The organism is Mesorhizobium sp. M0938, assembly GCF_040319125.1.
Lineage (GTDB): Bacteria > Pseudomonadota > Alphaproteobacteria > Rhizobiales > Rhizobiaceae > Mesorhizobium > Mesorhizobium robiniae.
The window spans coordinates 226,650-281,609 of sequence record NZ_JAMYNS010000004.1 but is presented as its reverse complement, the minus strand read 5'-3'; the positions used below and the strand labels follow the sequence as shown (position 1 = coordinate 281,609).

Genomic DNA, 54,960 nt, shown 5'->3' with positions numbered 1-54,960 from the left:
CCCGGTCAACCAGGGCGAGGCTGTCGGCGTTATCGCGGCGCAGTCGATCGGCGAGCCGGGCACCCAGCTCACCATGCGTACCTTCCACATGGGCGGTACGGCGCAGGTGGTGGATAGCTCGTTCCTTGAAGCCTCCTATGAGGGCAAGGTCGAGATCCGCAACCGCAACGTGGTGCGCAACTCCGACGGCCAGCAGATGGTCATGGGCCGCAACATGGCGGTTCTGATCCTCGACGAGGCCGGCAAGGAGCGCGCTACGCACCGTGTCACCTATGGTTCGCGCATCTTCGTGGACGATGGCGACAAGGTGAAGCGTGGTCAGCGCATCGCCGAATGGGATCCCTATACCCGCCCGGTCCTCACCGAGATCGAGGGCAAGGTGTCGTACGAGGATCTGGTCGACGGCATCTCCGTTCAGGAAACGGCCGACGAGTCGACCGGCATCACCAAGCGTGAGGTCATCGACTGGCGCTCGACGCCACGCGGCAACGACCTCAAGCCGGCGATTGCCATCCTGGACGCCAAGGGCAAGGTCGGCAAGCTGTCGAAGGGCGGCGATGCCCGCTTCCTGCTCTCGGTCGAGGCCATTCTTTCGGTCGAGCCGGGTGCACAGGTTCGCCCCGGCGACGTGCTGGCGCGTATTCCGATGGAAAGCGCCAAGACCAAGGACATCACCGGCGGTCTGCCGCGTGTTGCCGAACTGTTCGAGGCACGCCGTCCGAAGGATCACGCCATCATCGCCGAGATCGACGGCACGATCCGTTTCGGCCGCGACTACAAGAACAAGCGCCGCATCATCATAGAGCCGCATGATTCGACGCTTGAGCCGGTCGAATACCTGATCCCGAAGGGCAAGCCGTTCCATCTCCAAGACGGCGACGTCATCGAGAAGGGCGACTACATCCTCGACGGCAATCCGGCGCCGCACGACATCCTGGCGATCAAGGGCGTGGAGGCGCTTGCGTCCTACCTCGTCAACGAGATCCAGGAGGTCTACCGCCTGCAGGGCGTGTCGATCAACGACAAGCACATCGAGGTGATCGTTCGCCAGATGCTGCAGAAGGTCGAGATCACTACGCAGGGCGACTCGACCTACATTCCGGGCGACCACGTCGACGTGATCGAGCTGGAAGAGGTCAACGAGCGCCTGGTCGAGGACGGCAAGAAGCCGGCCGAAGGCCAGCCGGTGCTGCTCGGCATCACCAAGGCCTCGCTGCAGACGCCGTCCTTCATCTCGGCCGCCTCCTTCCAGGAGACGACTCGAGTGCTGACCGAAGCAGCGGTTGCCGGCAAGACCGACATGCTGCAGGGGCTGAAGGAAAACGTCATCGTCGGCCGGCTGATCCCGGCCGGCACCGGCGGCACGATGAGCCAGATCCGGCGCATCGCCACCTCGCGCGACGAACTGATCATCGACGAGCGCCGCAAGGCATCGGGCGCCGAAGTCGCCGACCCGATGCTGACCGACATGGTCAACGCCGCGCAGTAAACGCGGCGGTACAGATCTCAGGCCACAAAGCCGCCGGGGCAACCCGGCGGCTTTTTTTATTTGTGTTGAAGTTGGGGACTTATGGCCGCTGGCGACGGATTGCGAGGAGGCGTCGTCGAGTGTTGCGACTTATCTCGATCATCCGGCGCCGCCCTCATTGCCCTGCCGGGCATTTCTCCCCGTAAACAGCGAGAAAAAAGCTGGCCGTAGCCTTGGCGCTCTTTCTGCGACGCCGGAGATTGGCGAAATCTTTGGTGACGGCGTCCTTCTCCCCGTTCACGGGGAGAAGATGGCGGCAGCCAGATGAGGGGCGGCGCGACGCTTACAAGATGGTCAGGACCGGAGCGAAGGCCCCCTACAGCTCCGCAGCTTCAGTCGAAAAACGCTTCGACCACAACGCGCTTGCCGAGCATGAAGGCGTCGGCGACATGCTGCAGTGGGGCGAGATCGACATCGGAGGCGCCGGCGCGCACGATCTCGGCGAAGCGCTTGTAAAGCATCGGGTATTCGGCTTCCGGCTCGTCGTGAACGACGCGGCCGTCGACCGCGAGTTTTGAGCCGCCGCCCGAAAGCACCATCGAGCCCTTGTCCGTCTCCGCCAGGATGTCCCAGCTTTGCGGGCCGGTCTGGCGCCAGTCGAGCTCCATCGTCACCGGCAATCCATCAGAAGTACGGAAGGCGATATGTGCGGCGATCGGAGCCGCGCGATTCTCTGGAAAATCGAGATTTGCCGAGGTGATGAACATTGTCGGCAGGATGTGGGTCGCGATCGACAGCGCGTTGATGCCGGGGTCGAAGACGCCGAAGCCGCCTGGTGCCCAGATCCAGTCCTGGTTCGGGTGCCAGCGGCGCACGTCCTCTTTCCAGTTGACGGCTGCCGATTTGATTGTGGCCGAGCCGAGAAACGCACGCGCGGCTTCCACCGCCGGCGCATAACGCGAATGCCAGCTGGCGAACAGCGAGACGCCGTTTGCCGCCGCCAACGCTTTCAGGTCCTCGACCTCGCTGACCGTGGCGCCGGGCGGCTTCTCCAGGAAGACATGTTTTTTCGCTTCGAGTGCTGTCCGTGCGGCGTCGTAGCGGAACTGCGGCGGCATGCAGAGCGATACGGCCTCGAGCTCCGGCACCGCGTCGAGCATCGCCTCGATGGTTGGGAAATTCGGGATACCGTCCACCTTGCCGTGCCGGCTGGCGGCGGCGGCGAGGCGATAGGCCTGGTCCTTGGCCAGAGCCGGCAGGTGCTGGTCGCGGACGATCTTTCCCACGCCGACGATGCCGAGCTTGATGGGGTTGCTGTTCGAGGACATGGGAAACTCCGCGGATTGGATGCGCTTGGCTGTCACCAGCGCATGGTTCTTAGCAGAGAACCGATGCCGGGCAAGTCTGGCGGAGGCGGACATGACCGCCCGAGGCGAGGGGCGGTGCCGCCGCCCGTTGCCTCTCTTTCGGACTGGCCCGGTTCAGACTGGCCCTAGTTCAGGCTGGCACCTCGAAGGTGACGATCGACACTTCGCCTTCGAGCGCGCCTTGGTAGGCCGACAAATGCGGCTCTTCGTCGGGCACGCCGTCGAGGTCGCCGATCTGGTCGAGCTCCGCCTCGGCGTAACCTTCGGCCGAGAGCGATTCGAGCGCCCGGCGTACCGCCGAATCGTCGTCGGGCGCGACCAGCATGAGGTGGACGCCTTCCGGCTTGCCACCCTTCCTTTTCCATACCCGGCCGGTGATGATGGTGACCGGGCGCTCATCGTTGTCGTTCACGGGCTGATTCCTCCGGGCGAGGGGATTTGCGCTGTTCATGCCTCTTTTTCGCATGAAGCATGGCCGCGCAACAGCCGAGACGCGGTCACTTTCTTCCTTCCTCTTGCAAAATGACGAAAGAAAATTACATGCGCTTTTCGCATGGCTGCCAAGCCTCGGTTACAGCGTAATATTTGGTGCTCCGGGGTTGACGGGCAACAGGCTTGCGAGTAGAAGCCGGCCAGTCAGAACCGATGTGAGGCTCTCCCTTCCGAAGCGACACGCTTTGGAGTTTGCCTCAAACAGGGTTCGTTTTACGAGCGAAAAGACATTTCCGGCGTGCATGAAGCGGCTTCCGCTTCCTCTGCCATTTGTTCGGGCAAGACCGCGAGGCGCGGTTTGTGGCCCGAATTTGCGTATGGAAATGACGCTTTGAGCGGCCCTGACCGGGCGAGACACGGAATTGAGAGACAAGAGGGTTTAATGCCTACCGTCAACCAGCTGATCCGCAAGCCGCGCATTGCGCCGGTGAAGCGCAACAAGGTCCCGGCCATGCAGCAGAACCCGCAGAAGCGGGGCGTCTGCACGCGCGTCTATACAACGACGCCGAAGAAGCCGAACTCGGCGCTGCGCAAGGTGGCCAAGATCCGCCTGACCAATGGTTTTGAAGTGATCGGCTACATCCCCGGCGAAGGTCACAACCTTCAGGAACACTCCGTGGTGATGATCCGCGGCGGTCGCGTCAAGGATCTTCCGGGCGTCCGCTACCATATCATCCGCGGCGTGCTCGACACGCAGGGTGTGAAGAACCGCAAGCAGCGCCGTTCGAAATACGGCGCCAAGCGTCCGAAGTGACCGAAGCGTAGCCAAGGTCATCCCGGCCGGCGCCAAGCGACGATCCGGGATCCAGGCCACCACGCAGAATTGAGGCAGAGAAAAAATGTCCCGTCGTCACAGTGCAGAAAAGCGTGAGATCAACCCGGACCCGAAGTTCGGCGACCTGATCGTCACCAAGTTCATGAATGCCGTCATGTATGACGGCAAGAAGTCGGTTGCCGAGACCATCGTCTACGGCGCGCTCGACCAGGTCCAGTCGAAGACCAAGCAGGAGCCGGTCACCGTCTTCCATCAGGCGCTCGACAATGTCGCGCCGCATGTGGAAGTGCGTTCGCGCCGCGTCGGTGGCGCCACCTACCAGGTTCCGGTGGACGTGCGCCCCGAGCGCCGTCAGGCGCTGGCCATTCGCTGGCTGATCGCCGCCGCTCGCAACCGCAACGAGACCACGATGGTCGACCGCCTCTCCGGCGAGCTGATGGACGCGGCCAACAACCGCGGCACCGCCGTCAAGAAGCGTGAAGACACCCACAAGATGGCAGAAGCCAACCGCGCCTTCGCGCACTACCGCTGGTAAAGCGCGAACGAGACTGAAGAGGCACCTCCCATGGCCCGCGAATATAAAATCGAAGACTACCGAAATTTCGGTATCATGGCGCATATCGACGCCGGCAAGACGACGACCACCGAGCGCGTCCTCTACTACACGGGCAAGTCGCACAAGATCGGCGAAGTCCATGACGGCGCTGCCACCATGGACTGGATGGAGCAGGAGCAGGAGCGCGGCATCACCATCACGTCCGCCGCAACCACGACCTTCTGGAAGGGTCGTGACGGCAAGATGCACCGTTTCAACATCATCGATACTCCCGGCCACGTCGACTTCACCATCGAGGTCGAGCGTTCGCTGCGCGTGCTCGACGGCGCCATTGCGCTGCTCGACGCCAATGCCGGTGTGGAGCCACAGACGGAAACCGTCTGGCGCCAGGCCGACAAATACCGCGTGCCGCGCATGATCTTCTGCAACAAGATGGACAAGATCGGAGCCGATTTTTATCGCTCGGTCGAGATGATCGGTTCGCGCCTCGGCGCGCATGCCGTTGTCATGCAGCTGCCGATCGGTGCCGAGACGGAGTTCAAGGGTGTCATAGACCTCGTCGAGATGAACGCACTGGTCTGGCGTGACGAAACGCTGGGCGCTGCCTGGGACGTCGTCGAGATCCCGGAAGACCTCAAGGCACGTGCGGAAGAATACCGCGAGAAGATGATCGAGGCCGCCGTCGAAATGGACGAGACGGCGCTCGAGAATTACCTCGAAGGCAAGATGCCGAGCAATGACGAGATCCGCGCGCTGATCCGCAAGGGCACCATCGCGGTGAAATTCTACCCGATGTTCTGTGGCTCGGCCTTCAAGAACAAGGGCGTGCAGCCGCTGCTCGACGCCGTCGTCGAATACCTGCCGTCGCCTGCCGACGTTCCGGCCATCAAGGGCGTCGACGCCAAGACCGACGCCGAGATCGAGCGTCACGCCGACGACAGCGAGCCGCTATCGATGCTCGCCTTCAAGATCATGAACGATCCGTTCGTCGGCTCGCTCACCTTTGCCCGCATCTATTCGGGCAAGCTCAGCAAGGGCATCTCGGTCGACAACACGGTCAAGGGCAAGAAGGAACGCATCGGCCGCATGCTGCAGATGCATGCGAACTCGCGCGCCGACGTCGAAGAGGCTTTCGCCGGCGACATCGTCGCCTTGGCCGGCCTCAAGGACACGACGACGGGCGACACGCTCTGCGATCCGCTGCATCCGGTTATCCTCGAGCGCATGGAATTCCCTGATCCGGTCATCCAGATCGCGATTGAGCCGAAGACCAAGAACGACCAGGAAAAGATGGGCCTTGCGCTGCATCGCCTGGCTGCCGAGGATCCGTCCTTCCGCGTCAAGACCGACGAGGAATCGGGCCAGACGATCATCTCCGGCATGGGCGAGCTTCATCTCGACATCATCGTCGACCGCATGCGTCGCGAGTTCAAGGTCGAGGCCAATGTCGGCGCGCCGCAGGTGGCCTATCGCGAGACGATCACCCGCAGCCAGGAGCAGGACTACACCCATAAGAAGCAGACCGGCGGCACGGGTCAGTTCGCCCGCGTCAAGATCCTGTTCGAGCCAAATCCGGAAAGCAGCGAATTCCTGTTCGAATCCAAGATCGTGGGCGGCGCTGTGCCGAAGGAATACATCCCCGGTGTCGAAAAGGGCATCAACAGCGTCATGACCTCGGGTCCGTTCGCAGGCTTCCCGATGATCGGCGTCAAGGCGACGCTGATCGATGGTGCCTACCACGACGTGGACTCCAGCGTTCTGGCCTTCGAGATCGCCGGCCGTGCCTGCTTCCGTGAAGCGGCGCCCAGGCTTGGTGTGCAGTTGCTCGAGCCGATCATGAAGGTCGAGGTGGTGACGCCGGAAGATTATGTCGGCAGCGTCATCGGCGATCTTAACGGCCGTCGCGGTCAGATCCAGGGCCAGGAAGCCCGTGGTGTGGCGGTGGTTATCAACGCGATGGTGCCGCTCGCCAACATGTTCAAATATGTCGACAATTTGCGCTCGATGAGCCAGGGCCGCGCGGCCTACACGATGCAGTTCGATCACTACGAGCCGGTGCCGACCGCGGTCGCTCAGGAAGTCCAGAAGAAATACGCGTAACCCGAACGGGTTGCAGCGCTAACTTAATTCAAAGCCCGCACGGGCGAGCAGGAATGGAGAGATCACATGGCAAAAGGTAAATTCGAGCGTACAAAGCCTCATGTGAACATCGGCACGATTGGGCACGTCGATCATGGCAAGACGTCGCTGACGGCGGCGATCACCAAGTATTTTGGCGAATACAAGCGCTACGACCAGATTGATGCAGCACCTGAGGAGAAGGCGCGCGGCATCACGATCTCGACGGCGCATGTCGAATACGAGACGGCCAACCGCCACTATGCCCATGTCGACTGCCCCGGCCACGCCGACTATGTGAAGAACATGATCACCGGTGCTGCGCAGATGGACGGCGCGATCCTGGTTGTGTCGGCCGCCGACGGCCCGATGCCGCAGACGCGCGAGCACATCCTGCTTGCCCGTCAGGTCGGCGTGCCGTCGATCGTGGTGTTCTTGAACAAGGTCGACCAGGTCGACGACGCCGAGCTGCTCGAGCTGGTCGAGTTGGAAGTGCGCGAGCTGTTGACCAAGAACGAGTTCCCCGGCGACGACATTCCGATCGTCAAGGGTTCGGCATTGGCCGCTTTGGAAGATTCCGACAAGAAGATCGGCGAGGACGCGATCCGCGAATTGATGGCTGCGGTCGACGACTACATCCCGACGCCGGTTCGTCCGCTGGACAAGCCGTTCCTGATGCCGATCGAGGACGTGTTCTCGATCTCGGGCCGCGGCACGGTGGTGACCGGCCGCGTCGAGCGCGGCGTGGTCAAGGTCGGCGAGGAGCTCGAGATCATCGGCATCCGTCCGACGACCAAGACAACCTGCACGGGCGTTGAGATGTTCCGCAAGCTGCTCGATCAGGGCCAGGCCGGCGACAACATCGGCGCGCTGCTGCGCGGTGTCGACCGCGAAGGCGTCGAGCGCGGCCAGGTTCTGGCCAAGCCCGGTACGGTCAAGCCGCACAAGAAGTTCGTGGCCGAAGCCTACATCCTGACCAAGGACGAAGGTGGCCGTCACACGCCGTTCTTCACCAACTACCGTCCGCAGTTCTACTTCCGCACGACCGACGTGACCGGCATCGTGTCGCTGCCGGAAGGCACCGAGATGGTGATGCCTGGCGACAACATCACGGTCGATGTCGAGCTGATCGTGCCGATCGCCATGGAAGAGAAGCTGCGCTTCGCCATCCGTGAAGGCGGCCGCACCGTCGGTGCCGGCATCGTCGTCACCATCAAAGAGTAATTGGACCTAAACCGATCTGTCGCGGGCGCGGGATGCCCGCGCCGCGCCAGAACAAGGAATTGACGAATGAACGGTCAGAATATCCGCATCCGCCTCAAGGCGTTTGATCACCGGGTGCTCGACGCCTCGACGCGGGAAATCGTGTCGACGGCCAAGCGCACCGGTGCCAACGTCCGCGGCCCCATTCCGCTGCCGACGCGGATCGAAAAATTCACGGTCAACCGGTCGCCTCACGTCGACAAGAAGAGCCGCGAGCAGTTCGAGATGCGCACGCACAAGCGTCTGCTCGATATCGTCGATCCGACCCCGCAGACGGTCGATGCTTTGATGAAGCTCGATCTGGCCGCCGGCGTCGACGTCGAGATCAAGCTCTAAGGGATTGAGAGCGCGGTAGGGGCGGTGCCCCGGCCCGGAACTCTAAAGGAATTGAACCGATGCGTTCAGGTGTGATTGCAAAGAAGGTGGGAATGACCCGCATCTACAACGATGCCGGGGAACATGTTCCCGTCACCGTTCTCCAGATGGAGAACTGCCAGGTCGTGGCGCAGCGCACGCAGGAGAAGAATGGCTACACTGCCGTTCAGCTCGGCGTTGGGCTTGCCAAGGTGAAGAACACGTCGAAGGCGATGCGCGGCCATTTCGCGACCGCTTCCGTCGAGCCGAAGGCCAAGGTTGCCGAGTTCCGCGTCTCCGCCGACAACATGATCGATGTCGGTGCCGAGATCACCGTCGAGCATTTCGTCGCCGGCCAGAAGGTCGATGTGACGGGCACGACGATCGGCAAGGGTTTCCAGGGTGTCATCAAGCGCCACCACATGGGTGGTGGTCGTGCGACGCACGGCAACTCGGTCTCGCACCGTACCCACGGCTCGACCGGCCAGCGCCAGGACCCGGGCAAGGTGTTCAAGGGCAAGCATATGGCCGGCCACATGGGCGACACCCGCGTCACCACGCAGAATGTCGAGGTCGTCTCGACCGACGCCGATCGCGGGCTGATCCTGATCCGCGGCGCGGTTCCCGGTTCGAAGGGCGCCTGGATCCTGGTCCGCGATGCGGCCAAGATTGCGCTGCCGGCCAACGCGCCGAAGCCTGCCGCAACCCGCGCCGTTGCAACCAATGACGCCGCCAAGAACGATGCCCCGGCCACAGTAGATGCCCCGGCCACAGAGGGAGCGGAATAATGGACCTCAAGATCACAACGCTTGGCGGCAAGGACGCCGGCAAGGTGAAACTCTCCGAGGAGATTTTCGGCCTTGACCCGCGCGAGGACATCCTGCAGCGCGTCGTGCGCTGGCAGCTTGCCAAGAAGCAGCAGGGCACGCACAAGACCAAAGGTCGCGCCGAGATCGCGCGCACCGGCGCCAAGATGTACAAGCAGAAGGGTACGGGCCGCGCCCGCCACCATTCGGCACGCGCTCCGCAGTTCCGCGGCGGCGGCAAGGCTCACGGTCCGGTCGTCCGCAGCCATGAGCACGATTTGCCGAAGAAGGTGCGCGCTCTGGGCCTCAAGCATGCTCTTTCGGCCAAGGCCAAGAGCGCATCGCTGATCATCATCGACGAGTTGATGATGACCGAGGCTAAGACCAAGGCGCTGATCGCGAATTTCGCGACGCTGGGCCTGTCCAACGCCCTGGTGATCGGCGGCGCCGAGCTCGACAAGAACTTCAAGCTGGCGGCGACGAACATCCCGAACATCGACGTGCTGCCCATCCAGGGCATCAACGTCTACGACATTCTGCGCCGCGGCACGCTGGTCCTTTCGAAGGCCGCCGTCGAGGCTCTCGAGGAGCGCTTCAAATGACCGACCTTCGTCACTACGACGTGATCGTCTCGCCGGCGATCACCGAAAAGTCGACCATGGCTTCCGAGCAGAACCAGGTCGTCTTCAACGTCGCCAAGAAGGCGTCGAAGCCGGAAATCAAGGCCGCCGTCGAAGCGCTGTTCGGCGTCAAGGTGATGGCCGTGAACACGCTTGTCCGCAAGGGCAAGATCAAGCGCTTCCGCGGCACGATCGGCCGCCAGAGCGACGTCAAGAAGGCGATTGTGACGCTGGCCGACGGCCAGTCGATCGACGTCGCGACGGGTCTCTGAGCAAGACCGCGAGGACAGAAACATGGCACTGAAAAAATTCAACCCGATAACGCCGAGCACCCGCCAGCTGGTCATCGTCGATCGCTCGGGCCTCTACAAGGGCAAGCCCGTCAAAGGCTTGACCGAAGGTCTGACCAAGTCGGGCGGCCGCAACAATTACGGCCGCATCACGGCCCGCTTCATCGGCGGCGGTCACAAGCGTACGTACCGCATCATCGACTTCAAGCGCCGCAAGTTCGACGTTGTCGGCACGGTCGAGCGTATTGAGTACGATCCGAACCGCAGCGCCTTTATCGCGCTGATCAAGTATGACGATGGCGAGCTGTCCTACATCATCGCCCCGCAGCGCCTCGCTGCCGGTGACAAGATCGTGGCCGGCGAAGCGGTCGACGTGAAGCCGGGCAATGCGATGCCGTTGGCCTCGATGCCGGTCGGCACGATCGTCCACAACATCGAGCTGAAGCCGGGCAAGGGCGCCCAGGTTGCCCGTTCGGCTGGCGGTTATGCCCAGCTCGTCGGCCGTGACCAGGGCATGGCGATCCTGCGCCTGAACTCAGGCGAGCAGCGTGTCGTCCACGGCTCGTGCATGGCCACTGTCGGCGCCGTGTCCAACCCGGACCATGGCAATATCAATGACGGCAAGGCAGGCCGCACGGTGTGGCGGGGAAAACGTCCGCACAACCGCGGCGTGACCATGAACCCGGTCGACCATCCGCATGGCGGCGGCGAAGGCCGCACCTCGGGTGGTCGCCATCCGGTTTCGCCCTGGGGCAAGCCGACCAAGGGCAAGAAGACGCGGTCCAACAAGGCGACCGACAAGTTCATCCTGCGCTCGCGCCATCAGCGCAAGAGCTAAGAAGAGGTAACGCCAAGTGACTCGTTCGATTTGGAAAGGCCCCTTCATCGACGGCTACCTTCTCAAGAAGGTGGACAAGGTTCGTGAAGGTGGTCGCAATGAGGTGATCAAGATGTGGAGCCGTCGCTCCACCATCCTGCCGCAGTTCGTCGGCTTCACCTTCGGTGTCTACAACGGCCAGAAGCACGTTCCCGTCTCGGTGAACGAGGACATGGTCGGCCACAAGTTCGGTGAATTCGCTCCGACCCGGACCTATTACGGTCACGGCGCGGATAAGAAGGCGAAGAGGAAATAATCATGGGCAAGGCCAAAGCTCCGCGCAGGCTTGCTGATAACGAAGCGCGCGCCGTGTTGCGCACGATCCGTATCAGCCCGCAGAAGCTGAACCTGGTTGCCGCGCTGATCCGCGGCAAGAAGGTCGCGACAGCGCTTTCCGATCTCGAATTCTCGGCCAAGCGGATTTCCGGCACGGTCAAGAAGACGCTGGAATCGGCGATCGCCAACGCCGAAAACAACCACGACCTCGATGTCGATGCGCTGATCGTGGCGGAAGCCTATGTCGGCAAGTCGATCGTCATGAAGCGGTTCCATGCCCGTGGCCGTGGTCGCGCCAGCCGTATCGAGAAGCCGTTCTCGCACCTCACGATCGTCGTTCGTGAAGTCGAAGAAAAAGTGGAGGCCGCATAATGGGCCAGAAAATCAATCCGATCGGTCTGCGTCTCGGCATCAACCGTACCTGGGATTCGCGCTGGTTCGCGAATACCGGCGAGTACGGCAAGCTGCTGCATGAGGACATCAAGATCCGCAAGTATCTTGAGAAGGAACTCAAGCAGGCTGCGATCTCGAAGGTCGTGATCGAGCGCCCGCACAAGAAGTGCCGCGTCACCATCCATGCGGCGCGTCCGGGCCTGATCATTGGCAAGAAGGGCGCCGACATCGAGAAGCTTCGCAAGAAGCTGATGGAGATGACGAAGTCCGAGACGCATTTGAACATCGTCGAAGTGCGTAAGCCCGAGATCGACGCGACGCTGGTCGCCCAGTCGATCGCCCAGCAGCTCGAGCGCCGCATCGCGTTCCGCCGCGCCATGAAGCGCGCCGTGCAGTCGGCGATGCGTCTCGGTGCCGAAGGCATCCGCATCAACTGCGCAGGTCGTCTCGGCGGCGCCGAGATCGCGCGCATGGAATGGTATCGCGAAGGTCGCGTGCCGCTGCATACGCTGCGCGCCGACGTCGACTACGGCACAGCCGAGGCGCATACCGCCTACGGCATCTGCGGCGTCAAGGTCTGGGTGTTCAAGGGCGAAATCCTCGAGCACGACCCGATGGCTTCGGAGCGCCGCGCGACCGAGGGCGATCATGCGCATGGCGGTGGTGGTGGTGAGCGCGAACGCGGTCGCCGTCGCGAAAACGCCTGAGACAGTTGAGAATTTGGAGTTAGAACGATGCTGCAGCCAAAGCGCACAAAGTTCCGCAAGCAGTTCAAGGGCCGTATCCACGGTGCCGCCAAGGGTGGCACCAATCTGGATTTCGGCGGTTTCGGGCTGAAGGCGCTTGAGCCGAACCGCGTCACTGCGCGTGAGATCGAGGCGGCCCGCCGCGCGATCACCCGCGAGATGAAGCGCGCCGGCCGCGTCTGGATCCGTATCTTCCCGGACGTGCCGGTTACGTCGAAGCCGACTGAAGTCCGCATGGGCAAGGGCAAGGGCGCGGTCGATTACTGGGCGGCGCGCGTCAAGCCCGGCCGCATCATGTTCGAGATCGACGGCGTCAATGAGGAAACCGCCCGTGAGGCGCTGCGTCTCGGCGCGGCCAAGCTCTCGGTCAGGACGCGCTTCGTACAGCGCATCGCAGAATAAGGACGGGCTGATCATGAAAGCCGAAGACATCCGGACCAAGACCCAGGACCAGCTGACCGACGACCTGGCCAGCCTGAAGAAGGAGCAGTTCAACCTGCGCTTCCAGAAGGCCACCGGCCAGCTCGAGAAGACCGCGCGCGTGAGGCAGGTCCGTAAGGACATTGCGCGTATCAAGACCATCGCTGCGGAAAAATCCGCGGCTAAGAAGGCTTAAGGACGAAAACCATGCCAAAGCGCATTCTGCAGGGCACCGTCGTCAGCGACAAGAACGAGAAGACGGTTGTCGTCAAGGTCGAACGGCGCTTCACGCATCCCGTGATGAAGAAGACCGTGCGCATGACCAAGAAGTACAAGGCGCACGACGAGAACAACGCCCACAAGGTCGGCGATCAGGTGTTCATCCAGGAATCGAAGCCGATTTCCAAGGACAAGCGCTGGACCGTAGTGTCTTCGGACCAGGCCTGATCAGGGCGAACGAAACGAATTTTGGACAGACCGGGGAAGGGTTAAGAACCCGTCCCGTTAGAAGAGAAGAAGGCGGCCAGTCATGATTCAGATGCAAACAAACCTCGACGTCGCGGATAATTCCGGCGCCCGTCGTGTCATGTGCATCAAGGTGCTGGGCGGCTCGAAGCGGAAATACGCTTCCGTGGGCGACATCATCGTGGTGTCGATCAAGGAAGCCATCCCGCGCGGCCGCGTCAAGAAGGGCGATGTGATGAAGGCGGTCGTGGTTCGCACGGCCAAGGACATCCGCCGCCCGGACGGCAGCGTGATCCGTTTCGACAAGAACGCGGCCGTTCTCGTCGACAACAAGAAAGAGCCGATCGGCACGCGTATCTTCGGACCGGTTCCGCGCGAACTCCGCGCCAAGAACCACATGAAGATCATCTCGCTCGCGCCTGAAGTGCTGTAAGGAGCCGGACCAATGCAGAAGATTAGAAAAGGCGACAAGGTCGTCGTGCTGGCCGGCAAGGACAAGGGCCGTTCGGGCGAAGTCCTCTCGGTACAGCCGAAGGAAGACACCGCGCTGGTGCGCGGCGTCAACATGATCCGTCGTCACCAGAAGCAGTCCCAGTCCCAAGAGGGCGGGATCATCACCAAGGAAGCGCCGATCCAGCTGTCGAACATCGCGCTGGCCGACCCCAAGGATGGCAAGCCGACCCGCGTCGGTTTCATCTTCCAGAAGGACGGCAAGAAGGTGCGCGTCGCCAAGCGCTCGGGAGAAGTCATCAATGGCTAAGTCTCAAACCAAGCAGGCGACTGCCCAGAACACGCCGCGCCTCAAGCAGGTCTACAACGAGACCATTCGCAAGGCGCTGCAGGAGCAGTTCGGCTACGAGAACGAGATGCAGGTTCCGCGCATCGACAAGATCGTGCTGAACATGGGCGTCGGCGAAGCGACCGGCGATTCGAAGAAGCCTTCGATCGCGGCCGAGGATCTTGCGATGATCGCGGGCCAGAAGGCCGTCGTCACCCACGCCCGCAATTCGATCGCCGGCTTCAAGGTCCGCGAAAAGATGCCGATCGGCGCCAAGGTCACGCTGCGCAAGGAACGCATGTACGAGTTCCTCGACCGCCTCGTGAACATCGCGCTGCCGCGCGTCCGCGACTTCCGCGGGCTCAATCCGAAGAGCTTCGATGGCCGTGGCAACTATGCCATGGGCATCAAGGAACACATCGTGTTCCCGGAGATCAACTACGACAAGGTTGATCAGATCTGGGGCATGGACGTCATCGTTTGTACGACTGCGAAGACGGACGACGAAGCCAGGGCATTGCTCAAGGCCTTCAACTTCCCCTTCCGCCAGTAACGGCAGCGAGAAAAGGAAAAATCTGAAATGGCAAAGACCAGCTCAGTCGAGAAGAACAACAGGCGCCGCAAGCTTGTGGACCAGTACGCTGCCAAGCGTAAGGCCCTCAAGGCGATCATCATGGATCAGTCCAAGCCGATGGAAGAGCGCTTTCGCGCTCAGCTGAAGCTTGCGGCACTGCCGCGCAACTCGGCCAAGATCCGCATCCGCAACCGCTGCGAAGTCACCGGACGTCCGCGTGCCTACTATCGCAAGCTCAAAGTATCGCGCATCGCGCTTCGTGATCTCGGCAACAACGGCCAGATTCCGGGCCTGGTCAAGTCGAGCTGGTAAGGAGGACATAACATGTCATTGAGCGATCCTCTCGGCGATATGCTGACCCGCATCCGCAACGCCTATGGCCGCAAGAAGTCGAGCGTTTCGACGCCGGCCTCGCGCCTGCGTACCCGCGTCCTCGACGTGCTGAAGGCGGAAGGCTATATCCGCGACTACAGCCAGACCGACTTCGACAACGGCAAGTCCGAAATCGAGATCGAGCTGAAGTATTTCGACGGCGCGCCGGTCGTGCGCGAAATCGCCCGCGTCTCGAAGCCGGGTCGTCGCGTTTACGTTTCGGCCAAGTCGATCCCGCACGTCGCCAACGGTCTCGGCATCGCCATCCTTTCGACACCGAAGGGCGTGATGGCCGACCACGAAGCGCGTGAACAGAATGTCGGCGGGGAAATCCTCTGCCAGATCTTCTGATCTGGCTGACCTGAAACAAGAGAAGTGACGAGGACAACAAAATGTCTCGTATTGGAAAGAAACCCGTTTCGCTGCCGCAGGGCGTGACCGCGACCGTCGACGGCCAGACCGTCACGGCGAAGGGCCCCAAGGGTGAGCTGAAGTTCGTGGTGAACGACGAAGTTCTGGTCAAGATGGAAGGTAGCGAGATCGCTGTCCAGCCGCGCGACCAGACCAAGACCGCCCGCTCCAAATGGGGCATGTCGCGCACGCAGATCGTCAACATCCTGCAGGGCGTCAAGGACGGTTTCGAAAAGAAGCTCGAGATCACTGGCGTCGGCTATCGCGCCGCCATGCAGGGCAAGAACCTGCAGTTGGCGCTCGGCTTCAGCCATGACGTCGTCTACGAAACGCCGCAGGACATCACGATCACCGTGCCGAAGCCGACGGAAATCACCGTGACCGGCATCGACAAGCAGAAGGTCGGCCAAGTTGCTGCCGAGATCCGCGAATATCGCGGTCCCGAGCCGTACAAGGGCAAGGGCGTTCGTTACGCTGGCGAGAAGATCGTCCGCAAGGAAGGCAAGAAGAAGTAGTTTCGTCAATGGTGAATGGTGAATGGTAAAATGGCAATAGGATAGAGCAGGGGGCCGGGTGGCACCTCGTTTCTACCATTCACCGTTTTTCCATTCACCATTCACTGCAAATCAACGCCGCGGGGAGCGGTCGCGGGAGGCCTCTCCTACCGCACAGGGTTGCCCCCGTTTTTTGAAGGCAAGGAACTGATATCATGGGCTCGAAAGAATCCACCCAACGCCGCGCTCAGCGCGTCCGCCGCCAGATCAAGAAGGTCGCGGGCGAGCGTCCGCGCCTGTCGGTCCACCGCACGTCGAAGAACATCTACGTCCAGGTCATCGACGACGCCAAGGGCCACACCATCGTTGCAGCCTCGACGCTGGAGAAGGACCTCAAGGGTTCGCTCAAGACCGGCGCCGACACTGCCGCGGCAGTGGCAATCGGCAAGCTGATTGCCGAGCGTGCTTCGAAGGCCGGCGTCAAGGAAGTCGTCTTCGACCGCGGACCGTACATCTATCACGGCCGCGTCAAGGCGCTGGCCGAGGCTGCTCGTGAAGGTGGCTTGAGCTTCTAAAAAGTTTCGCCCCCGGCAACCCGCAGAGGTGCCGGATATCATCATCAACCGTGCTTCCGGAAAAAAACAAGGAACAGGATATGGCACAGGAACGTAGGGATGGCGGCCGCGGCCGTGATCGCGAAGAGCGCGACGATGGCATGGTGGACAAGCTCGTCCACATCAACCGCGTCGCCAAGGTCGTCAAGGGCGGCCGGCGCTTCGGCTTTGCAGCACTCGTCGTCGTCGGCGACCAGAAGGGCCGCGTCGGCTTCGGTCATGGCAAGGCGCGCGAAGTGCCAGAGGCGATCCGCAAGGCGACCGAATCGGCCAAGCGCGACATGATCTTCGTGCCGCTGCGCTCTGGCCGCACGCTGCACCACGACGTCGAGGGACGCTGGGGTGCCGGACGCGTTCTGCTGCGCGCTGCCAAGCAGGGTACCGGCATCATCGCCGGCGGTCCGATGCGCGCCGTCTTCGAGACGCTCGGCATGCACGACGTGGTTGCCAAGTCGATGGGTTCGTCGAACCCATACAACATGGTTCGCGCCACGTTCGACGCGCTGAAGAGCCAGATGCATCCCAAGGATGTGGCTGCTGCGCGCGGCATCAAGTATTCGACCCTTCAGGCCCGCCGCGGCACCGCCGTTGCGGCCGAAGAATAGTCGATCTGACCAGGGATTTTGACCATGGCCAAGAAAGCAACCAAGACCATCACCGTCGAGCAGATCGGTTCGCCGATCCGCCGGCCGAAGGAGCAGCGCGCGACGCTGGTCGGCCTCGGCCTCAACAAGATGCACAAGCAGCGCACGCTGGAGGACACCCCCTCCGTGCGCGGCATGATCGCTGCCGTCCAGCATCTCGTCCGCGTCGTGGACGAGGGCTGAGCCAGAGCGCAGGAGAACTCAGATGAAACTCAACGATCTGCGTGACAAGGACGGCGCGACGCATTCCAAGAAGCGCCTCGGCCGTGGCATCGGCTCCGGCTCGGGCAAGACCGCCGGTCGCGGCGTCAAGGGTCAGAAGGCGCGCTCGGGCGTTGCCGTCAACGGCTTCGAGGGCGGCCAGATGCCGCTCTACCGTCGCCTGCCGAAGCGCGGCTTCAACAACATCTTCGCCAAGAGCTTCACGGTCGTGTCGCTGGCCCGCATCCAGGCCGCGCTCGACGCCAAGAAGCTTGACGCCAAGACGATCGTGACGGCCGAAGCGCTGGTCGCTGCCGGCGTCATCCGCCGCGTCAAGGACGGCGTGCGCATCCTCTCTGACGGCGACATCAAGGCCAAGCTCGCCTTCGACGTGGCTGGCGCCTCCAAGGCTGCCATCGAGAAGATCGAAAAGGCCGGCGGTTCGGTGAAGCTTCCGGAAAAGGCAGCCGCCGAGTAACGTCGATTTGAAGCGCGATCGGCAAGAGTGGGATCCGTTTCGCTTTCGATTGCGTTTTGATCCGACCAATATGGCGGCCGCGTCAACGCGGCCGCTTGCATGTTTGCAGTCCGGAGCTTATCTCGTGAGCTTCGGTGACACGCGCCGCCTGAGTGCGGGCCATCGAGCGTGACCAAGCGGAGAATCAGGCATGGCTTCGGCTGCTGAACAACTAGCCTCGAATCTGAATTTCTCGGCCTTCGCCAAGGCGGAGGACCTGAAGAAGCGCATCTGGTTCACCATCGGCGCGCTGCTCGTCTACCGCCTCGGCACCTACATTCCGCTGCCCGGCATCAATCCCGACGCTTTCGCCCAGGCCTTCTCCTCGCAGAGCAAGGGCGTGCTTGGCATGTTCAACATGTTCGCCGGCGGCGCCGTGGAGCGCATGGCGATCTTTGCCCTCGGCATCATGCCGTATATCTCCGCTTCCATCATCATGCAGCTGATGACCTCTGTCATCCCGTCGCTGGAAGCGCTGAAGAAGGAAGGCGAGCAGGGCCGCAAGGTCATCAACCAGTACACGCGCTACGGCACCGTGCTTTTGGCGCTGGTCCAGGCCTACGGCATTTCGGTCGGCCTGGAAGGCGGCAACGGCATCGTCAGCGATCCCGGCATGTTCTTCCGCATCTCGACCGTCATTACGCTGGTCGGCGGCACCATGTTCCTGATGTGGCTCGGCGAGCAGATCACCGCCCGCGGCATTGGTAACGGCATTTCGCTGATCATATTTTCCGGCATCGTCGCCGGCCTGCCGCAAGCCATCTCCGGTACGCTGGAACTGGGCCGCACCGGCGCGCTGTCGACCGGCCTGATCCTGGCGATCATCGTTCTTGCCGTCGTCGTCATCGCGCTGATCGTGTTCTTCGAGCGTGCCCAGCGGCGCTTGCTGATCCAGTATCCGAAGCGCCAGGTCGGCAACCGCATGTTCCAGGGCGACACCTCGCACCTGCCGCTCAAGCTCAACACGGCCGGCGTCATTCCGCCGATCTTCGCCTCTTCGCTGCTGTTGCTGCCGGCAACGGTCGCAGGCTTCTCGCAGACCACCAACATGCCTGCCTGGGCCAGTACCGTCCTGGCGGCTCTCGGCCACGGCCAGCCGCTCTACATGGCGTTCTATGCGACGATGATCGTGTTTTTCGCCTTCTTCTATACGGCGATCGTCTTCAACCCGAAGGACACCGCCGACCAGCTCAAGAAGCATTCGGGTTTCATTCCGGGCTACCGTCCGGGCGAGCGCACCGCCGATTACATCGACTATGTTCTCACCCGCATCACCGTCGTCGGCGCCATTTATCTGGTGCTGGTGTGTCTGCTGCCCGAGTTCCTGATTTCAGCGACTGGCGTACCATTCTACCTCGGTGGCACATCGCTTCTGATCGTGGTCAGTGTAACGCTCGATACGGTGGCGCAGATTCAGGGTCACCTGATCGCGCATCAGTATGAGGGCCTGATCAAGAAGTCGAAGCTGCGCGGGGGGAAAAAGGCCAGATGAGGTTGATATTGCTTGGACCGCCAGGGGCGGGCAAGGGAACACAGGCACAAAGACTGGTAGAAAAATACGGCATACCCCAGCTCTCTACGGGAGATATGCTGCGCGCTGCTGTCCAGGCCGGCACCGAAGTTGGCAAGCGCGCCAAAGCGGTGATGGACGCTGGCGAACTGGTTTCCGACGCCATCGTCAACGCGATCGTAGCCGAGCGCATCGATCAGGCCGATTGCACCGGGGGGTTCATCCTTGATGGATATCCGCGAACCCTGGTGCAAGCGGACGCCGTTGAATCGATGCTCTCGGATCGCGGCCTTACCCTCGACGCCGTCATCGAACTCGTCGTCGACGACAAGGCGCTGGTTGGCCGAATCGTCAAGCGCGCCGAAGAGGCCAAGGCCGCGGGTCAGCCGGTGCGCAAAGACGACAATCCGGCGGTGTTCGAAGAGCGCCTGAGGGAGTACTACAAGAAAACGTCGCCGCTGATCGGCTACTACTATGCCAAGGGCAAGCTGAGAGGTGTCGACGGCATGACCGACATCGATGCGGTGACTCAACAGATCGAAGCGGTGCTCGCGGCAGCGTCCCAAGCGGCGGCAAACGGAAAATAAACGATTGCGCTTGACTGGAGCGGTTCGCTGGGGTATGGCGGCCCGTCTTCCTATCAGGCATGAGGCTTGCTTGCCCGCAAGGGCAAGGCAGCCGCTTTGAACTGGAAACTCCCGCAAGGGCCGGCCTCCACCGGACGCGGGGCAACTTTGATAGCGCCGGCTTGTCCGGCCCACATGGAGAAGAGAAGAACATGGCTCGTATAGCCGGCGTCAACATTCCGACCAACAAGCGCGTCGTCATTGCGCTTCAGTACATTCACGGCATTGGCAAGAACTTTGCCCAGGAGATCGTCGACAAGGTCGGCATCCCGGCTGAGCGCCGCGTCAACCAATTGACCGACGCGGAAGTGCTGCAGATCCGCGAGACGATCGACCGCGACTATCAGGTCGAGGGCGATCTGCGCCGCGAAGTGTCGATGAACATCAAGCGGCTCATGGACCTCGGCTGCTATCGCGGCCTGCGTCATCGCCGCTCGCTGCCGGTTCGCGGTCAGCGCACGCATACCAATGCGCGTACCCGCAAGGGCCCGGCCAAGTCGATCGCCGGCAAGAAGAAGTAAGTGAGCGAATAGCGAGTAGTTGCTAGTGAGTAGGGGGCCTACTCACTATTCGCTACTCACTACTCGCTTTCAAAGGTGGAGCCGCTGGCATTACGGCGGTGTAGAGATCAACTGAAAGGACCATCATGGCCAAGGAAGCCACACGTGTTCGCCGTCGCGAACGCAAGAATATCTCGTCGGGCGTTGCCCACGTCAACTCGACCTTCAACAACACGATGATCACCATCACCGATGCGCAGGGCAATTCGATTGCCTGGTCGTCGGCGGGAGCCCAGGGCTTCAAGGGATCTCGCAAGTCGACGCCGTTCGCTGCGCAGATGGCTGCCGAAGACGTCGCGAAGAAGGCTCAGGAACATGGCATGCGCATGCTCGAGGTCGAAGTCTGCGGACCGGGCTCCGGTCGTGAATCGGCGCTGCGCGCGCTGCAGGCAGCCGGTTTCACCATCACCTCGATCCGTGACGTGACACCGATCCCGCACAATGGCTGCCGCCCGCGCAAGAAGCGCCGCGTCTAAGGCATGTCGCCCAAAATTGCGCAGCGGTTTTGGGGTAAGGACGTGCATAAAAACAAAGATCTAAAGCGCGACGCGCTTTAGGAAATTACCGAACGCCGCGCGAACGCCAGTAGCGTTCCTCCACGGCATTCCAGGTCGCCCGCCACGATTGGATGGTGGCGGGTCAACGGAAGGAAAGCATTATGATCCAGAAAAATTGGCAGGAACTGATCAAGCCGAACAAGATCGAGTTTTCTTCGAAGAAGAAGACGCTGACCACGCTGGTCGCCGAGCCGCTCGAACGCGGCTTTGGTCTCACTCTCGGCAACGCGCTGCGTCGCGTGCTTCTGTCTTCGCTGCGTGGCGCGGCTGTGACCGCCGTGCAGATTGACGGCGTTCTGCATGAATTCTCGTCCATTGCCGGCGTGCGCGAGGACGTGACCGACATTGTCTTGAACATCAAGGAAATTGCCATCCGCATGGAAGGCGACGGCCCCAAGCGCATGGTCGTGCGCAAGCAGGGACCGGGTGCCGTTCTTGCCGGCGACATCCAGACGGTCGGCGACGTCGAGATCCTCAATCCCGACCACGTTATCTGCACGCTGGACGAGGGCGCTGAAATCCGCATGGAATTCACCGTCGATACCGGTAAAGGCTACGTGCCGGCCGAGCGCAATCGCGCCGAAGACGCGCCGATCGGCCTCATCCCGGTCGACAGCCTCTACTCTCCGGTCAAGAAGGTCTCCTACAAGGTCGAGAACACCCGCGAGGGTCAGGTTCTCGACTATGATAAGCTGACCATGACGATCGACACCGACGGTTCGATCTCGGGCGAGGACGCGGTGGCTTTCGCTGCCCGCATCCTGCAGGACCAGCTTGGCCTGTTCGTCAATTTCGACGAGCCGCAGAAGGAAGTCGCCGCCGAGCAGGTGACCGAACTTGCCTTCAACCCGGCGCTGCTCAAGAAGGTCGACGAACTCGAGCTCTCGGTGCGTTCGGCCAACTGCCTGAAGAACGACAACATCGTCTACATCGGCGACCTGATCCAGAAGACCGAAGCCGAGATGCTGCGCACCCCGAACTTCGGCCGCAAGTCGCTGAACGAGATCAAGGAAGTCCTGGCGGCGATGGGCCTGCACCTCGGCATGGAAGTGCCGGATTGGCCGCCGGAAAACATCGAAGACCTCGCCAAGCGTTACGAAGATCAATACTGACCGGTGAATTGAGAATGGTGAATGGTCGCCGGTCGGCGACTTCGGAGAGATAGAGCCCTTCCATTCACCATTCACTATTGACCATTCACAAAACGAAACAGCCGGGCCAACCGCCCACAACACCAGGAGAAGAGCCATGCGCCACGGATTTAAAGGCCGCCGGTTCGCCCGCAGCATCAGCCACCGTAAGTCGATGTTTGCCAATCTTGCCGTGTCGCTCATCGAGCATGAGCAGATCCTCACCACATTGCCGAAGGCGAAGGATTTGCGTCCGATCGTCGAGAAGCTGGTGACGCTCGGCAAGCGCGGCGATCTGCATGCCCGCCGCCAGGTGATTGCCCAGATCGGCAACGAAGGCGTCGTCAAGCGCCTGTTCGATACGATCGCGCCGCGCTACGCTACCCGCAACGGCGGCTATCTGCGTATCATGAAGGCGGGCTTCCGCCACGGTGACAATGCCGCCATGGCGGTCATCGAGTTCGTCGATCGCGACACCTCGGCCAAGGGCGCAGGCGACCGTGCCCGCATCGAGGCCGAAGGCACTGACGAGGAAGCCGCAGCCGCATAGGCTTCGGTTTGCTGAAGGAGTTCAAAGGGGCCTGCGGGCCCCTTTTTGTATTCCGGAAACCAGGAGGAAGCATTTGCGGCGATCTCTTGGCTCAGCTCATGCCCTTTACCGTCCAAAATAATTCGATTTCATCGCCTTAGCCTTTCATTTTGCACAATCGTCGGGACAATGGCGCCCGACCTGGAGGATTCGGAATGCGTGTCAAACGGCTGTCTCTTGTTCTACTTTGCGCCTTGATGGCGCTGGCAGTCGTGCCGGCGACCAGGCAGGCGCTGGCGCAGGACACGAAGGCCGATCCCGGTCTGTCCGATGTGCTGACCGACATGCTACGCGGCGCCGAAGGCGAAAATGAAACCTCCGGTCCAGACAAACGTGTGCCGTTCGGCCGCGAGGAGGTGCAACTGTCTTTCGCGCCGCTGGTCAAACAGACGGCGCCGGCCGTGGTCAATGTCTATGCCTCGCAAACGGCCAGGGTGAGATCGCCCTTCGACGGCGATCCGTTTTTCGAAGAGTTCTTCGGCCGTTCGCAGCCGCGTGCGCAGTCATCGCTCGGCTCCGGCGTGCTGGTCGATCCGACCGGCATTGTGGTAACCAATTTCCACGTCATCAAGGACGCCGACCAGGTCAAGGTCGCCACAGCGGACGGGCGTGAGTTCGACAGCAAGGTGCTGCTCAAGGACGAGACGCTCGATCTCGCCGTGCTCAAGATCTCGGCCGACAAGCCATTTCCGGTCGTCGCCATCGGCGATTCCGACGCGCTCGAGGTTGGCGACCTGGTGCTGGCCATCGGCAATCCCTTCGGTGTCGGCCAAACCACCACCAGCGGCATCATTTCGGCGGTTGCCCGCAGCCACATCGGCGTTTCCGATTCCAGTTTCTTCATCCAGACCGACGCCGCGATCAACCCCGGCAACTCGGGCGGTGCGCTGATCAACATGGGTGGCCAACTGGTCGGCATCAACACGGCGATCTATAGCCGCAGCGGCGGCTCTATCGGCATCGGCTTTGCTATCCCCTCCAACATGGTTCGCGCCTTTGCCGATGCGGCCAAGGCCGGGCGCGACTTCTTCGAACGCCCCTATATCGGCGCCGAATTCGAGCGCGTGACGCCGCAAATCGCGGAATCGCTCGGCCTGGAGACACCAACCGGGGCGCTGGTCTCGTCCGTCGAAGAAACAGGGCCGGCGGCCACGGCGGGGCTCAAACCCGGTGACGTCGTCCTGTCGCTCAACGGCACGCCGGTCGAGAGTATCGAGGCGCTGGACTACCGGATGGCGACGCTGTCGATCGGCAGCAATGCCAGCTTCGCCGTCCTGAGCAAAGGCCAGCAAGCGACGATGGACATCGCGCTGGAACGCGCGCCGGAAGGCGCAAAACTTGCGGAAGTGACACTGCGTGGTCGCAGTCCGTTTTCCGGTGCCAAGGTTGCTGAACTGTCGCCTCGGCTCGCTCAGCGGCTCGGCATGCGCACCGATGCCAAGGGCGTTACCGTGGTCGACATCAATCGCGGTTCGCCCGCAGCCGGTTTCGGTTTCCAACCGGGCGACATCGTTCGCGAGGTCAATGGCTTGACCATCGATACCGCCGCGACCCTGGAACAGGCAGCCATGCAGGAGACGCGCTGGTGGCGCTTTACCGTCGAGCGCGGCGGGCAGATACTACGCCAGGTGTTGCGTTACTGAGCCCGAGCCTCGATCCGCCGGACGAGATCGCGCTCCAACGAAAAGAAGTGCATGGCCGATCTGTTCAGTGTCGACGAACCGGAAAAGACGCCGCCCGGCAGGCCGCTGGCCGACCGACTGCGCCCGAAGAACCTTGGCGAGGTCGTTGGCCAGGAGCATCTGACCGGACCAGACGGCGCACTGACGCGGCTGATCGGCTCGGGCTCGCTCGGCTCGATGATCTTCTGGGGGCCGCCTGGGACGGGCAAGACGACGGTCGCGCGGCTGCTTGCCGGCGAGACCAGTCTTGCATTCGAACAGATATCGGCGGTGTTTTCCGGTGTCGCCGACCTGAAGAAAGTGTTCGAGGCGGCGAAGCTGCGCCGCACCAACGGCCGCCAGACGCTGCTTTTCGTCGACGAGATCCATCGCTTCAACCGCGCCCAGCAGGACAGTTTTCTACCTGTCATGGAAGACGGCACCGTCGTGCTGGTTGGCGCTACCACCGAGAACCCTTCCTTCGAGCTGAATGCCGCGCTGTTGTCCCGCGCCCGCGTGCTGGTCTTCCATTCGCTCAATGAGGACAGCATCGCCAAGCTGCTGGCCAGGGCGGAGGAGACCGAGGGCAGGGCGCTGCCGCTCGACGACGAGGCGAGGGCGGTGCTCATTCGCATGAGCGATGGCGATGGCCGTGCGGCGCTGACGCTGGCCGAAGAGGTTTGGCGCGCCGCCAAGTCGGAGGAGGTGTTCGGCGCCGAAGGCCTGCAGCGCATCGTCCAGCGCCGCGCGCCAATCTATGATAAGGGCCAGGACGGCCACTACAATCTGATCTCGGCGCTGCACAAATCGGTGCGCGGTTCCGACCCGGATGCCGCCCTCTATTATCTCGCCCGCATGTTCGACGCCGGCGAGGATCCGCTCTACCTCGGCCGCCGGCTGGTGCGCATGGCGATGGAGGATATCGGGCTGGCCGACCCCCAGGCGCTGGTCATCGCCAATGCCGCCAAGGATGCCTACGACTATCTGGGCTCGCCAGAGGGCGAACTCGCCTTCGCCGAGGCCACCGTCTATCTTGCCAGCGCGCCGAAATCCAATGCCGTCTACACCGCCTTCAAGGCTGCCACGCGGGCGGCGAAGGAGTTCGGATCGCTGTTGCCGCCCAAACACATCCTCAACGCGCCGACCAAGCTGATGAAAGAAGAGGATTACGGCGCGGGCTACCGTTATGACCATGATGAGCCGGACGCTTTTTCCGGACAGGATTATTTTCCGGAAAAGATGGGCCGCCACATATTCTATGATCCGCCGGAGCGCGGCTTCGAACGCGATATCAGGAAGCGGCTGGACTATTGGGCGAAGCTGAGAAGCGAGCGGGAAAAGTAGCCTCGCACGGTTCTGCTCGGGACTGCGCCGGACCCTGAGCAACAGGGATTGACCGAGCCGTCCTGCAGGGGCAGTAGAGCGATATGGTCAATCTCCTCCTCGTTGCCGCCGGCGGCGCTATTGGTGCCGGGCTTCGCCACATCGTCAATTTCGTTGCGCTGCGTCTTGTCGGCCCGAGTTTTCCCTGGGGCACGATGGCGATCAACATCGTCGGCTCTTTTGCCATGGGCCTGTTCATCGCGACCCTGGCGCGGCGCTACGGTGGATCAAGCGAACTTCGGCTGTTCGTTGCCACCGGCATCCTCGGCGGTTTCACCACTTTCTCCGCCTTTTCGCTCGATTTTGCGACGCTGTGGGAGCGTGGCGCGACGCTGCCGGCGTTCGGATATGCGCTTGCCAGCCTGATTGGCGCGATCATTGCCCTGTTTCTGGGTCTTTGGCTCGCAAGAAGCCTGCCTTAATGCTATTGCCCCCGCTTACAGCACCGCGCGTCCCTTAGGACGCGCAAAGGACGCCGTAGCATTTTGATTTTGCGCATGATCCCCCAGAGAAAATCGGGTTCGATTTTCAGGCCATGCGCTGGAAACGGGTAAAGCGAGACCATGGCAGGTGTAGAACAGATCACGGTGGAGGCCGGCGAGGCGGGCATGCGGCTCGACCGCTGGTTCAAGACCCATTTCCCGGGCCTTGGCTTCGGCCATCTGCAAAAACTGCTGCGCTCCGGCCAGATCCGTGTCGATGGCGGCAGGGTGAAAGCCGATACCCGCGTCGAGCCGGGCCAGATGGTCCGTGTCCCGCCGCTCGAAGTGGACAAGAAGGGCGAGAGCCCGCTCACCGGCCACTCCATCCGTAACCAGGGCGACGCAGACGTTCTGGCCAAGATGCTGATCCATGAAGATCCGAAAGTGTTTGTCTTCAACAAGCCGGCTGGCCTTGCCGTCCAAGGCGGCTCGGGCGTCACCCGCAACGTCGACGACATGCTGGAAGCCTGGCGCAACCAGAAGGGCGAGAAACCGCGTCTGGTGCACCGGCTCGACCGCGACACGTCAGGCGTGCTGGTCGTCGCTCGCACCAGGCTCGCCGCGATGAAGCTCGCCGAGGCGTTCCGGGCGCGTGAGACCAAGAAGACTTATTGGGCGCTGGTCAAGGGCGTACCGCCGAAGCGCGAGGACAAGATCTCGACCTGGCTGATCAAGGAGCCGACACCGGACGGCGACCGCGTGCGTGTCGCCAAGCATGGCGAAAAGGGCGCCGATCATGCCGTGTCCTACTACCGGATTGTCGAGCAGGCGGCGCAGACCTTGTCCTGGCTGGAAATGGAACCCTATACCGGCCGCACCCACCAGCTTCGCGTCCACGCGGCTCACATCGGCTGCCCGATCATCGGCGATCCCAAATATTTCGAGGCCGACACCAATTGGGATTTCCCCGGCGGCATGCAGAACCGCTTGCATTTGCATGCGCGCCGCATCGTCATCCCGCATCCCGACAAGGGTTTTATCGACGTCACCGCACCGATGCCGCCGCATATGCGCCAGAGCTGGAACCTGATCGGGTTCGACGACGCAAGCGCGGAGGACTAAATGAGCGAGGGAGTAACCCATGGATGAGGCGTGGCTCGTTCGTCAGTTGGTGAACTGGTTGCCGTTCATCCTGATTCTCGTCGTCTGGTTCGCTTATATGCGTCGCGTTGCAACCCGGCAGGGGGTGATGGCCGAAATCGGCCGTGAGAACACCGAAGCGGTAAGGCAGAATACCGAGGTGCTGAAGGCGCTGCTCGCGAAGCTGGAAAGCCAGTCCAAGCAATGACCGCCGCAACCGCAATGGACCGCCGCAGTTCCGTTGACGCTGTCGCCGCCGCCATCATGGTCGGGCTGACCTTTTCCTGGGGGCTCAACTACGTCGCCGCCAAAATCTCCTACGCCGGCTACGATCCCGTTTTCCTGTCGATCGCACGGTCGGTCATTGGCGGGCTATGCGTTCTCGTCTGGTGCCGCTGGCGCGGCATTGTGCTTTTTGCCCGCGACGGAACGCTTGTCGCCGGTATTCTGGCAGGCGCGCTTTTTGGTCTCGAGTTCCTGTTTCTCTATGTCGGGCTCGAACAGACGACCGTCGCGCGCAATACCTTGCTGGTCAACACTATGCCGTTCTGGGTGCTGGTCGGCGGGCATTTCCTGCTGAACGAACGCATCACCGCGCGCCGGCTCGTCGGCCTTCTTCTCGCATTCGCTGGATTGGTTGCGGTGTTCTCCGACCAGTTGAGCGCCGACAATGGTGCGACATTGACCGGTGACCTGCTCAGCCTCGGCGCCGGCATTCTCTGGGCCTTGACCTACATCGTCATCAAGCGGACGAAATTGGCGGAAACGAGCGCCGAGAAATTGCTGCTCTACCAACTGGCCGGCGCTGCCGTGGTCGGCGCCTTGGTGCTGCCTTTCGCCGGGCCGCCCGTCCGCGACTTCGCCGCTTTGCCGACCTTGGCCCTGCTTTTCCAGGCGGTCTACATCGTTGCCTTCACCTATGTGCTGTGGTTCTGGCTGATCAGGCGCTATCCGGCATCGGGCCTGTCGAGCTTCACCTTCCTGTCGCCGGTGTTCGGTGTGCTGTGCGGCGCCATCTTCTTGAACGAGCCGTTGACTGTCCGTATTTTTCTGGCACTCGGCCTCATCGCAGCCGGCCTGATCATTGTGAACCGGCCGGCCCGAAAACAGATTCCCGGATGAAAGGCTCCGGCATGCGCGATATTCTCAACGACCTCGAAGCGGGAAAGCAGCTTTCCGATCCGGATCCGGTGCGTCGCGCCCAGATCCAGATGAAGACGCACCTGCCGAAACGCTTCTATAAAGCCGTTTCGGTCGCACCGGCCGAAGATGGTTTTGCCATTCATCTCGATGGCAAGCCGGTTCGCACGCCGGGCAAGGCGCTGCTGGTGCTGCCGACCGAAAAAGCGGCCGCTCTGGTCGCCGACGAATTCGCTGCGCAAGGTGAGACCATCGACCCGGTGGCGATGCCGGTCATGCGTCTGGTCAATACGGCCATCGATGGCGTCGCCAGCGACCCGCAAGCGGTGCTGGAGGACATCCTGCGCTTTGCCTCATCCGATCTGCTCTGCTATCGCGCCGAGACCCCACAAGGGCTGGTCGACCGGCAGAACGAACATTGGGATCCCATCATCGACTGGGCGCGGAGCGCGCTCGGCGCCCGGTTTCACCTCGCCGAAGGGGTGATCCATGTCGAGCAGCCGCGCGAGAGCATCGCGGTGCTTGGTGTTCATCTTGCCCAGCGCGCCGACCCGCTGCGGCTGGCGGCCATCCACGTCATGACGTCGCTGACGGGATCGGCCCTGCTGGCGCTGGCCGTCGATTTCGGCGAGATTGACGGCGACGCCGCCTGGACCGCCGGCCATGTCGACGAGGACTGGCAGGCCGAGCACTGGGGCCATGACGCGGAAGCTGTCACGCGCCGCTCGGCCCGCAAGCGCGACATGATGGCCGCCGTCGGCCTGCTCGAGGCGCTTAAGGCCTGATCGCAATCGCCTGTCGTTGACGCGATCTACATCAGATACGTTGGCACGGACTTTCACGCCAAGACCTGACCCTTGGGCCTGACAGCAAAATTGAAAGCCCGGCGCGAGTGATCGCGCCGGGCTTATCAATTTGTCAAAAGCGATGCGGAAGGAAGGGCTATTAGGGCGTGGACTCATAAGCGCGGAGCCAAATCCGAATGGCTGCAAGCTTGATGAAGGCTAGGTAGTTTGCGGCGAGTTTGTCATACCGGGTAGCGACGCGCCTGCATTGCTTGATCCTGTTGAAGAAGCGCTCCACCAAATTGCGTGCCCGGTACAGATGTGGGCTAAAACAGATTGGGTCTTTGCGATTTCGTCTCGGAGGAATGTTGGCCCATGCACCGTGTTCACCGGCGAAAGCTCTGATCCAGTCCGCATCGTATCCTCGATCAGCAAGCAACATCGCGCCTGATTTTAGATCAGACAGCAGCTCAGTGACGAGCCGGTTATCATGGGCCTCGCCGGTGGTCAGTTCAAGGCGAACGGGCATTCCGTTGGTATCGACGCAAGCATGTATTTTAGTAGTTAGCCCACCTCTCGACCGGCCCATCAGCCTTGTTTCGGCCCCTCCCGCGCAACCGCCGTGCTGATGAACGCGGACAATGGAAGTATCGATCATCTGGACGGAGCCATCATGGGTTTCGGTGAGGGCCTCCATGATCAAGTCCCAGATGCCAGCCATCCGCCAACGAACGAACCGGTTGTAGCAGGTCGTGTAAGGCCCAAAGCTCTCCGGCAGATCGCGCCATGGTGCGCCTGACCGCAATATCCAGAAGATGCCGTTGAGGACACGTCGGTCGTTGACCCTCGGCACGCCGCGCGGCTTGTTCGGAAGGAACGGCCTGATGGCAGTCCACTCAAAGTCCGTGAGTTCGTATCTCATGATTCGTGACCCCGGTTCGGGAGCTTGGATCACGCCTATCTCGGTGTTCGCAACACCGAATTTGCAGGTCTGAGATAGGCCGCATAGCGGACATGCCGCAGACATGTCAAACTCGACGCGAATGACCCACAAGAGACATGCGACGGTTCTTTTAGGCCATTGATCCCGGCCATTTATTTAGGCATTTTAAAAGGGGCGGGTTAGGTCCTCCAACGTCTCGAAAGTGACGTGAACCAAGATCGTCAACGAAAGAACGCAGCCATGAAAACCACGCGCAGGCAAGTGCTCATCGTCACCGCTTCGGTGGGCGCGTTGGCGTTCATGACCCCCGCCTGCGCAGCGGACATCGCTCCCGCCGAGGTCCGCGCTATAGCCAAGGAGGCCTACATCTATGGCTTCCCGATGGTGGACAGCTACCGCATTCAACACGCCTACTTCGTGGATACCAAGAACCCCGAATACAAGGCACCTTGGAACCAGCTCCGCAACTTTTCCCGCGTTTTCACGCCTGAGGACAAAGCGGTGCAGACGCCTAACTCGGACACGCCATACTCTTTCCTCGGAATGGACCTCCGCACTGAGCCTATCGTTCTTACCGTACCGCAGATCGAGAAAAGCCGGTATTTCAGCATCCAGCTTATTGACGCATACACTTTCAACTTCGACTACATCGGCAGCCGCACCACCGGCAACGATGGCGGCAGCTTTCTCATCGCTGGTCCGAGTTGGAAAGGTTCGACGCCGAAGGGCGTGAGGAAGGTAATCCGCGCCGAGACGGAATTGGTGCTGGCTCCGTACCGAACGCAACTTCTCAACCCCAGCGACATCGACAACGTGAAGAAAATCCAAGCGGGCTACAAAGTTCAAACGTTGTCGGCCTTCCTCGGCCAGACTGCACCCAAGACCGCACCAGCGATTGATTTCATTCAGCCGCTGACGCCTGATACGCAGAAAACTTCGCTCGAATTTTACAATATTCTGAACTTCATCTTGCAGTTCTGCCCTACGCATCCGTCCGAGAAAAACCTGATGGCACGGTTCGCCAAGATTGGTATCGGTGCAGGAAAGACCTTCAACGCCAATAATCTTGGGCCAGAATGAAAACAGCGATTGAACAGGGTACGGCCGACGCTTGGCAGGCTATGGCCCAATTGCAAAGACGGATGGATGCGGGAGAAGTGACCAGCGGCGACACCTTCGGTACTCGGGAATATTTGAAGAACAACTACCTCTACCGGATGGCCGCTGCCGTGGTTGGCATCTATGGCAACTCCAAGCAGGAGGCTATGTATCCCTTGTATCTCGTGGATGGCGACAAGCAGAAACTGGACGGGTCCAATCGTTACACTGTCCGCTTTGCGCCGGGCCAGTTGCCGCCCGTCAACGCCTTCTGGTCGCTGACAATGTATGAACTGCCTGCGAGCCTGCTCTCAGCCAATCCGCTCAACCGATACCTGCTTAACTCGCCGATGCTCCCGCAGTTCAAGCGTGATGCCGATGGTGGCCTCACCTTCTATGTCCAAAACGACCCGCCCGGCCCGGACAAAGAAGCAAACTGGTTACCCGCACCAAAGGGGCCATTCTTTTCTGTCATGCGGCTCTATTGGCCGAAGGACGAAGCCCTGAAAGGCAAGTGGACTGCGCCGCCGATGAAGCGGATGCAGTGAAACACAGCAGCATCCACTTCCGCTGATGGGACATTTCGGACTTGAGGCGATGTCCGGTTTGAGTCTGCAATACGCAGGATAGCGGACATGAGTTGAGCTCGCTCACGAACCTCGACTTATGAGTACACGCCCTAGCTCTTCCGGTCCTGTTTCTCTTCATCGATGGCCGCTTCGTGGTACCAGCCGCTTCCGAAATCCGTACGGTTGCGCAATGAAGCAAGTTCTGCCGCGAACTTAGCCTTTCCGCTTAAATTTGAGGCAGAAGCGCGTGCTGCCATCGGGAACATCAGGATTTTGGCCGACTGACGGGTAGGAGTGATTTCCATTGTCGGTCTCCTTTCTTCTGCAGAGCCTTGCCGATTCAATCTTTCCTGAAGATAGGTTATGCAATCGAGTTAGGCAATATGATTACAAAAAGAACAGTAAATGCCTATTATTTAGGCGAAGTATGCTTGTGATTGATCCGGGCGCATTGCGGTGGCGGCACGACGAGTTTGTTGGGTGCGACGTCAGTTTTGTCGCATCCTTTGCCGGCGAGAATGGCACACGAATTGCTTTTTAATAATTCGGCAGGTCGGCTGCAGGGTGGCTGGCACGCCGGCGCCGTCCAGGGTTCGGTGATCAAAGCAACGAGAGGCTAGAATGACGAAATACAAGCTCGAGTACATTTGGCTCGATGGATACACCCCGGTTCCCAACCTTCGCGGAAAGACGCAGATCAAGGAATATGCCGAGTTCCCGACGCTCGACCAGCTTCCTCTGTGGGGCTTCGACGGTTCTTCGACCATGCAGGCTGAAGGCCACTCGTCTGACTGCGTGCTGAAGCCGGTCGCCATCTATCCGGATCCCGCGCGCACCAATGGCGTGCTCGTCATATGCGAAGTCATGATGCCGGACGGTGTGACGCCGCATGTTTCCAACAAGCGCGCCACCATCCTCGATGACGAGGGCGCCTGGTTCGGCTTCGAGCAGGAGTATTTCTTCTACAAGGATGGCCGCCCGCTCGGTTTCCCCGAAAGTGGATACCCGGCGCCTCAGGGCCCGTACTACACTGGCGTCGGCTACAGCAACGTCGGCGGCGTCGCCAGGCAGATCGTCGAGGAGCATCTCGACCTTTGCCTTGCCGCCGGCATCAACCATGAAGGCATCAACGCCGAGGTGGCCAAGGGACAGTGGGAATTCCAGATCTTTGGCAAGGGCTCCAAGAAGGCCGCCGACCAGATGTGGATGGCCCGCTACCTGATGCAGCGCCTCACCGAGAAATACGGCATCGACATCGAATACCACTGCAAGCCGCTCGGCGACACCGACTGGAACGGTTCCGGCATGCATGCCAACTTCTCGACCGCCTATATGCGCGAAGTCGGCGGCAAGGCCTATTTCGAAGCGCTGATGGCTGCCTTCGACAAGAACCTGATGGACCACATCGCCGTCTACGGCCCGGATAACGACAAGCGTCTGACCGGCAAGCATGAGACCGCGCCTTGGAACAAGTTCAGCTATGGCATCGCCGATCGCGGCGCCTCGATCCGCGTGCCGCATTCCTTCGTCAACAATGGCTACAAGGGATATCTGGAAGATCGCCGCCCGAACTCGCAGGGCGACCCCTACCAGATCGCTTCGCAAATCCTGAAGACGATCGCCAGCGTGAACACGGCGGAGAAAAAGGCCGCCGCCTGAGCATTCGTCATGGCGTGGACGCCCGCGTCTGCGCCGTGACCAACTTCTTGTCATGCCAGCTCTTGCCGGGATGACGGTGCAAAGAAAACCCCCGCCGGATCGCTCCGGCGGGGGTTTTTGTTGTCTCTTATTCGTCCGATCAGACCGAATAATACATGTCGTACTCGACCGGATGCGGGGTCATTTCGAAGCGCATCACTTCGGCCATCTTGAGCTCGATGTAGCTGTCGATCTGATCGTCGTCGAACACGCCGCCGGCCTTCAGGAAGCCGCGGTCCTTGTCGAGGCTCTGCAGCGCCTCGCGCAGCGAGCCGCAGACGGTCGGGATCTTCTTCAGTTCCTTCGGCGGCAGGTCGTAGAGATCCTTGTCCATCGGCTGGCCGGGATGGATCTTGTTCTTGATGCCGTCGAGGCCGGCCATCAGCATGGCGGCAAAGGCGAGGTAGGGGTTCGCGCCCGGATCGGGGAAGCGGACCTCGACGCGCTTAGCCTTCGGCGACGAGCCGAACGGGATACGGCAGGAGGCAGAGCGGTTGCGAGCCGAATAGGCGAGCAGCACCGGCGCTTCATAGCCGGGCACCAAGCGCTTGTAGGAGTTGGTCAGCGGGTTGGTGAAGGCGTTGATCGCTTTGGCGTGCTTGATGATGCCGCCGATGTAAAACAGGCAGCTCTCAGAGAGGCCGGCATATTCATTGCCGGCGAAGGTCGGCTTGCCGCCCTTCCAGATCGACTGGTGGACGTGCATGCCCGAGCCGTTGTCGCCGAAGACCGGCTTCGGCATGAAGGTGGCCGTCTTGCCATAGGCATTGGCGACCTGGTGCACGACGTACTTGTAGATCAGCATCTTGTCGGCGTTGCGGACCAGCGTGTCGAACTTGATGCCGAGTTCGTGCTGGGCAGCGGCGACTTCGTGGTGATGCTTTTCGACCCGCACGCCCATTTCGGCGAGCACCGTCAGCATCTCCGAGCGCATGTCCTGCGCCGAATCGATCGGCGGCACCGGGAAATAGCCGCCCTTGATACGCGGACGGTGACCGAGGTTGCCGGTCTCATAGTCGGTGTCGTCGTTGGACGGCAATTCGGTGGAGTCTAGCTTGAAGCCGGTGTTGTACGGGTCGGCCTTGTACTTGACGTCGTCAAAGACGAAGAACTCGGCTTCCGGGCCGACGAAGATCTGATCGCCGATGCCTTCCGCCTTCATGTAGGCTTCGGCCTTCTTGGCGGTGCCGCGCGGGTCGCGGTTGTAGGACTCTCCGGAAATCGGATCGAGGATGTCGCACAGGATGACCATGGTCGACTGGGCGAAGAACGGGTCCATATGCACCGTCTCGGTGTCGGGCATCAGCACCATGTCGGACTCGTTGATCGCCTTCCAGCCGGCGATCGAGGATCCGTCGAACATGACGCCGTCGGCAAACATGTCTTCCTCGACCTCAACGACATCCATCGTCACGTGCTGCAGCTTGCCCTTCGGATCTGTGAAGCGCAGGTCAACGAATTTCACGTCGTTGTCCTTGATCTGCTTCATGATGTCTTTGGCTGTCGTCATGTCATGTTTCCCTGTCTGATGACGTTTCGAGGAGATGATCTGAAATCAGAAACCTCAGACCGCGTCCATCCCTGTTTCGCCGGTGCGGATGCGCACGACTTCCTCGATGTTGGAGACGAAGATCTTGCCGTCGCCGATGCGGCCGGTCTGGGCGGCCTTGCGGATGGCTTCGATCGCGCCTTCTACCGCGTCGTCACCGAGCACGACTTCGATTTTCACCTTGGGCAGAAAATCGACGACATATTCGGCGCCGCGATAGAGTTCGGTATGGCCCTTCTGGCGGCCAAAACCCTTGGCCTCCGTAACGGTTATGCCTTGCAGCCCGGCCTCCTGAAGCGCTTCCTTCACTTCGTCTAGCTTGAACGGCTTGATGATCGCTTCGATCTTTTTCATGTAAAAAGTGGCCTCCACTGCCAAAAAGACGGGTTGTGAGCCCCGCTTGCGCCTCCTTCAAGCACGAACTGTGCCAATTTGAGGGGATTCGAAGCGGTATCACGCGATTTCGGTGCCATGCCGCGTCAGGGGGTGATTTCGCGTCATTCGCTGCGTTGAATGCGTCATGGATACTGAGAACCTACACATTGTCGGTCCTTCCGTCTGCACAATAATTGAGCAGATAGGATACATCGCAGGCAAATTCTGTTTTGGCGGCGTCATTGTCCCCAACGAAGTGCTTATAGATTGCGCCATCTCGGCGCCCGTTTGCTTTAGAGCCGAAAACTGGACAATCTTTGAACACAAGCACCGGGGTTTGAACACAGGGATCAGGCCTGAGCCAATGCGGATCGGCAGTCCATGAACAACGAGCTTTTGTTTCCGGCCGAGATGACCGAGGCCGACCGGCTGGCGATCGCCACCGGACCACGCGACGGCATCGGCCTGATGCGCAGTGCAGGGGCCGCGGTCGCTGCGGTGGTGCTCGCCCATTTCCCGGCTGCCAGACGGGTCCACGTCCTGTGCGGTCCCGGCAGCAACGGCGGCGACGGCTACGTCGTCGCCAAATTGCTGCATGACAGCGGCGTCGACGTAGCCGCGTGGGCGTCCGGCTCACCTAGGCCTGGCAGCGACGCGGCGCTCGCTGCTTCGGAGTGCCCGGTCAGGCCTCGGCCGCTGTCGGAGTTTGTTGCCGAGGCAGGTTCGATCCTGGTCGATGCGCTTTATGGGGCAGGGCTGTCCAAGCCGCTGTCCGGTGATGCCACCAGGGCGGTCGAGGTCGCGACAGAACTGAACCTGCCTGTCGTCGCGGTCGATCTGCCCTCGGGCGTGTCAGGCGAGAGCGGCCAGAGTCTCGGCCAAGCATTCCGCGCCCGGATCACGGTGACGTTTGCGCGAAAAAAGCCTGGCCATCTGCTGTTGCCTGGGCGCGAAATGTGCGGCGAGCTGGTGCTTGCCGACATCGGCATCGACGACGGGATCATTGCGCAGCTTGAACCGCGAACCTTCGAGAACACCCCGCCGCTTTGGATAAGGAATTTCCCGGTTCCAGCCGTCGACGCCCATAAATACAAGCGCGGCCATGTCGGCGTTTTTTCGGGCGGGCCATCGGCGACGGGCGCCGCACGGCTGTCGGCGCTTGCCGCGGCCAGAAGCGGGGCAGGGGCGGTGACCGTGCTGTCGCCGGCGAACGCCATGCAGGTTAACGCCGTGCATCTGACCTCGATCATGCTGCGTAAGGCCGACATAATCGCGGACGTGAAGGAATTCATCGGCCACCGGCCGTCGGCTTTCGTCCTCGGACCCGGATTTGGCGTTGGTGAAAAAACACGGGATTTTGCCCTCGGCGTGCTGGCCACCGGGCAGCGGCCAGACAACAGGGTCGACGGGTTGGTGCTCGACGCCGATGGCATCACGTCGTTTCGCGATGCGCCGAACGCTTTGTTCGAAGCCGCCCGTCGTTCGAACGCGCCGGCGCTGGTGCTGACGCCGCATGAGGGCGAATTCGCCAGGCTGTTTCCAGACATCGCCGGAGACAACAACCTGTCCAAGCTGGCCAAGGCGCGCACTGCCGCAGAGCGCGCCGGCGCCATCGTCGTCTACAAGGGCGCGGACACCGTAATCGCGACGCCCGATGGCAGAGCGGCAATCAACGGCAATGGCGCACCATGGCTGGCCACTGCCGGGTCGGGCGACGTGCTGTCGGGCATCATTGCCGGCTTCCTGGCGCAAAGTATGCCGGCTTTCGAAGCCGCCTGCGCGGCGGTCTGGATCCATGCCGAGGCCGGCAGCCGTTTCGGACCTGGGCTGATCGCCGAAGACTTGCCGCTGGCGCTGCTGCCGGTGCTGCGCGAGCTTGCCGAAAATCGCAATGGGATGATCGCTGGATGAACCGCTGGCTCGCCTTGGTCGCCGTAATTTTCGCCTTCCTCTTCACAGCCAATCTCGCGCGTGCCGAAGGTCCGGTGATCATCGTAGACGATCCGGCCGTGCTTGCCGCCCTCGACAGTAGAGGCTTTGGTTTCGCCGGCATTTTCGGCGTCGATGGCAAGGGCGACCTGAAGACGCTCTATGACAAGGCACCGGCCTATCACCAGATCGTCGAAACGGTTGCCGGCGATGTCGCTGCGCTGCGAGCCGAGATGAAGGCTGGCGGGCGGCCGCTCTACGAAGTCACCGACGGCAATGTCGGCCGCATCATGGACATGCGCTGGCTGAAGACCGACGCCGCGCGCTTCCGGCTGGTCGGTGTCGTCAACCGGCTCGATCGGCGCGATTTCGCCGAGATGTGGGGTGACGGAAGCTGCGGCGAGGTGCGTTTCATCTATCGCCTTGCCTACAGCTTCAAGAAAAACGGCAAGGTTCTGGCCTCGCGCCTGCCGTTCAACTTCAATGCCATCTACAGCGTCGCGCCGGACGCCGATGGCGGCTGCGTCGGCGTTGCCGGGCGATGGACGCCGCAGCTCGATGAAACCGTCGACATCGGCTGGCTCATCGGCGGGCCGGTTGAAAAGGCCGGGCTGAGCTTCAAGCAGCTCGAGCTCAACGCCCAGGTAGTGCGCTTTCCCTCCGGCCAGGAGACCGAATTCGGCGGGCAGGCCGCCTATCTCATGCGGATTTTCGGCATCGACGGCGCTGAAGTCATCGAGAGGCCGCTGGAAAACACGCCTGACGTGGCGCTGCTGTCGGAAGACGCCGCGCTGAAGCAAAGACTCGCCGACTACATCGGCGCCAATCTCACGGCAGTCGATCTCGGCGTCTACGAAATCCCGGATGAATTCCTGGCGAAGAAAATCATCTCTTGGTCGACCTTCGGTAGCGCAAGGCAGGCCAACCACCCATTCACGCCGCTTTTCCAGCCCGCGGATTTTTCTGGGCTAGACTATTCCGCGCTGAGACTGGTGCGCACGCCGGAAGCGCTGGTCGAGCGGCTGGACAATGGCGCCTGCCAAGGTTGCCATCAGGCGGGTTCGACCGCCGGTTTCCATTTCATCGGTCTCGACGACAAGACGACCTCGCCGCTGAACCGCATCGAGGTCGGCATCTCGCCGCATCTTCATGCCGAGATGCCGCGGCGCGAGGCTTGGCTGCGCGCGACCGCCGAGGGCAAGGAGCCGAACCGCTTCCGCCCGCTGTCCTTCGCGCCGCCGGCCGCATGGAAGGACGCCGGCGAGGTCGCTTACGCACCGGCCGAGATGGCGATGCCATGTCTGATGCCAGAGGATGCGGCCCGCTTTGGCACGACTTGGCAATGCGGCGGCGGCACCGTCTGCACGCCGCTGGCGACTGCTTCGGCCGTGCGGACCAAACTGGCGCAATGCCTGCTGCCCAAAGACAGTAAAAGGATGTTTTCCGGCCATCCATGCCTGACCGGCTCGATCACCAGCAATCCGGCGCAGCCGTTCAATGACCGCTACAGCATATCGGGCCAGTTCGCCGCCTTCGCGACCGACATTTCGCGCACCGCCTATACCTGCCGCCCTCCGAAAATCGGCGTGCCGGCAGGCATCGCCTATCGCGGCTGCGACGAGAAGGACCGCAGCTTCGCCGGCTTCAAGCCGGGCAAGCCGATGCCGAACGAGATCTGTGGACTGGTCGGCGGCAAGAAATTCGACATTTGCGTGGCGACCAACAATTTCGACCAGTGCCTCGGCGGCGCGGTCAATCGCGGCAACCGGCCGGCCTGCTCGGCCGATCATTTCTGCCGCGAGGATTATATGTGCCAGTCGCTACCTCCGGACACGCCGGGCGCCGCTAAGGTGAAAGGCATCGGCTTCTGCTCGCCGACCTATTTCATCTTCCAGATGCGCATCGACAACCACGCGACGCCTTGGGCGGGCGCCGTCCGCGCGACGATGGGAGCTGGGTTCGGAGCGGCAGCAGCAGAGTGAGCTTTTGTTGTAGCCGCCTTCGCGCTGCCGGCGATGTCACAGCGGAATGTTGTCGTGCTTCTTCCAGGGGTTCTGCATATCCTTGTTGCGCAGCATGCGGAGCGCGCGCGCAATGCGCCGACGGGTCGAATGGGGCATGATCACCTCGTCGACATAGCCGCGCTCGGCGGCGACGAAGGGTGACAGGAAGCGATCCTCGTAAGCCTTTGTATGCGCTGCGATCTTTTCCGCATCGCCTATATCCTTGCGATAGATGATCTCGACCGCGCCCCTGGCGCCCATCACCGCGATCTGCGCCGTCGGCCAGGCATAGTTCATGTCGCCGCGCAGATGCTTTGACGCCATCACGTCATAAGCGCCGCCATAGGCCTTTCGGGTGATGACGGTGATCTTCGGAACCGTCGCCTCGGCATAGGCGAACAAAAGCTTGGCGCCGTGCTTGATCAGCCCGCCATATTCCTGCGCGGTGCCGGGTAGAAAGCCCGGAACGTCGACGAAGGTGACAATCGGAATCGAGAAGCAGTCGCAGAAGCGCACGAACCGAGCCGCCTTGCGGCTGGCATCCGAATCGAGCACGCCGGCCAGTACCATCGGTTGGTTGGCGACGAAGCCGACCGTGCGGCCTTCGACGCGCCCGAAACCGGTGACGATGTTTTTCGCAAAATTCTGCTGGATCTCGAAGAAGTCACCCTCGTCGGCAACTTTAAGGATCAACTCCTTGATGTCGTAGGGTTTGTTGGCGTTGTCAGGGATCAGCCGGTCGAGCGACAGATCGTGATCGGTGACCGACTGGTAGCATTCGATCTCAGGGATATCAGCCGTGTTGGAGGCCGGCAGCAGATCGACCAGCCGGCGCATCTGCAGCAACGCCTCGACGTCATTGTCGTAAGCGCCGTCGGCGATCGAGGACTTCGTCGTGTGGACAGAGGCGCCGCCGAGGCTTTCGGCCGTCACCGTCTCGTTGGTGACCGTCTTCACCACGTCTGGCCCGGTGACGAACATGTAGGAGGTGTCGCGCACCATGAAGATGAAGTCGGTCATGGCTGGCGAATAGACGTCGCCGCCGGCACAGGGGCCCATGATCAGTGAAATCTGCGGGATCACGCCGGAGGCGAGCACATTGCGCTGGAAGATCTCGGCATAGCCGCCAAGTGCTGCCACGCCTTCCTGGATGCGGGCGCCGCCGGCGTCGTAGAGGCCGATGATCGGCGCGCGGTTGCGCAGTGCCATCTCCTGCACCTTGACCACCTTTTCGGCGTGGGCCTCGGACAGCGAGCCGCCGAACACGGTAAAGTCCTTGGCGAAGACATAGACCGGGCGGCCATTGACGGTACCCCAGCCGGTGACGACGCCGTCGCCGGCGATCTTGGTCTTCTCCATGCCGAAATCGGTCGAGCGATGCTCGACATACATGTCGAACTCCTCGAACGAGCCCTCGTCGAGAAAGACGTCGATGCGCTCGCGCGCGGTGAGTTTGCCCTTCTTGTGCTGTGCGTCGATACGGGCCTGGCCGCCGCCCATGCGCGCCATGTCGCGGCGGCGCTCGAGTTCCTTCAGCACGTCCTTCATCGGTCGATCCTCAAAACGGAAAGCTGATTTGTGGTAGTCATGCAGGCAGGGGAGCGCAAGCGCCGCTTTTGCCGTCGATTTGTTGCGTCGCAACATGGCGCCCCTTGCATTCCGTAGCGAACTGGGCCATATGCGGCGACATAGGCGCTTGGGCCGGGAGTATCCGGCCTTCTCGATGAATGAGACTGGTTGCGTCTGTTTTCCCTCTTCCCGACAATCGGCAAGGTGGTGAAAAAGCCCCGCGGCATGATGCCTGCGGGCACGACAGCGCAGCCGAGTGGACGATCCCGTCCGCCCGCCTTGTCGTTCCATATCAATTTTTTCGACGGCAGGTTGCGCCCTGCCGCCATCGATGTTGCGGCCAGGAGCCGCGTGAAAGAAGACTATTTTGACCAACGAAAACACTTTTGCCGGTACCACTTCGACCGGTAACACTGCGGAACTCACCGGTTTCGCAGCGCTTGGAATTTCGGGCGCGCTGCTCAAGGCGACCCATGGCGCCGGCTTTACCGAGCCGAAGCCGATCCAGACCCAGGCGATCCCGCCCCAGATGGAAGGCCGTGACATCTTCGGCATCGCCCAGACCGGCTCCGGCAAGACGGCGGCCTTTGCGCTGCCGATCCTGTCGAAAATCATCGCGCTCGGCACCAAGCGCCGTGCAAAGACCACACGTGCCCTGATCCTGGCGCCGACGCGCGAGCTCGCCGTGCAGATCGAGGACACCATCAAGATCCTCGCCAAGGGCGCGCATGTCTCGACCGCGCTCGTGCTTGGCGGCGTCTCTCGCTTCAGCCAGGTCAAGAAAGTTGCACCCGGTGTCGACATCCTGATCGCCACGCCGGGCCGCTTGACCGATCTGGTGCGCGAGGGTGACCTTATTCTCTCCGACACCAAATGGCTGGTGCTGGACGAGGGTGACCGCATGCTCGACATGGGCTTCATCAACGACGTCAAGCGCATCGCCAAGGCGACCGCGCCCGACCGTCAGACGGTGCTGTTCTCTGCGACCATGCCGAATGAAATCGCCGAGCTGGCGAAGGGCCTGCTGAAAAATCCGATCCGCGTCGAAGTGGCACCGCAAAGCACGGCGGCGGCCGAGATCGTGCAGGGCGTCGTCTTCGCCCGCACCAAGCAGAAGCGCCAGGTGCTGTCCAAGATGCTCGCCGACGAGGCGATGAAGTCCGTCATCATCTTTTCGCGCACCAAGCATGGCGCCGACAGGGTGACCAAGGACCTCGAGCGCGACGGCTTCAAGGCCGCCGTCATCCACGGCAACAAGTCGCAGAACGCTCGCCAGAAGGCGCTGAACGATTTCCGCGAGGGTTCGGTGCGCATTCTTGTGGCGACCGACATCGCGGCGCGCGGCATCGACGTGCCCGGCATCAGCCACGTCGTCAATTTCGACCTGCCGGACGAGGCGGAGAGCTATGTTCACCGCATCGGCCGCACCGGGCGCAACGGCATGGACGGAATCGCGATCACGCTTTGCGATCCTTCCGAAAACAGCAAGCTGCGCCAGGTCGAGCGCATCATCCGCACCAAGCTGCCGATCGTTGCCGACCATCTCGGCAGTCCCGATCCAGTGCGCAATCCGGCTGAAAAGAACGAGCGCTTCGAGCCGGCCAATGACCGCAACGACCACAATGGCCGTCGCGACGGCCGGCGGCCCGGAGGCCAGAACAACGGCTTCGGCAAGAAGCGCTTCGGCGACAAGCCGGCTTTTGCCGGTGAGCGCAAGCCGGAAGGCGCCAAGCCCTTCAAGGGCAACAACAAGCGTCGTTTCGGTGGCAAGCGGCCGGCGGCGCGGGCTGCGTAATCACATAGGTGCATCCGGCCGAGCCGTACGGCTCGGCTGCTCACAATGAAAAAAGGCGATCGGAGCGATGCTTCGGTCGCCTTTTTCGCCTGAGACCTAAACCTTGCCCAAATGCTTTGGCCAGAATTCCTGGTGGACTTCGGCGGCTTCGTCTTCGAGGTTCGTCGGGCCAACCACAGTGACGGCACGCGCGCCGGTCTGCAACACTGCCCGGCTAGGCACATTTAACCCGATCCCAGCAATCTCGCCGAGCCGCGTTTCGGAGCACGCAAACACCATACGCCCGATACCCGACCAGTAGATCGCCCCGGAGCACATCGCGCACGGCTCAGTGCTGGTGTAGAGCGTGCAGTCGGCGAGAAAAGCAGGATCGTAGTGCTGCGCCGCCAGTTTAACCAAGTTCATCTCGGCGTGTTTTGTCATATCGTGGCCGGTGAAGACGCTGTTTTCGGCGCGCAGGATGACTTCGCCGTCCTTTACCAGCACCGAGCCAAACGGTTCGTCGCCGTTTGCCATCGCGGATTTCGAGAGCGCAATCGCCTCGCGCAGAAACGGCTCGTGATTTTCCATGAGAACCCCCGAGAGTTAGAGCGGGATGATCTTCCCTCGGATTGGAGGGATTTCCAAGGGCTGCAAATCCGATTCAAGATCGGTGATCTGCATCGCTGCAACCGTCATCTTCTGGCTCTAGGCAATGAGTCCTGAGGCTAGTTCACCACCGCCTCCACCCACACCACAATGCGCTGCGCGAGGAAGGCTGTCGTTGCTGGCGACAGCGCGTCACCGGCAATGACGTGGTTATCCCGATCGCCGGTATCGTCGACCGGCACCAACTCGTGCGCAGCGCCCCAGCGCCCGGCAATTTCACGGGTGCGGTCGGGCCGCACGATCGTGTCCGAATCCGAAAAGATGAACAGGGCAGGGATCGTCGCCTTCTCCACCGGCGCGCCATAGGCAAGCTCGGTCAGCGCCACCATCGGCAACGCAGCCGCGATCGGATAGCGGTAGGTCCAGAATTTCTCGTGCAGCGCGTTGCGTGGCACGAAGCTGCGCTCCTTGCCGGCGACCAGCTCGGCGATTGCTCGGCCCCACGGCATGGTCAGAAGTTCGGCGCCGGAAGCCTTGACGCCGAAATTCGGCGAGATGAATGCGATTGCCGCCACCCCGTCCGACGCGCCTGGCTGCGTCGCGGCCCAGGCCGCCAGCGAGCCGCCGGTCGAGGTCGCGATGACGATCACCTTGTCGCCGATCGCCCGGCCGATGGCGAGCGCTTCCTCATAATCGTTGATCCAGGCGTTGACGCTGCCTTCGGCCATTGCGGCACCGCCCTGTCCGTGGCCGGTGAGCCGGGTGTAGTAAAGATTGGCATCCAGCTGGTCGGCCACCTCGTCGGGCAGCGGACGAACCTCGCCCTTCGACGCCGAAAAGCCGTGGATATAGACGATCGCGAGCGGCGTCCTGGCACGGACCATCGGGTTGGCCCAGATGATTTCCTTCTCCAACCCATCGTAAATGTCCGGTACGGCAGCCTCCTTGCGTGCCAGATAGGCCTGCGGATCGTCGCCGACCGCGGAGGCATCGAAGCGTATCGTGGTGTCGACCGGCACACGCGGGCCAAGCGAGAAAGCGAGGATGAGGATGAGGGCGAGACCCAATATCGCAAGCACGATCCGTCGCCCCATCGCAGACTCCACGCATCAATTCTCAATCTATGGCCGCAAAATGCAAACAGGCAACGGGATCCCGCCGGGGGGATCGCCAACTTTATGGCCGGCCTATTCGCTCGGCGGCTTGCGGTCGAAATTCAGCGGACGTGACTTCCAGCGGGTCGCAGTGCTGATGAACCATCGGCAGAATGGTCGCGGCAGGATGCTGAGCAGTTTCAGGCCCCAGCTTAGGCGGCGCGGGAAGGTGACTTCGAAGCCGCCGGATTTGATGCCGCGCGCCATGCGGCGCGAGGCGCGATTGACGGGCATCAGCGCGGGCATCGGCAGCAAGTTTTTCTCGGTCAGCGGCGTGTCGACGAAGCCCGGGTTCATCACCTGAATGCGCACGTTCATCTTATCAAAGTCGTATTTCAGCGACTCCGCCAATATGTTGATCGCCGCTTTGGTGCCGCCATAGGCGGCCGTAGTCGGCCAGCCGAAATAGGCGGTGACCGAACCGACCAGCACGACATGGCCGCGCGCGCGGACGCGCATGCGTTCTATGACCGGCACCAGGCCATTTATGATGCCGAAGTAATTGACATCGAAGGACTGGCGAAACCCGCGGACGGTGAGGTCTTCGCCCGGGGTCGCGATATAGTTCCCGGCATTGAAGACGGCCAAGACGATGGGGCCGAGATCCCTCTCGATCGCCGCGACCGTCTTTGCCATGCGCGTCTCGTCGGTGACGTCGCAGGGATAGGCCGTGACGTGGCCCGGCATCTGCGCCGTCTCGACAACCAACGAGTCGATCGGATCGTCGTCGAGCGCCGTCACTGCGACGGTATAGCCTTGAGCCGCCAGGTCCTTGGCCAGTGAACGGCCCATGCCGCTGCTGCCGCCCGTGATCCAGGCGACGCCGTGCTTCGGGTTGGCCCGATAGAGTGTCATGCTATGCCCTGCGACATTGTCTTAGCTTGTGCTCTAGCGGTGAAGAAATCGAATGGAAAGAGCGCTTTTCAGCGCGAGCTTCAAATGAATACCGGAACGCGACGTCTGCTTTCAGAAAATTGCACCCCAGAAATGCCGCTGGACCAGACAAATTCTTGCCTTGAAACCGAAGCTTCGGGTTTCTAGGGTTCCGCCGCAAGCATAAAGGAATCTCCATGCCCCGTTCTGTGATCGAAGCGATCGGCAACACACCTCTGATTCGCCTCAACAAAGCCTCGGAAGAAACCGGCTGCGAGATCCTGGGCAAGGCCGAATTCATGAATCCGGGCCAGTCGGTCAAGGACCGCGCCGGGCTGTTCATCATCCGCGACGCCGAGCGGCGCGGGCTCTTGAGGCCGGGCGGGGTCATCGTCGAGGGAACGGCCGGCAACACCGGTATCGGACTGACGCTGGTCGCCAAGGCACTTGGTTATCGCACCGTGATCGTCATTCCCGAGACGCAGAGCCAGGAGAAGAAGGACACGATCAAATTGCTCGGCGCCGAGCTGATCGAAGTGCCTGCCGTTCCCTACAAGAACCCTAACAATTATGTGAAACTGTCGGGTCGTCTGGCCGAGCAGATGGCGAGGTCCGAGCCGAACGGCGCGATCTGGGCCAATCAGTTCGATAACGTCGCCAACCGGGACGGCCACACCCGCACTACGGCGGAAGAAATCTGGACCCAGACCGGCGGCAAGGTCGATGGCTTCGTTTCCGCCGTCGGGTCTGGCGGAACGCTGGCCGGCGTTGCGCTCGGGCTGAAGGCCAAAAACAAGGACGTGAAGGTCGCGCTCGCCGATCCGCTGGGTGCCGCGCTTTTTAGTTTTTACACCAGTGGTGAGCTGAAATCGGAAGGCAGCTCGATCACCGAAGGCATCGGGCAGGGGCGGATCACCGCCAATCTGGAAGGGTTCACGCCGGATTTCTCGTTCCAGATTCCGGACGAGGATGCGCTGCCGATCGTCTTCGACCTGATCCAGGAGGAGGGCCTGTGCGTCGGCGGCTCAACCGGCATCAACATTGCCGGCGCGATCCGGTTGGCGCGTGAAATGGGTCCCGGCCACACCATCGTGACCGTGCTTTGCGACTACGGCACGCGCTATCAGTCGAAATTGTTCAACCCGGAATTTCTGCGCCAAAAGAAACTGCCGGTGCCGGGTTGGATGGAACAGCGAAGCACAATTTCGGTGCCGTTCGAAAAGGTGGCGTGATGGCTTACAGGACGGATGCCCTGTTTCGCGACGACGCCTATCTCAGGACGGCCGATGCCGTCGTTGTTGCCGTCAACGACCATGGCGGCGTCATTTTGGACCGGACGATCTTCTATGCCACGTCGGGCGGGCAACCGGGCGATACGGGGACCTTGGAACGCGCCGACGGCAGCCTGATTGCTGTTGCAGCCACCATTACCGGCGAGACCAAGGACGAGATCATCCACGTGCCGCCACCGGGGCAGGCGGTGCTTGAGGTCGGTGAGCCGATTAAGCTCGCTGTCGATTGGGAGAGGCGGCATCTGCTGATGCGCATGCACACAGCCTGTCATTTGCTCACCGTCGCCTGCCCGTTCCCGATCACCGGCGCCTCGGTTTCCGAGGACGACAGCCGCGTCGACTTCGATATTCCGGATGCCGGCTTCACTAGGGAAGACGTGACGGCCAGGCTGATGGAGCTGGTGCGGGCCGACCACCCGGTCTTTATCAGGCTAATCACCGACGAGGAACTGGCGGCCAATCCAGGACTGGTGAAATCCAAGAATGTTCGGCCACCCGTCGGCACCGGCAAGATCCGCCTGGTCTGCATCGGCGAAAACGCCTCGATCGACAGCCAGCCTTGCGGCGGCACCCATGTGAAGAGCACTGGAGAAGTCGGCGAGATCCATATTGGCAAAATCGAGAAGAAGGGTCGCGAAAACCGGCGCTTCCGAATACGCTTTGGTCCGATGCCCACGGCTTGATATATAGATTGCCAAAGGCGGGGCAGGAGAAGAAAAATGGCCGAAGACAGTCCTTTCACCGTCGATGCGGACTGGTTGCAGAAGCGCCTCGGCGAGCCTGGCCTGACCATCGTCGATGCCTCGTGGTATCTGCCGGCACAGAAGCGCGACGCGCGCGCCGAATACGATGCAGCGCACATCCCAAACGCCCGTTTCCTGGACCAGGATGCGATCTCGGATCCCGATTCCCCGCTGCCGCACACATTGCCTTCGCCGCAGCATTTCGCCCAATATGTCGGCGCCATGGGTGTTTCGGCCGACGACACGATCGTCGTCTACGACGGTCCGGGTTTTTTCTCGGCGCCGCGCGCCTGGTGGATGTTCCGCGTCATGGGCGTGTTCCAAGTCTACATATTGGACGGCGGCTTCGACCGCTGGAAGGCAGACGGACGGCCGGTGACGTCGGAGCCGACAAAGATCGCGCCTGGGGTGTTCCATGCCGACTTTGATGCCGCTCGCGTCGCCAGCCTTACCGACATGCGTCGGATCGTCGAGACCGGGGAAAGCCAGATCGCCGATGCACGTTCGCCTGGCCGGTTTGCCGGTACCGAGCCTGAACCTCGCGCCGGCATCCGTTCAGGCCACATGCCCGGCGCGCACAATGTGCCGGTTGCGGCACTTGCCGAGAACGGCGAATTGCTGTCGAAAGAGCGTTTGCGCAAGGTGATCGAGGACGCCGGCATCGACCTGTCGAAGCCGGTTATCACCTCTTGCGGCTCAGGCATCACCGCGGCAGCGATCACGCTGGCGCTCGAGTCGCTCGGCCATACCGACAATAGGCTCTACGACGGCTCATGGACCGAATGGGGCGGGCTTGGCGATACGCCCGTGGTGACGGGCAAGGACTGACGGTGATGGAAAACGGAGCGGTTGAGGACATCGAGGTCACGGTGACGTTTCTCGAAATGCATGTGCCGCCGGCCTATTCGCCGCCGCTGCCGTACAACCGCCAGATCGCGTTGCTGAAGACCAAGGACATTCCGCTGCATTTCTACCGCTATTTGATGGATCGGGTGGGCCGCAAATGGCACTGGGTCAACGTGCTGCGGCTGAGCGACGAGGAGTTGTCCGCAGGCATCCACCGCGAGGACCGCGACATAAGGGTGCTGTATCTGGATGGCGCGCCGGCCGGTTTCTTCGACCTCAAGCCGCATCTGCCGGAGGAAGTGGAACTCGCCTATTTCGGTATGATGGAGCACGCGACCGGGCAAGGCATCGGCCGCTGGTTCCTCGGTGCGGCGATCGCCGCCGCCTGGTCGCACGGCCCAAGGCGGGTGACGGTTCAGACCTGCACGCTCGATCATCCGGCGGCACTGCCGCTTTACCAGAAACTCGGCTTTGCGCCGGTGGCGCAAAAGAAGGAGATCGTTCATCCAATGGCCTTCGCCGAGCGGGCGGCCAGTGTCATGCGACCGTGATTTCTCCCGAAAACTGAACTTGTTGTTCATCAATGCTTCAGCTTGTCTTTGCCATCTTGCCGGAATGATCAATGCGGCCGAGGCCGAAGGAGAAAGACATGCTGACCCGACGCAGATTTGCCGCCGCGCTGATTGCGGCACTTGCCGTGCCGACCGTTGCCGCCGCCCAGGCGACCACGCCTTCGGCAGCGACGATCGAGCGTCAGCTCGAGGCAGCGCCCCGAGTTAAGCTGCGCCCGAACCAGCGTGTCACCATCCGCGAATTCAAGAGGCGGCCGGACCTGCGGCGCATGGCCCGTTCGATCGATATCCAGTCGATCAATTTCGCGTTTGGCTCGGCAGCCATTTCCAGCTCGCAATACGGCAAGATCGAAAACGTCGCCGATGCGCTTCAGCGCATCCTGCGGCGCGATCCCGGTGCCCGCGTGCTGATCGAAGGCCATACCGACGCGGTTGGCTCCTTCCAGTCGAACCAGATCCTGTCCGAACGGCGCGCCGCCTCGCTGAAGCGCACCCTGGTGCGCGAATTCGGCGTGCCGGGCTATGCACTTGAAACTGTCGGCTACGGCGAGGAGTTTCTGCTGGTGCAAACGCAGAACGAGAATTGGCGCAATCGCCGGGTGACGCTGCGCCGCTTCGACGACTTCATCCGCTGAGCTTTCCGAAAAACCGCATTGGCGGCCATCTGAAGGCCTCTTCTGCGCTTCGGGTGCCATGGAGCTGGCCGGGATCACAGGGCTGGTGCACCGTCTGATGCCCTGATAGACCGATCCAGATTGGCAGGAATCGGGTGGAAGCGCTGGCGCAGCGGCGTAATTTCCGATCGACGACACCGGAGATTTCGCCATGGCCATCCAGTTCAAAGCCTTGCCCACTGAAGATGTCAGAGCCTTGCAGCGCGGCGGGCCGGACGCCTACGGCCTGACACCGGAGCGGAAAATATCCGATGGTGACGGCGTGCCTTGCCGCCACTGCCTGAACAACGTGGCCGCCGGCGATGTCTATCTTATCCTGGCCTACCGGCCATTCCCGGAATTGCAGCCTTATGCCGAAACCGGGCCGATCTTCCTGCACGCCGAGGAATGCGAGCGCGCTGCCGAGGTCGAGGCGCTTCCCGAAATGCTCGAAAGCACCGACTACATCGTGCGTGGCTACGGCAAGGACGACCGCATCGTCTATGGCAGCGGCGGCGTCATCTCAACGGGCGCTATCGCTGCGCGGGCAGAGGCTTTGTTCGAGCGCGATGACATCGCCTATGTGCATGTCCGCTCGGCGCGCAACAATTGCTATCAGTGCCGGATCGAGCGCGCGTAACGATCCGGCGGTATTCAGCTGTCGTACGCCTGTCGCAATGTCGCGTTAGAAAAGCATCGTCGATCGATTTGCCGACCGCGGATGAACCGGCGGGAAGTCTCGACATCCGAGGAAGCGGGGCTTTGGCTCCGCTTTTTTGTTGCCCACACCTCCGCCCAAAGAAAAACCCGCCGGAATGACCGACGGGCTTTGACTGTTATCTGGACCGTTTTAGTTGAACTTGTACTTCGCACCGATGCGAACGGTGTGGAACGAAGGCGTGGAGGTGAGAGTGTCATCCGCCAACCCGATATCCGACGAAAAATCCTTCTCGGAGAACTGCGAATAGCGGTATTCGAGGCCGACGGTCACATTGCTGGACATAGCCGTTTCCAGACCGGCACCAACTGAGAAGCCGCTGGAGTCCCAATCGAGGATATCGCCGATGGGTGAGGACGCATTCAGATCGAAGTGCTGCCAGCTGTAGCCGCCGAGAACATAGGCGAGGGTTGATTTGTTGACTTTCATACCGACACGAGCAAGCACGTCGAAACCGTAATCAGTATCCAGATTGACGGATCCGCCTCCGAGATCCAACTCCGTGGTCATGCCGGAGTAGCGGGCGTCAACCATGACACCTGCCACCCAGCTGCCGAAATCATGGTCGTAGCCGACATTCAATTCGCCGAACACGCCTTCGCCGCCGAGCCCGTTGAACTCTAGGCCGCCAAGCGGCGGAACTTCGATCTGGTGCACCGACGCACCCGCACCGGCGGCGCCGCCGACGTAGAAGCCCGTCCAGTTGTAGGCAGGGGCCTCAAAAGAGGCGACGCCGCCATTCTGGGCGCCAAAGCGATAGTTGGCCGCAACCTGGAACGTATGCCGCGAGGTGTCCGTGTCGAGAACGCCGTCTGGTATATCGAACTCGGAAAGAATGTTCTGAGTACCGAAGCGGGTATAGCGATATTCTGACTTGATGGTCCAGTTGCTGTTGATGGCCGTTTCAACGCCAGCACCGACGAAGTAGCCGCTCTGGTCCCAATCGAAGTCGAAGCCTGCGTTCGTGTCGAGCTTGTACTTCTGCCAGGAATAGCCGCCGAGCACATAGCCCAAAGTGTTTGGGGTGAAGAGATAGCCAACCCGCAAACCAGCGTCGAAACCATAGGTCTCGCGGATCGAAGCATCCAATCCAGCAACATCGAGCGTGGTTTCAATGTTGCCGATATGGGCGTCCAAAAGTCCGCCGATCAGGAAGCGCGGCGACACCATGTAGTCGTAGCCGACGGTCAATTCACCATACACGCCTTCACCGCCAATGCCGTTCAGCGAGAAGCCAGGAAGGAAATCGCTGCTGAGCTCGTGGACATTGGCGCCGGCGCCAACGCCAAAGCCGACATAGATGCCACTCCAGTTGAAGCCCGATGTCTCGACGACCGGCACAACTGCGTCGGCGGCATGAGAAACCGATCCGAGCGCCAGAACGGAAACCGCGCCAAGAAGAACAGATTTTGCGAATCTTTTGTGGATCATTGCCCCTACCCCTTTGAAACCCAGCACGTCTCTAGCAGAAGCTCATGCTGGCCGCTGTAACAAAAAAGTCACGGGAGCAGCGGATTGCAAGCAAGGCGAGCAAACCGGTCAGCGAACCGCAAATCGTGAAATTCTGCTTGGGGAAAAACAGAGCCGCCGAGGGCGTCGGCGGCTCTGTCGGGAGAGGGATCAGCGGCGATTCAGGCGGCGAGGACGGCCTTCGGCTCAACCAATTCATAGCCGAGTGCTTCGGCCACCGCCCGGTTGGTGATCTTGCCCTTGTGGACATTCAGCCCATTGCGCAGATGATGATCGTCGATCAGCGCCTTCAGGCCCTTGTCGGCGAGCTGCAGGCCGTAATGCAGCGTCGCGTTGTTGAGCGCATGGGCCGAGGTGACCGGCACCGCGCCAGGCATGTTGGCGACGCAATAATGGATGACGCCGTCGACCTCATAGGTCGGTTCGGCATGGGTGGTGGCATGCGAAGTCTCGAAGCAGCCGCCCTGGTCGATGGCGACGTCGACCAGCACGGAACCTTTCTTCATGCCCGACAGCATCTCGCGCGAGACGAGTTTTGGCGCGGCGGCACCTGGGATCAGCACGGCGCCGACCACGATGTCGGCCGAAAAACACTCCTCTTCCAGCGCCTCGACGGTCGAGTAGCGGGTGTGGACGCGGCCGCCGAAGATATCGTCCAGCTGGCGCAGGCGCGGGATCGAGCGGTCGATGATGGTAACGTCGGCGCCAAGGCCGGCCGCCATCCGGGCGGCATGCAGGCCGACGACGCCGCCGCCGAGCACAGTGACCTTGCCGGGCAATACGCCGGGTACACCGCCGAGCAGCACGCCGCGGCCGCCATTGGCCTTCTGCAGGGCGGCAGCGCCGGCCTGGATCGACAGCCGGCCGGCGACTTCCGACATCGGCGCCAGCAGCGGCAGGCCGCCGCGGTCGTCAGTGACGGTCTCGTAGGCGATGGCCGTCACGCCCGAGGCCAGCAGGCCCTTGGTCTGCTCCGGGTCCGGCGCGAGATGGAGATAGGTGTAGAGGATCTGGCCGTCGCGAAGCTGAACCCATTCGTTGGGCTGCGGCTCCTTGACTTTGACGATCATGTCGGACTTGGCAAACACGTCGGCGGCTGTCTTGGCGATGATGGCGCCAGCGGCGCGATAAGCGTTGTCGTCGGCGCCGATGCCGGCGCCAGCACCGGTCTCGACCAGCACCTCATGGCCATGCGCGACATATTCACGGACCGAACCTGGCGTCAGACCAACGCGGTATTCGTGGTTCTTGATTTCCCGGGGGCAGCCGACGCGCATGTTTTTCTCCTGATCCAGCCCTTTTGGGGCGTGTTCCCTGTTTAGAGATAGTGAACCACGAATCGCCCCGTAAGTGTTTGCGAATGCGCTTGCGCAGAAAGGCGCGGCTCGATAATCGTTGCGCAAAATAGCTTGATTGTCGCAGGAATCCCGAAAAATGCCGCTCGACAGGATCGATATCGCCATTCTCGAAGCGCTGCAGAAAGATGGACGCATACCCAATGCGGCGCTCGCCGAGAAGGTCGGCCTGTCGCAGTCGGCCTGCTCGCGGCGGCTGGACAATCTGGAGAAATCCGGAACCATCCGCGGCTACCACGCCAGGCTTTCCAATGCCGCGCTTGGCCACCAGATGACGGCGATCGTGCATATATCGCTGTCGGGACAGTTTGAAAAGACGCTGTCGGATTTCGAGGCGGCGATCAAACGTTGCCCGAATGTCCTGTCCTGCCACCTGATGTCGGGCGAATACGACTACATCCTGCGCATCGCTGCGAAGGATCTGGTCGACTATGAGCGCATCCACAAGGAGTGGCTGTCGGCGATGCCGCATGTGACAAAAATCAATTCGTCCTTCGCCTTGCGAGAGATCGTCGACCGGACGGCTGTGGGGATGAAGCCGGAACTTGCCTAAGCCTCGAAGACCTCCGTCACCACCCGGCTCATCGGGATATCATGCGGCTGCGGGTAAATGGTGGGGATGCGCTGCAGCTCGTAGCCGACACCGATGACCAGCGGCTTGAATGGCATCGCCGCCAAGGTGCGGTCGAAGAAGCCGCCGCCATAGCCCAGGCGATAGCAGGCCGGATCGATGCCGACGATCGGCGAAATGACGATGTCGGGCAGCACCGGATCGCCTTCAGCCGGGATCGGGATATTCCAGACACCTTTTTCCAGCCGATCGCCCGGAACGTAGGCACGAAAGATAAGCGGGCGGGCTTTCTCAATGACAACAGGCAGTGCGGTACGGCCGCCGCGCTCATTGACGGAAGTCATCCAGGCCCGCAGATCCGGCTCGCCGCGGAACGGCCAGTAGAGGCTGACCATGCGCCCGGCAATGTCGCCGATCACGGCATCAAGCCCTTCGGCGATGCGCTGTGACATTGCCGTTCGTACGTCAGCGGGGACGGCAAGGCGGGCCGCAATCAGCCGTTCGCGTTCGGCCTTGCGCCAACGTCTTACGTCAGTCCAGTCGGATAGTGGCGCGTGGAATTCCGGGTCTAGCTCATGCATGAAGCAAGGCGGCGAGGCGTATTGCGCCGGACTGTCGTCATGATCGCTGTCCACGTTCCAACTCCTGTCGTCTGTTTCGTTGAAATTATACCCCGTGGCAGGACAGGGCATGTACATTCGCGACATCCTCGGGCGGACAGTCGGCAAAGCCGGGCGTTGTTGCGGTGCACAAAAGTATCTACATAAGTCTTGGCGAAACTGCTCTCCTGGCCAACCTGCTCTCCCGGCCAACTTGATCTCCCGGAGTGAATGAGATGAACCAATCCAGCCATCATGTCGTGGTCGTCGGGGCGGGTTTTGGAGGGCTCGAATTCACCCGCGCGCTTGACGATGCGCCGGTGCGCATCACCATGATCGACAAGCGCAACCACCATCTCTTCCAGCCGCTGCTCTACCAGGTGGCGACCACGGCGCTGGCGACCTCGGAAGTCGCCTGGCCGATCCGCCATCTTCTGCGCAAGCGCAAGGACGTGACGACGCTGCTCGCCACGGTCAGAGGTGTTGATCGTGTCGGCAAACGCGTACTGCTCGATGATGGCAATGCGGTTGCCTACGACACGCTGCTGCTGGCTACCGGCGCCCGCCACGCCTATTTCGGCCATGACGAATGGGAGCCTTTCGC

At 61.6% G+C, this 54,960-nt stretch carries 64 protein-coding genes and 1 pseudogene (2 of these 65 running past the window's edge); 52 read left to right on the top strand and 13 right to left on the bottom strand.

The features are described 5' to 3' along the window. A protein-coding gene (rpoC, locus tag NKH73_RS09010) for a DNA-directed RNA polymerase subunit beta' (RefSeq protein ID WP_352930433.1) crosses the window boundary here: on the top strand, positions 1–1,489 show its end. 2,708 nt of this gene lie to the left of the window's left edge; the window shows 1,489 of its 4,197 coding nt (coding positions 2,709–4,197); its start codon lies off the left edge, out of view; the stop codon is at positions 1,487–1,489. 371 nt (positions 1,490–1,860) lie between these two features. Here the strand turns inward: rpoC and NKH73_RS09005 are convergent, their stop codons facing one another. Next, positions 1,861–2,796, bottom strand: coding sequence for a Gfo/Idh/MocA family protein (locus tag NKH73_RS09005; RefSeq protein WP_352930431.1), 936 nt, complete (start codon positions 2,794–2,796; stop codon positions 1,861–1,863). 169 nt (positions 2,797–2,965) lie between these two features. Beyond that, positions 2,966–3,247 (bottom strand): transcriptional regulator, encoded by a 282-nt coding sequence (locus NKH73_RS09000; protein ID WP_352930429.1) that lies wholly within the window; start codon positions 3,245–3,247, stop codon positions 2,966–2,968. A gap of 462 nt (positions 3,248–3,709) precedes the next feature. On the opposite strand from NKH73_RS09000, the gene rpsL reads away from it, so the two are divergent. From rpsL to NKH73_RS08810, 38 genes are all read left to right on the top strand, one after another. Further along, a complete protein-coding gene (gene rpsL / locus NKH73_RS08995) occupies positions 3,710–4,081 on the top strand; it encodes a 30S ribosomal protein S12 (protein WP_006333356.1) in 372 nt (123 codons plus the stop codon). 85 nt (positions 4,082–4,166) lie between these two features. After that, positions 4,167–4,637, top strand: coding sequence for a 30S ribosomal protein S7 (rpsG, locus tag NKH73_RS08990; protein WP_008875664.1), 471 nt, complete (start codon positions 4,167–4,169; stop codon positions 4,635–4,637). 30 nt (positions 4,638–4,667) lie between these two features. Next, positions 4,668–6,758 (top strand): elongation factor G, encoded by a 2,091-nt coding sequence (gene fusA / locus NKH73_RS08985; RefSeq protein ID WP_352930427.1) that lies wholly within the window; start codon positions 4,668–4,670, stop codon positions 6,756–6,758. Positions 6,759–6,824: 66 nt separating this feature from the next. Next, complete coding sequence (gene tuf / locus NKH73_RS08980) at positions 6,825–8,000, top strand: elongation factor Tu (RefSeq protein ID WP_352930425.1); 1,176 nt, start codon at positions 6,825–6,827, stop codon at positions 7,998–8,000. Between the two features lie 66 nt (positions 8,001–8,066). Next, positions 8,067–8,375, top strand: a complete 309-nt coding sequence (gene rpsJ, locus NKH73_RS08975; protein ID WP_006205468.1) for a 30S ribosomal protein S10 — start codon at positions 8,067–8,069, stop codon at positions 8,373–8,375. 59 nt (positions 8,376–8,434) lie between these two features. Next, entirely contained in the window at positions 8,435–9,181 is a 747-nt protein-coding gene (rplC, locus tag NKH73_RS08970) for a 50S ribosomal protein L3 (RefSeq protein WP_352930423.1), read from the top strand. After that, positions 9,181–9,801 carry a 50S ribosomal protein L4 gene (rplD, locus tag NKH73_RS08965; protein ID WP_292402906.1) on the top strand — a complete coding sequence of 207 codons (621 nt, stop codon included), beginning with the start codon at positions 9,181–9,183 and terminating at the stop codon, positions 9,799–9,801. Before rplC ends, rplD begins: the two co-directional genes overlap by 1 nt. Next, on the top strand, positions 9,798–10,091 hold the full coding sequence (locus NKH73_RS08960; RefSeq protein ID WP_010909275.1) for a 50S ribosomal protein L23: 294 nt from the start codon (positions 9,798–9,800) through the stop codon (positions 10,089–10,091). Before rplD ends, NKH73_RS08960 begins: the two co-directional genes overlap by 4 nt. Positions 10,092–10,113: 22 nt before the next feature. Next, complete coding sequence (rplB, locus tag NKH73_RS08955) at positions 10,114–10,947, top strand: 50S ribosomal protein L2 (protein ID WP_095488566.1); 834 nt, start codon at positions 10,114–10,116, stop codon at positions 10,945–10,947. A gap of 16 nt (positions 10,948–10,963) precedes the next feature. Beyond that, positions 10,964–11,242: a 30S ribosomal protein S19 gene (gene rpsS / locus NKH73_RS08950; protein ID WP_006205463.1), complete on the top strand. Its 279-nt coding sequence runs from the start codon at positions 10,964–10,966 to the stop codon at positions 11,240–11,242. A gap of 2 nt (positions 11,243–11,244) precedes the next feature. Continuing rightward, on the top strand, positions 11,245–11,634 hold the full coding sequence (rplV, locus tag NKH73_RS08945; RefSeq protein ID WP_023799292.1) for a 50S ribosomal protein L22: 390 nt from the start codon (positions 11,245–11,247) through the stop codon (positions 11,632–11,634). Further along, positions 11,634–12,362 carry a 30S ribosomal protein S3 gene (gene rpsC / locus NKH73_RS08940; protein ID WP_352930419.1) on the top strand — a complete coding sequence of 243 codons (729 nt, stop codon included), beginning with the start codon at positions 11,634–11,636 and terminating at the stop codon, positions 12,360–12,362. The genes rplV and rpsC overlap by 1 nt, the downstream gene beginning before the upstream one ends. Before the next feature lie 27 nt (positions 12,363–12,389). Beyond that, entirely contained in the window at positions 12,390–12,803 is a 414-nt protein-coding gene (gene rplP / locus NKH73_RS08935) for a 50S ribosomal protein L16 (protein ID WP_023799290.1), read from the top strand. Positions 12,804–12,816: 13 nt separating this feature from the next. After that, complete coding sequence (gene rpmC, locus NKH73_RS08930) at positions 12,817–13,017, top strand: 50S ribosomal protein L29 (protein WP_006205459.1); 201 nt, start codon at positions 12,817–12,819, stop codon at positions 13,015–13,017. Positions 13,018–13,028: 11 nt separating this feature from the next. After that, entirely contained in the window at positions 13,029–13,268 is a 240-nt protein-coding gene (gene rpsQ / locus NKH73_RS08925) for a 30S ribosomal protein S17 (protein WP_023799288.1), read from the top strand. An 82-nt stretch (positions 13,269–13,350) separates the two neighbouring features. Continuing rightward, positions 13,351–13,719, top strand: coding sequence for a 50S ribosomal protein L14 (rplN, locus tag NKH73_RS08920; RefSeq protein ID WP_006205457.1), 369 nt, complete (start codon positions 13,351–13,353; stop codon positions 13,717–13,719). 12 nt (positions 13,720–13,731) lie between these two features. Next, entirely contained in the window at positions 13,732–14,046 is a 315-nt protein-coding gene (rplX, locus tag NKH73_RS08915; protein ID WP_013531428.1) for a 50S ribosomal protein L24, read from the top strand. Continuing rightward, entirely contained in the window at positions 14,039–14,617 is a 579-nt protein-coding gene (gene rplE, locus NKH73_RS08910; RefSeq protein WP_095488568.1) for a 50S ribosomal protein L5, read from the top strand. The genes rplX and rplE overlap by 8 nt, the downstream gene beginning before the upstream one ends. A gap of 27 nt (positions 14,618–14,644) precedes the next feature. Next, a complete protein-coding gene (gene rpsN / locus NKH73_RS08905) occupies positions 14,645–14,950 on the top strand; it encodes a 30S ribosomal protein S14 (RefSeq protein WP_029352223.1) in 306 nt (101 codons plus the stop codon). A 12-nt stretch (positions 14,951–14,962) separates the two neighbouring features. Continuing rightward, a complete protein-coding gene (rpsH, locus tag NKH73_RS08900) occupies positions 14,963–15,361 on the top strand; it encodes a 30S ribosomal protein S8 (protein WP_006205453.1) in 399 nt (132 codons plus the stop codon). Positions 15,362–15,402: 41 nt separating this feature from the next. Further along, positions 15,403–15,936: a 50S ribosomal protein L6 gene (gene rplF, locus NKH73_RS08895; RefSeq protein WP_023799285.1), complete on the top strand. Its 534-nt coding sequence runs from the start codon at positions 15,403–15,405 to the stop codon at positions 15,934–15,936. 194 nt (positions 15,937–16,130) lie between these two features. Next, positions 16,131–16,490, top strand: coding sequence for a 50S ribosomal protein L18 (rplR, locus tag NKH73_RS08890; protein ID WP_292405045.1), 360 nt, complete (start codon positions 16,131–16,133; stop codon positions 16,488–16,490). 80 nt (positions 16,491–16,570) lie between these two features. Next, positions 16,571–17,134: a 30S ribosomal protein S5 gene (gene rpsE / locus NKH73_RS08885; RefSeq protein WP_006333394.1), complete on the top strand. Its 564-nt coding sequence runs from the start codon at positions 16,571–16,573 to the stop codon at positions 17,132–17,134. Positions 17,135–17,158: 24 nt separating this feature from the next. Further along, positions 17,159–17,356: a 50S ribosomal protein L30 gene (gene rpmD / locus NKH73_RS08880; RefSeq protein ID WP_006205449.1), complete on the top strand. Its 198-nt coding sequence runs from the start codon at positions 17,159–17,161 to the stop codon at positions 17,354–17,356. A 22-nt stretch (positions 17,357–17,378) separates the two neighbouring features. Beyond that, the gene (gene rplO, locus NKH73_RS08875) at positions 17,379–17,852 is read left to right on the top strand and encodes a 50S ribosomal protein L15 (RefSeq protein ID WP_352930413.1); all 474 of its coding nucleotides are present in this window, start codon (positions 17,379–17,381) and stop codon (positions 17,850–17,852) included. A 190-nt stretch (positions 17,853–18,042) separates the two neighbouring features. Beyond that, positions 18,043–19,383 carry a preprotein translocase subunit SecY gene (gene secY, locus NKH73_RS08870; RefSeq protein ID WP_352930411.1) on the top strand — a complete coding sequence of 447 codons (1,341 nt, stop codon included), beginning with the start codon at positions 18,043–18,045 and terminating at the stop codon, positions 19,381–19,383. Then, positions 19,380–19,988: an adenylate kinase gene (locus NKH73_RS08865; RefSeq protein WP_352930409.1), complete on the top strand. Its 609-nt coding sequence runs from the start codon at positions 19,380–19,382 to the stop codon at positions 19,986–19,988. Before secY ends, NKH73_RS08865 begins: the two co-directional genes overlap by 4 nt. 191 nt (positions 19,989–20,179) lie before the next feature. After that, positions 20,180–20,548, top strand: a complete 369-nt coding sequence (rpsM, locus tag NKH73_RS08860) for a 30S ribosomal protein S13 (protein WP_029352234.1) — start codon at positions 20,180–20,182, stop codon at positions 20,546–20,548. 125 nt (positions 20,549–20,673) lie between these two features. Further along, positions 20,674–21,063, top strand: coding sequence for a 30S ribosomal protein S11 (gene rpsK, locus NKH73_RS08855; RefSeq protein ID WP_023799279.1), 390 nt, complete (start codon positions 20,674–20,676; stop codon positions 21,061–21,063). A 182-nt stretch (positions 21,064–21,245) separates the two neighbouring features. Continuing rightward, positions 21,246–22,256: a DNA-directed RNA polymerase subunit alpha gene (locus NKH73_RS08850; RefSeq protein ID WP_006333400.1), complete on the top strand. Its 1,011-nt coding sequence runs from the start codon at positions 21,246–21,248 to the stop codon at positions 22,254–22,256. Between the two features lie 136 nt (positions 22,257–22,392). Beyond that, on the top strand, positions 22,393–22,824 hold the full coding sequence (rplQ, locus tag NKH73_RS08845) for a 50S ribosomal protein L17 (protein WP_023799277.1): 432 nt from the start codon (positions 22,393–22,395) through the stop codon (positions 22,822–22,824). A 194-nt stretch (positions 22,825–23,018) separates the two neighbouring features. After that, positions 23,019–24,506, top strand: coding sequence for a DegQ family serine endoprotease (locus NKH73_RS08840; RefSeq protein ID WP_352930406.1), 1,488 nt, complete (start codon positions 23,019–23,021; stop codon positions 24,504–24,506). A 51-nt stretch (positions 24,507–24,557) separates the two neighbouring features. Further along, positions 24,558–25,868: a replication-associated recombination protein A gene (locus tag NKH73_RS08835; protein ID WP_352930404.1), complete on the top strand. Its 1,311-nt coding sequence runs from the start codon at positions 24,558–24,560 to the stop codon at positions 25,866–25,868. A gap of 83 nt (positions 25,869–25,951) precedes the next feature. Continuing rightward, complete coding sequence (crcB, locus tag NKH73_RS08830; protein ID WP_352930402.1) at positions 25,952–26,329, top strand: fluoride efflux transporter CrcB; 378 nt, start codon at positions 25,952–25,954, stop codon at positions 26,327–26,329. 141 nt (positions 26,330–26,470) lie between these two features. Next, positions 26,471–27,451: an RluA family pseudouridine synthase gene (locus tag NKH73_RS08825; RefSeq protein WP_352930400.1), complete on the top strand. Its 981-nt coding sequence runs from the start codon at positions 26,471–26,473 to the stop codon at positions 27,449–27,451. Positions 27,452–27,470: 19 nt separating this feature from the next. Next, positions 27,471–27,677, top strand: a complete 207-nt coding sequence (locus NKH73_RS08820; protein WP_095488575.1) for a hypothetical protein — start codon at positions 27,471–27,473, stop codon at positions 27,675–27,677. Then, positions 27,674–28,591, top strand: coding sequence for a DMT family transporter (locus tag NKH73_RS08815; RefSeq protein WP_352930397.1), 918 nt, complete (start codon positions 27,674–27,676; stop codon positions 28,589–28,591). The genes NKH73_RS08820 and NKH73_RS08815 overlap by 4 nt, the downstream gene beginning before the upstream one ends. A gap of 11 nt (positions 28,592–28,602) precedes the next feature. Next, a complete protein-coding gene (locus tag NKH73_RS08810) occupies positions 28,603–29,394 on the top strand; it encodes an ATP12 family chaperone protein (RefSeq protein WP_352930395.1) in 792 nt (263 codons plus the stop codon). 160 nt (positions 29,395–29,554) lie between these two features. Here the strand turns inward: NKH73_RS08810 and NKH73_RS08805 are convergent, their stop codons facing one another. Further along, entirely contained in the window at positions 29,555–30,316 is a 762-nt protein-coding gene (locus NKH73_RS08805; protein WP_352930393.1) for an IS5 family transposase, read from the bottom strand. A gap of 261 nt (positions 30,317–30,577) precedes the next feature. Between NKH73_RS08805 and NKH73_RS08800 the strand changes: the two are divergent. Continuing rightward, positions 30,578–31,983: pseudogene (locus NKH73_RS08800) on the top strand (DUF1254 domain-containing protein). A 131-nt stretch (positions 31,984–32,114) separates the two neighbouring features. Here NKH73_RS08800 and NKH73_RS08795 read toward each other — a convergent pair. Then, positions 32,115–32,309: a DUF2735 domain-containing protein gene (locus NKH73_RS08795; RefSeq protein ID WP_352930391.1), complete on the bottom strand. Its 195-nt coding sequence runs from the start codon at positions 32,307–32,309 to the stop codon at positions 32,115–32,117. A gap of 316 nt (positions 32,310–32,625) precedes the next feature. Between NKH73_RS08795 and NKH73_RS08790 the strand changes: the two genes are divergently transcribed. Continuing rightward, on the top strand, positions 32,626–33,663 hold the full coding sequence (locus NKH73_RS08790; RefSeq protein ID WP_352930389.1) for a glutamine synthetase beta-grasp domain-containing protein: 1,038 nt from the start codon (positions 32,626–32,628) through the stop codon (positions 33,661–33,663). Between the two features lie 139 nt (positions 33,664–33,802). Here NKH73_RS08790 and glnA read toward each other — a convergent pair whose 3' ends face one another. Together glnA and NKH73_RS08780 are read right to left on the bottom strand one after the other, a co-directional pair. Then, positions 33,803–35,212: a type I glutamate--ammonia ligase gene (gene glnA / locus NKH73_RS08785; protein ID WP_292406131.1), complete on the bottom strand. Its 1,410-nt coding sequence runs from the start codon at positions 35,210–35,212 to the stop codon at positions 33,803–33,805. A gap of 54 nt (positions 35,213–35,266) precedes the next feature. Further along, entirely contained in the window at positions 35,267–35,605 is a 339-nt protein-coding gene (locus tag NKH73_RS08780) for a P-II family nitrogen regulator (protein ID WP_006205430.1), read from the bottom strand. A gap of 402 nt (positions 35,606–36,007) precedes the next feature. On the opposite strand from NKH73_RS08780, the gene NKH73_RS08775 reads away from it, so the two are divergent. Both NKH73_RS08775 and NKH73_RS08770 read left to right on the top strand, forming a co-directional pair. Further along, positions 36,008–37,537, top strand: coding sequence for an NAD(P)H-hydrate dehydratase (locus NKH73_RS08775; RefSeq protein WP_352930386.1), 1,530 nt, complete (start codon positions 36,008–36,010; stop codon positions 37,535–37,537). Next, positions 37,534–39,537, top strand: a complete 2,004-nt coding sequence (locus tag NKH73_RS08770) for a hypothetical protein (protein WP_352930384.1) — start codon at positions 37,534–37,536, stop codon at positions 39,535–39,537. Before NKH73_RS08775 ends, NKH73_RS08770 begins: the two co-directional genes overlap by 4 nt. 36 nt (positions 39,538–39,573) lie before the next feature. Here NKH73_RS08770 and NKH73_RS08765 read toward each other — a convergent pair whose 3' ends face one another. Then, on the bottom strand, positions 39,574–41,106 hold the full coding sequence (locus NKH73_RS08765) for an acyl-CoA carboxylase subunit beta (protein ID WP_126106685.1): 1,533 nt from the start codon (positions 41,104–41,106) through the stop codon (positions 39,574–39,576). A 388-nt stretch (positions 41,107–41,494) separates the two neighbouring features. Here NKH73_RS08765 and NKH73_RS08760 point away from each other — a divergent pair, with 388 nt between their 5' ends. Further along, positions 41,495–42,922 carry a DEAD/DEAH box helicase gene (locus tag NKH73_RS08760; protein WP_352930381.1) on the top strand — a complete coding sequence of 476 codons (1,428 nt, stop codon included), beginning with the start codon at positions 41,495–41,497 and terminating at the stop codon, positions 42,920–42,922. 96 nt (positions 42,923–43,018) lie between these two features. Here the strand turns inward: NKH73_RS08760 and NKH73_RS08755 are convergent, their stop codons facing one another. The 3 genes from NKH73_RS08755 to NKH73_RS08745 all read right to left on the bottom strand — a co-directional run bounded on the left by NKH73_RS08755 (position 43,019) and on the right by NKH73_RS08745 (position 45,519). Next, the gene (locus NKH73_RS08755) at positions 43,019–43,492 is read right to left on the bottom strand and encodes a nucleoside deaminase (RefSeq protein ID WP_352930379.1); all 474 of its coding nucleotides are present in this window, start codon (positions 43,490–43,492) and stop codon (positions 43,019–43,021) included. Positions 43,493–43,629: 137 nt separating this feature from the next. After that, positions 43,630–44,604, bottom strand: a complete 975-nt coding sequence (locus NKH73_RS08750; RefSeq protein ID WP_352930377.1) for an alpha/beta hydrolase — start codon at positions 44,602–44,604, stop codon at positions 43,630–43,632. Positions 44,605–44,697: 93 nt separating this feature from the next. Beyond that, on the bottom strand, positions 44,698–45,519 hold the full coding sequence (locus NKH73_RS08745) for an SDR family oxidoreductase (RefSeq protein WP_352930375.1): 822 nt from the start codon (positions 45,517–45,519) through the stop codon (positions 44,698–44,700). A 215-nt stretch (positions 45,520–45,734) separates the two neighbouring features. Here NKH73_RS08745 and NKH73_RS08740 point away from each other — a divergent pair, with 215 nt between their 5' ends. From NKH73_RS08740 to NKH73_RS08715, 6 genes are all read left to right on the top strand, one after another. Then, positions 45,735–46,769 (top strand): cysteine synthase A, encoded by a 1,035-nt coding sequence (locus NKH73_RS08740; RefSeq protein ID WP_352930373.1) that lies wholly within the window; start codon positions 45,735–45,737, stop codon positions 46,767–46,769. Further along, complete coding sequence (locus NKH73_RS08735) at positions 46,769–47,512, top strand: alanyl-tRNA editing protein (protein ID WP_352930371.1); 744 nt, start codon at positions 46,769–46,771, stop codon at positions 47,510–47,512. The genes NKH73_RS08740 and NKH73_RS08735 overlap by 1 nt, the downstream gene beginning before the upstream one ends. Positions 47,513–47,548: 36 nt before the next feature. After that, positions 47,549–48,400 carry a 3-mercaptopyruvate sulfurtransferase gene (gene sseA, locus NKH73_RS08730; RefSeq protein ID WP_352930369.1) on the top strand — a complete coding sequence of 284 codons (852 nt, stop codon included), beginning with the start codon at positions 47,549–47,551 and terminating at the stop codon, positions 48,398–48,400. A gap of 5 nt (positions 48,401–48,405) precedes the next feature. Next, positions 48,406–48,969: a GNAT family N-acetyltransferase gene (locus NKH73_RS08725; protein WP_352930367.1), complete on the top strand. Its 564-nt coding sequence runs from the start codon at positions 48,406–48,408 to the stop codon at positions 48,967–48,969. Positions 48,970–49,067: 98 nt separating this feature from the next. Further along, a complete protein-coding gene (locus NKH73_RS08720) occupies positions 49,068–49,625 on the top strand; it encodes an OmpA family protein (RefSeq protein ID WP_352930365.1) in 558 nt (185 codons plus the stop codon). A gap of 190 nt (positions 49,626–49,815) precedes the next feature. Next, positions 49,816–50,283, top strand: a complete 468-nt coding sequence (locus NKH73_RS08715) for a DUF1203 domain-containing protein (RefSeq protein WP_352930363.1) — start codon at positions 49,816–49,818, stop codon at positions 50,281–50,283. A gap of 210 nt (positions 50,284–50,493) precedes the next feature. Here NKH73_RS08715 and NKH73_RS08710 read toward each other — a convergent pair whose 3' ends face one another. Beyond that, on the bottom strand, positions 50,494–51,792 hold the full coding sequence (locus NKH73_RS08710) for an outer membrane protein (RefSeq protein ID WP_352930756.1): 1,299 nt from the start codon (positions 51,790–51,792) through the stop codon (positions 50,494–50,496). A 200-nt stretch (positions 51,793–51,992) separates the two neighbouring features. Beyond that, on the bottom strand, positions 51,993–53,108 hold the full coding sequence (gene ald, locus NKH73_RS08705; protein ID WP_352930361.1) for an alanine dehydrogenase: 1,116 nt from the start codon (positions 53,106–53,108) through the stop codon (positions 51,993–51,995). Between the two features lie 157 nt (positions 53,109–53,265). Here ald and NKH73_RS08700 point away from each other — a divergent pair, with 157 nt between their 5' ends. Further along, positions 53,266–53,739: an Lrp/AsnC family transcriptional regulator gene (locus NKH73_RS08700; protein WP_352930359.1), complete on the top strand. Its 474-nt coding sequence runs from the start codon at positions 53,266–53,268 to the stop codon at positions 53,737–53,739. Here the strand turns inward: NKH73_RS08700 and NKH73_RS08695 are convergent. Continuing rightward, positions 53,736–54,338, bottom strand: a complete 603-nt coding sequence (locus tag NKH73_RS08695; protein WP_352930754.1) for a 5-formyltetrahydrofolate cyclo-ligase — start codon at positions 54,336–54,338, stop codon at positions 53,736–53,738. The genes NKH73_RS08700 and NKH73_RS08695 overlap by 4 nt on opposite strands. 254 nt (positions 54,339–54,592) lie before the next feature. Between NKH73_RS08695 and NKH73_RS08690 the strand changes: the two genes are divergently transcribed. After that, a protein-coding gene (locus NKH73_RS08690; protein ID WP_352930357.1) for an NAD(P)/FAD-dependent oxidoreductase crosses the window boundary here: on the top strand, positions 54,593–54,960 show its start. It continues 898 nt past the right edge of the window; 368 of the gene's 1,266 nt are visible here — the first part of the coding sequence; it begins with the start codon at positions 54,593–54,595; its stop codon lies off the right edge, out of view.

Coding starts and splice junctions, on each gene's coding strand:
- rplE (WP_095488568.1), top strand. CDS start 14,039: ATGGCTAAGTCTCAAACCAAGCAGGCGACTGCCCAGAACACGCCGCGC.
- rplX (WP_013531428.1), top strand. CDS start 13,732: ATGCAGAAGATTAGAAAAGGCGACAAGGTCGTCGTGCTGGCCGGCAAG.
- rpsM (WP_029352234.1), top strand. CDS start 20,180: ATGGCTCGTATAGCCGGCGTCAACATTCCGACCAACAAGCGCGTCGTC.
- rpmD (WP_006205449.1), top strand. CDS start 17,159: ATGGCCAAGAAAGCAACCAAGACCATCACCGTCGAGCAGATCGGTTCG.
- rplN (WP_006205457.1), top strand. CDS start 13,351: ATGATTCAGATGCAAACAAACCTCGACGTCGCGGATAATTCCGGCGCC.
- rpmC (WP_006205459.1), top strand. CDS start 12,817: ATGAAAGCCGAAGACATCCGGACCAAGACCCAGGACCAGCTGACCGAC.
- rpsJ (WP_006205468.1), top strand. CDS start 8,067: ATGAACGGTCAGAATATCCGCATCCGCCTCAAGGCGTTTGATCACCGG.
- NKH73_RS08960 (WP_010909275.1), top strand. CDS start 9,798: ATGACCGACCTTCGTCACTACGACGTGATCGTCTCGCCGGCGATCACC.
- rpsN (WP_029352223.1), top strand. CDS start 14,645: ATGGCAAAGACCAGCTCAGTCGAGAAGAACAACAGGCGCCGCAAGCTT.
- tuf (WP_352930425.1), top strand. CDS start 6,825: ATGGCAAAAGGTAAATTCGAGCGTACAAAGCCTCATGTGAACATCGGC.
- NKH73_RS08840 (WP_352930406.1), top strand. CDS start 23,019: ATGCGTGTCAAACGGCTGTCTCTTGTTCTACTTTGCGCCTTGATGGCG.
- rplF (WP_023799285.1), top strand. CDS start 15,403: ATGTCTCGTATTGGAAAGAAACCCGTTTCGCTGCCGCAGGGCGTGACC.
- NKH73_RS08805 (WP_352930393.1), bottom strand. CDS start 30,316: ATGAGATACGAACTCACGGACTTTGAGTGGACTGCCATCAGGCCGTTC.
- NKH73_RS08710 (WP_352930756.1), bottom strand. CDS start 51,792: ATGATCCACAAAAGATTCGCAAAATCTGTTCTTCTTGGCGCGGTTTCC.
- NKH73_RS08775 (WP_352930386.1), top strand. CDS start 36,008: ATGAACAACGAGCTTTTGTTTCCGGCCGAGATGACCGAGGCCGACCGG.
- NKH73_RS08755 (WP_352930379.1), bottom strand. CDS start 43,492: ATGGAAAATCACGAGCCGTTTCTGCGCGAGGCGATTGCGCTCTCGAAA.
- NKH73_RS09005 (WP_352930431.1), bottom strand. CDS start 2,796: ATGTCCTCGAACAGCAACCCCATCAAGCTCGGCATCGTCGGCGTGGGA.
- NKH73_RS08740 (WP_352930373.1), top strand. CDS start 45,735: ATGCCCCGTTCTGTGATCGAAGCGATCGGCAACACACCTCTGATTCGC.
- NKH73_RS08780 (WP_006205430.1), bottom strand. CDS start 35,605: ATGAAAAAGATCGAAGCGATCATCAAGCCGTTCAAGCTAGACGAAGTG.
- NKH73_RS08720 (WP_352930365.1), top strand. CDS start 49,068: ATGCTGACCCGACGCAGATTTGCCGCCGCGCTGATTGCGGCACTTGCC.
- NKH73_RS08725 (WP_352930367.1), top strand. CDS start 48,406: ATGGAAAACGGAGCGGTTGAGGACATCGAGGTCACGGTGACGTTTCTC.
- rplQ (WP_023799277.1), top strand. CDS start 22,393: ATGCGCCACGGATTTAAAGGCCGCCGGTTCGCCCGCAGCATCAGCCAC.
- NKH73_RS08715 (WP_352930363.1), top strand. CDS start 49,816: ATGGCCATCCAGTTCAAAGCCTTGCCCACTGAAGATGTCAGAGCCTTG.
- rplB (WP_095488566.1), top strand. CDS start 10,114: ATGGCACTGAAAAAATTCAACCCGATAACGCCGAGCACCCGCCAGCTG.
- sseA (WP_352930369.1), top strand. CDS start 47,549: ATGGCCGAAGACAGTCCTTTCACCGTCGATGCGGACTGGTTGCAGAAG.
- NKH73_RS08795 (WP_352930391.1), bottom strand. CDS start 32,309: ATGGAAATCACTCCTACCCGTCAGTCGGCCAAAATCCTGATGTTCCCG.
- NKH73_RS08825 (WP_352930400.1), top strand. CDS start 26,471: ATGGCAGGTGTAGAACAGATCACGGTGGAGGCCGGCGAGGCGGGCATG.
- rpsG (WP_008875664.1), top strand. CDS start 4,167: ATGTCCCGTCGTCACAGTGCAGAAAAGCGTGAGATCAACCCGGACCCG.
- crcB (WP_352930402.1), top strand. CDS start 25,952: ATGGTCAATCTCCTCCTCGTTGCCGCCGGCGGCGCTATTGGTGCCGGG.
- NKH73_RS08745 (WP_352930375.1), bottom strand. CDS start 45,519: ATGACACTCTATCGGGCCAACCCGAAGCACGGCGTCGCCTGGATCACG.
- ald (WP_352930361.1), bottom strand. CDS start 53,108: ATGCGCGTCGGCTGCCCCCGGGAAATCAAGAACCACGAATACCGCGTT.
- NKH73_RS08790 (WP_352930389.1), top strand. CDS start 32,626: ATGACGAAATACAAGCTCGAGTACATTTGGCTCGATGGATACACCCCG.
- NKH73_RS08750 (WP_352930377.1), bottom strand. CDS start 44,604: ATGGGGCGACGGATCGTGCTTGCGATATTGGGTCTCGCCCTCATCCTC.
- NKH73_RS08770 (WP_352930384.1), top strand. CDS start 37,534: ATGAACCGCTGGCTCGCCTTGGTCGCCGTAATTTTCGCCTTCCTCTTC.
- rplO (WP_352930413.1), top strand. CDS start 17,379: ATGAAACTCAACGATCTGCGTGACAAGGACGGCGCGACGCATTCCAAG.
- rplD (WP_292402906.1), top strand. CDS start 9,181: ATGGACCTCAAGATCACAACGCTTGGCGGCAAGGACGCCGGCAAGGTG.
- fusA (WP_352930427.1), top strand. CDS start 4,668: ATGGCCCGCGAATATAAAATCGAAGACTACCGAAATTTCGGTATCATG.
- rplP (WP_023799290.1), top strand. CDS start 12,390: ATGCTGCAGCCAAAGCGCACAAAGTTCCGCAAGCAGTTCAAGGGCCGT.
- NKH73_RS08765 (WP_126106685.1), bottom strand. CDS start 41,106: ATGAAGGACGTGCTGAAGGAACTCGAGCGCCGCCGCGACATGGCGCGC.
- rplV (WP_023799292.1), top strand. CDS start 11,245: ATGGGCAAGGCCAAAGCTCCGCGCAGGCTTGCTGATAACGAAGCGCGC.
- NKH73_RS08735 (WP_352930371.1), top strand. CDS start 46,769: ATGGCTTACAGGACGGATGCCCTGTTTCGCGACGACGCCTATCTCAGG.
- NKH73_RS08700 (WP_352930359.1), top strand. CDS start 53,266: ATGCCGCTCGACAGGATCGATATCGCCATTCTCGAAGCGCTGCAGAAA.
- secY (WP_352930411.1), top strand. CDS start 18,043: ATGGCTTCGGCTGCTGAACAACTAGCCTCGAATCTGAATTTCTCGGCC.
- NKH73_RS08810 (WP_352930395.1), top strand. CDS start 28,603: ATGCGCGATATTCTCAACGACCTCGAAGCGGGAAAGCAGCTTTCCGAT.
- NKH73_RS08695 (WP_352930754.1), bottom strand. CDS start 54,338: ATGCATGAGCTAGACCCGGAATTCCACGCGCCACTATCCGACTGGACT.
- NKH73_RS08835 (WP_352930404.1), top strand. CDS start 24,558: ATGGCCGATCTGTTCAGTGTCGACGAACCGGAAAAGACGCCGCCCGGC.
- NKH73_RS08820 (WP_095488575.1), top strand. CDS start 27,471: ATGGATGAGGCGTGGCTCGTTCGTCAGTTGGTGAACTGGTTGCCGTTC.
- glnA (WP_292406131.1), bottom strand. CDS start 35,212: ATGACGACAGCCAAAGACATCATGAAGCAGATCAAGGACAACGACGTG.
- rpsE (WP_006333394.1), top strand. CDS start 16,571: ATGGCACAGGAACGTAGGGATGGCGGCCGCGGCCGTGATCGCGAAGAG.
- NKH73_RS08850 (WP_006333400.1), top strand. CDS start 21,246: ATGATCCAGAAAAATTGGCAGGAACTGATCAAGCCGAACAAGATCGAG.
- rplC (WP_352930423.1), top strand. CDS start 8,435: ATGCGTTCAGGTGTGATTGCAAAGAAGGTGGGAATGACCCGCATCTAC.
- rpsH (WP_006205453.1), top strand. CDS start 14,963: ATGTCATTGAGCGATCCTCTCGGCGATATGCTGACCCGCATCCGCAAC.
- rpsQ (WP_023799288.1), top strand. CDS start 13,029: ATGCCAAAGCGCATTCTGCAGGGCACCGTCGTCAGCGACAAGAACGAG.
- rplR (WP_292405045.1), top strand. CDS start 16,131: ATGGGCTCGAAAGAATCCACCCAACGCCGCGCTCAGCGCGTCCGCCGC.
- rpsC (WP_352930419.1), top strand. CDS start 11,634: ATGGGCCAGAAAATCAATCCGATCGGTCTGCGTCTCGGCATCAACCGT.
- NKH73_RS08815 (WP_352930397.1), top strand. CDS start 27,674: ATGACCGCCGCAACCGCAATGGACCGCCGCAGTTCCGTTGACGCTGTC.
- NKH73_RS08865 (WP_352930409.1), top strand. CDS start 19,380: ATGAGGTTGATATTGCTTGGACCGCCAGGGGCGGGCAAGGGAACACAG.
- rpsL (WP_006333356.1), top strand. CDS start 3,710: ATGCCTACCGTCAACCAGCTGATCCGCAAGCCGCGCATTGCGCCGGTG.
- rpsK (WP_023799279.1), top strand. CDS start 20,674: ATGGCCAAGGAAGCCACACGTGTTCGCCGTCGCGAACGCAAGAATATC.